This is a genomic window from Pectinatus haikarae (genome assembly GCF_015732185.1).
Lineage (GTDB): Bacteria > Bacillota > Negativicutes > Selenomonadales > Selenomonadaceae > Pectinatus > Pectinatus haikarae.
The window spans coordinates 519,042-576,712 of the sequence record NZ_WIQM01000008.1 but is presented as its reverse complement, the minus strand read 5'-3'; the positions used below and the strand labels follow the sequence as shown (position 1 = coordinate 576,712).

Annotated in this window: 52 protein-coding genes, 5 tRNA genes and 1 other annotated feature (2 of these 58 cut by a window edge); of the genes, 24 read left to right on the top strand and 33 right to left on the bottom strand. The window is 41.2% G+C overall.

The features are described from left to right. Positions 1-527, top strand: partial view of an aldehyde dehydrogenase family protein gene (locus I6758_RS06945; RefSeq protein ID WP_196604449.1) — the end only. Its footprint begins 898 nt before the window's first position; only the last 527 of its 1,425 coding nucleotides appear in the window; its start codon lies beyond the left edge, outside the window; the stop codon is at positions 525-527. Positions 528-573: 46 nt separating this feature from the next. Here I6758_RS06945 and I6758_RS06940 read toward each other — a convergent pair whose 3' ends face one another. The 3 genes from I6758_RS06940 to kduI form a co-directional block, all read right to left on the bottom strand. Then, a complete protein-coding gene (locus I6758_RS06940; RefSeq protein ID WP_196604448.1) occupies positions 574-1,587 on the bottom strand; it encodes a zinc-dependent alcohol dehydrogenase in 1,014 nt (337 codons plus the stop codon). Between the two features lie 23 nt (positions 1,588-1,610). Further along, positions 1,611-2,603: a 2-keto-3-deoxygluconate transporter gene (gene kdgT, locus I6758_RS06935; RefSeq protein WP_196604447.1), complete on the bottom strand. Its 993-nt coding sequence runs from the start codon at positions 2,601-2,603 to the stop codon at positions 1,611-1,613. A gap of 102 nt (positions 2,604-2,705) precedes the next feature. Continuing rightward, complete coding sequence (gene kduI / locus I6758_RS06930; RefSeq protein ID WP_196604446.1) at positions 2,706-3,548, bottom strand: 5-dehydro-4-deoxy-D-glucuronate isomerase; 843 nt, start codon at positions 3,546-3,548, stop codon at positions 2,706-2,708. Between the two features lie 258 nt (positions 3,549-3,806). Here kduI and I6758_RS06925 point away from each other — a divergent pair, with 258 nt between their 5' ends. Both I6758_RS06925 and I6758_RS06920 read left to right on the top strand, forming a co-directional pair. Next, positions 3,807-4,481 carry a FadR/GntR family transcriptional regulator gene (locus I6758_RS06925; protein ID WP_196604445.1) on the top strand — a complete coding sequence of 225 codons (675 nt, stop codon included), beginning with the start codon at positions 3,807-3,809 and terminating at the stop codon, positions 4,479-4,481. Positions 4,482-4,538: 57 nt separating this feature from the next. After that, positions 4,539-5,306: an SDR family oxidoreductase gene (locus tag I6758_RS06920; protein WP_196604444.1), complete on the top strand. Its 768-nt coding sequence runs from the start codon at positions 4,539-4,541 to the stop codon at positions 5,304-5,306. A gap of 92 nt (positions 5,307-5,398) precedes the next feature. Here the strand turns inward: I6758_RS06920 and I6758_RS06915 are convergent, their stop codons facing one another. Together I6758_RS06915 and I6758_RS06910 are read right to left on the bottom strand one after the other, a co-directional pair. Then, on the bottom strand, positions 5,399-6,079 hold the full coding sequence (locus tag I6758_RS06915) for a FadR/GntR family transcriptional regulator (RefSeq protein WP_196604443.1): 681 nt from the start codon (positions 6,077-6,079) through the stop codon (positions 5,399-5,401). 260 nt (positions 6,080-6,339) lie between these two features. Next, entirely contained in the window at positions 6,340-7,614 is a 1,275-nt protein-coding gene (locus I6758_RS06910) for an MFS transporter (protein WP_196604442.1), read from the bottom strand. A gap of 316 nt (positions 7,615-7,930) precedes the next feature. Here I6758_RS06910 and I6758_RS06905 point away from each other — a divergent pair, with 316 nt between their 5' ends. From I6758_RS06905 to I6758_RS06895, 3 genes are read left to right on the top strand one after another with little or no spacing between them, the layout of a single operon-like run. Beyond that, on the top strand, positions 7,931-8,872 hold the full coding sequence (locus tag I6758_RS06905) for a sugar kinase (RefSeq protein ID WP_196604441.1): 942 nt from the start codon (positions 7,931-7,933) through the stop codon (positions 8,870-8,872). A gap of 21 nt (positions 8,873-8,893) precedes the next feature. Continuing rightward, positions 8,894-9,865, top strand: coding sequence for a bifunctional 4-hydroxy-2-oxoglutarate aldolase/2-dehydro-3-deoxy-phosphogluconate aldolase (locus I6758_RS06900; protein WP_196604440.1), 972 nt, complete (start codon positions 8,894-8,896; stop codon positions 9,863-9,865). A 29-nt stretch (positions 9,866-9,894) separates the two neighbouring features. Then, positions 9,895-10,845 (top strand): C-terminal binding protein, encoded by a 951-nt coding sequence (locus I6758_RS06895; RefSeq protein ID WP_196604439.1) that lies wholly within the window; start codon positions 9,895-9,897, stop codon positions 10,843-10,845. 77 nt (positions 10,846-10,922) lie between these two features. On the opposite strand, the gene I6758_RS06890 is transcribed toward I6758_RS06895, so the two are convergent. The 8 genes from I6758_RS06890 to I6758_RS06855 all read right to left on the bottom strand — a co-directional run bounded on the left by I6758_RS06890 (position 10,923) and on the right by I6758_RS06855 (position 17,424). Further along, positions 10,923-11,345 (bottom strand): universal stress protein, encoded by a 423-nt coding sequence (locus I6758_RS06890; RefSeq protein WP_196604438.1) that lies wholly within the window; start codon positions 11,343-11,345, stop codon positions 10,923-10,925. Between the two features lie 152 nt (positions 11,346-11,497). Further along, a complete protein-coding gene (tadA, locus tag I6758_RS06885; protein ID WP_231038540.1) occupies positions 11,498-11,989 on the bottom strand; it encodes a tRNA adenosine(34) deaminase TadA in 492 nt (163 codons plus the stop codon). Continuing rightward, on the bottom strand, positions 11,973-12,173 hold the full coding sequence (locus I6758_RS06880) for a hypothetical protein (protein WP_196604437.1): 201 nt from the start codon (positions 12,171-12,173) through the stop codon (positions 11,973-11,975). The genes tadA and I6758_RS06880 overlap by 17 nt, the downstream gene beginning before the upstream one ends. A gap of 290 nt (positions 12,174-12,463) precedes the next feature. Continuing rightward, positions 12,464-12,943 carry a 23S rRNA (pseudouridine(1915)-N(3))-methyltransferase RlmH gene (gene rlmH, locus I6758_RS06875; protein WP_196604436.1) on the bottom strand — a complete coding sequence of 160 codons (480 nt, stop codon included), beginning with the start codon at positions 12,941-12,943 and terminating at the stop codon, positions 12,464-12,466. After that, positions 12,940-14,043 carry a S1C family serine protease gene (locus tag I6758_RS06870; RefSeq protein ID WP_196604506.1) on the bottom strand — a complete coding sequence of 368 codons (1,104 nt, stop codon included), beginning with the start codon at positions 14,041-14,043 and terminating at the stop codon, positions 12,940-12,942. Before I6758_RS06870 ends, rlmH begins: the two co-directional genes overlap by 4 nt. A 120-nt stretch (positions 14,044-14,163) precedes the next feature. Further along, a complete protein-coding gene (locus tag I6758_RS06865; protein WP_196604505.1) occupies positions 14,164-14,934 on the bottom strand; it encodes an MBL fold metallo-hydrolase in 771 nt (256 codons plus the stop codon). Between the two features lie 322 nt (positions 14,935-15,256). Then, positions 15,257-15,466: a cold-shock protein gene (locus I6758_RS06860; RefSeq protein WP_132548543.1), complete on the bottom strand. Its 210-nt coding sequence runs from the start codon at positions 15,464-15,466 to the stop codon at positions 15,257-15,259. A 500-nt stretch (positions 15,467-15,966) separates the two neighbouring features. Further along, entirely contained in the window at positions 15,967-17,424 is a 1,458-nt protein-coding gene (locus I6758_RS06855; protein WP_196604435.1) for a DASS family sodium-coupled anion symporter, read from the bottom strand. A gap of 490 nt (positions 17,425-17,914) precedes the next feature. Here I6758_RS06855 and panC point away from each other — a divergent pair, with 490 nt between their 5' ends. The 3 genes from panC to I6758_RS06840 are packed head-to-tail and all read left to right on the top strand — an operon-like array spanning position 17,915 to position 20,096. After that, positions 17,915-18,766, top strand: coding sequence for a pantoate--beta-alanine ligase (gene panC / locus I6758_RS06850; RefSeq protein WP_196604434.1), 852 nt, complete (start codon positions 17,915-17,917; stop codon positions 18,764-18,766). Positions 18,767-18,768: 2 nt separating this feature from the next. After that, on the top strand, positions 18,769-19,167 hold the full coding sequence (gene panD, locus I6758_RS06845) for an aspartate 1-decarboxylase (protein WP_196604433.1): 399 nt from the start codon (positions 18,769-18,771) through the stop codon (positions 19,165-19,167). Next, positions 19,164-20,096 (top strand): bile acid:sodium symporter family protein, encoded by a 933-nt coding sequence (locus I6758_RS06840; RefSeq protein WP_196604432.1) that lies wholly within the window; start codon positions 19,164-19,166, stop codon positions 20,094-20,096. The genes panD and I6758_RS06840 overlap by 4 nt, the downstream gene beginning before the upstream one ends. Positions 20,097-20,241: 145 nt before the next feature. Here I6758_RS06840 and I6758_RS06835 read toward each other — a convergent pair whose 3' ends face one another. Both I6758_RS06835 and I6758_RS06830 read right to left on the bottom strand, forming a co-directional pair. Next, the gene (locus I6758_RS06835) at positions 20,242-21,411 is read right to left on the bottom strand and encodes an aminotransferase class I/II-fold pyridoxal phosphate-dependent enzyme (protein ID WP_307224170.1); all 1,170 of its coding nucleotides are present in this window, start codon (positions 21,409-21,411) and stop codon (positions 20,242-20,244) included. Then, positions 21,408-21,887: an Lrp/AsnC family transcriptional regulator gene (locus tag I6758_RS06830; protein WP_196604431.1), complete on the bottom strand. Its 480-nt coding sequence runs from the start codon at positions 21,885-21,887 to the stop codon at positions 21,408-21,410. Before I6758_RS06830 ends, I6758_RS06835 begins: the two co-directional genes overlap by 4 nt. A 54-nt stretch (positions 21,888-21,941) precedes the next feature. Then, positions 21,942-22,139: a binding site (T-box leader), on the bottom strand. A 199-nt stretch (positions 22,140-22,338) separates the two neighbouring features. Here I6758_RS06830 and I6758_RS06825 point away from each other — a divergent pair. Continuing rightward, on the top strand, positions 22,339-26,223 hold the full coding sequence (locus I6758_RS06825; RefSeq protein WP_196604430.1) for a phosphoribosylformylglycinamidine synthase: 3,885 nt from the start codon (positions 22,339-22,341) through the stop codon (positions 26,221-26,223). 125 nt (positions 26,224-26,348) lie between these two features. Here the strand turns inward: I6758_RS06825 and I6758_RS06820 are convergent, their stop codons facing one another. Together I6758_RS06820 and I6758_RS06815 are read right to left on the bottom strand one after the other, a co-directional pair. Next, positions 26,349-26,765 (bottom strand): C-GCAxxG-C-C family protein, encoded by a 417-nt coding sequence (locus tag I6758_RS06820; protein ID WP_196604429.1) that lies wholly within the window; start codon positions 26,763-26,765, stop codon positions 26,349-26,351. A 70-nt stretch (positions 26,766-26,835) separates the two neighbouring features. Beyond that, the gene (locus I6758_RS06815; RefSeq protein WP_330998027.1) at positions 26,836-27,540 is read right to left on the bottom strand and encodes a DUF554 domain-containing protein; all 705 of its coding nucleotides are present in this window, start codon (positions 27,538-27,540) and stop codon (positions 26,836-26,838) included. A gap of 356 nt (positions 27,541-27,896) precedes the next feature. Here I6758_RS06815 and I6758_RS06810 point away from each other — a divergent pair, with 356 nt between their 5' ends. Together I6758_RS06810 and I6758_RS06805 are read left to right on the top strand one after the other, a co-directional pair. Further along, entirely contained in the window at positions 27,897-28,235 is a 339-nt protein-coding gene (locus tag I6758_RS06810) for a PTS sugar transporter subunit IIB (RefSeq protein WP_196604428.1), read from the top strand. Between the two features lie 210 nt (positions 28,236-28,445). Continuing rightward, the gene (locus I6758_RS06805) at positions 28,446-29,192 is read left to right on the top strand and encodes a DeoR/GlpR family DNA-binding transcription regulator (RefSeq protein WP_196604427.1); all 747 of its coding nucleotides are present in this window, start codon (positions 28,446-28,448) and stop codon (positions 29,190-29,192) included. 216 nt (positions 29,193-29,408) lie between these two features. Here the strand turns inward: I6758_RS06805 and dnaB are convergent, their stop codons facing one another. From dnaB to I6758_RS06780, 5 genes are all read right to left on the bottom strand, one after another. Next, a complete protein-coding gene (gene dnaB / locus I6758_RS06800; RefSeq protein ID WP_196604426.1) occupies positions 29,409-30,752 on the bottom strand; it encodes a replicative DNA helicase in 1,344 nt (447 codons plus the stop codon). Between the two features lie 97 nt (positions 30,753-30,849). Next, complete coding sequence (gene lonC, locus I6758_RS06795; protein WP_196604425.1) at positions 30,850-32,814, bottom strand: Lon family ATP-dependent protease; 1,965 nt, start codon at positions 32,812-32,814, stop codon at positions 30,850-30,852. A 153-nt stretch (positions 32,815-32,967) separates the two neighbouring features. Beyond that, a complete protein-coding gene (gene rplI, locus I6758_RS06790) occupies positions 32,968-33,414 on the bottom strand; it encodes a 50S ribosomal protein L9 (protein WP_196604424.1) in 447 nt (148 codons plus the stop codon). Then, positions 33,365-35,398: a DHH family phosphoesterase gene (locus I6758_RS06785; protein WP_196604423.1), complete on the bottom strand. Its 2,034-nt coding sequence runs from the start codon at positions 35,396-35,398 to the stop codon at positions 33,365-33,367. The genes rplI and I6758_RS06785 overlap by 50 nt, the downstream gene beginning before the upstream one ends. 15 nt (positions 35,399-35,413) lie before the next feature. Then, positions 35,414-36,370 carry a YybS family protein gene (locus tag I6758_RS06780; protein ID WP_196604422.1) on the bottom strand — a complete coding sequence of 319 codons (957 nt, stop codon included), beginning with the start codon at positions 36,368-36,370 and terminating at the stop codon, positions 35,414-35,416. Positions 36,371-36,718: 348 nt separating this feature from the next. Here I6758_RS06780 and I6758_RS06775 point away from each other — a divergent pair, with 348 nt between their 5' ends. From I6758_RS06775 to I6758_RS06765, 3 genes are read left to right on the top strand one after another with little or no spacing between them, the layout of a single operon-like run. Continuing rightward, on the top strand, positions 36,719-37,513 hold the full coding sequence (locus I6758_RS06775; RefSeq protein ID WP_196604421.1) for an electron transfer flavoprotein subunit beta/FixA family protein: 795 nt from the start codon (positions 36,719-36,721) through the stop codon (positions 37,511-37,513). 11 nt (positions 37,514-37,524) lie between these two features. After that, the gene (locus tag I6758_RS06770) at positions 37,525-38,721 is read left to right on the top strand and encodes an electron transfer flavoprotein subunit alpha (protein ID WP_196604420.1); all 1,197 of its coding nucleotides are present in this window, start codon (positions 37,525-37,527) and stop codon (positions 38,719-38,721) included. Next, positions 38,718-40,118, top strand: coding sequence for an FAD-binding oxidoreductase (locus I6758_RS06765; protein ID WP_196604419.1), 1,401 nt, complete (start codon positions 38,718-38,720; stop codon positions 40,116-40,118). Before I6758_RS06770 ends, I6758_RS06765 begins: the two co-directional genes overlap by 4 nt. 81 nt (positions 40,119-40,199) lie before the next feature. Here I6758_RS06765 and I6758_RS06760 read toward each other — a convergent pair whose 3' ends face one another. The 10 genes from I6758_RS06760 to I6758_RS06715 all read right to left on the bottom strand — a co-directional run bounded on the left by I6758_RS06760 (position 40,200) and on the right by I6758_RS06715 (position 46,434). Then, complete coding sequence (locus tag I6758_RS06760) at positions 40,200-40,745, bottom strand: beta-class carbonic anhydrase (RefSeq protein ID WP_196604418.1); 546 nt, start codon at positions 40,743-40,745, stop codon at positions 40,200-40,202. Positions 40,746-40,757: 12 nt separating this feature from the next. Continuing rightward, positions 40,758-41,231, bottom strand: coding sequence for a YcxB family protein (locus I6758_RS06755; protein ID WP_196604417.1), 474 nt, complete (start codon positions 41,229-41,231; stop codon positions 40,758-40,760). A 26-nt stretch (positions 41,232-41,257) separates the two neighbouring features. Continuing rightward, on the bottom strand, positions 41,258-41,752 hold the full coding sequence (locus I6758_RS06750; RefSeq protein WP_196604416.1) for a YcxB family protein: 495 nt from the start codon (positions 41,750-41,752) through the stop codon (positions 41,258-41,260). Between the two features lie 58 nt (positions 41,753-41,810). Continuing rightward, the gene (locus I6758_RS06745; protein ID WP_196604415.1) at positions 41,811-43,097 is read right to left on the bottom strand and encodes an adenylosuccinate synthase; all 1,287 of its coding nucleotides are present in this window, start codon (positions 43,095-43,097) and stop codon (positions 41,811-41,813) included. A 205-nt stretch (positions 43,098-43,302) separates the two neighbouring features. Beyond that, positions 43,303-44,595, bottom strand: a complete 1,293-nt coding sequence (gene purB / locus I6758_RS06740; RefSeq protein ID WP_196604414.1) for an adenylosuccinate lyase — start codon at positions 44,593-44,595, stop codon at positions 43,303-43,305. Between the two features lie 116 nt (positions 44,596-44,711). Next, positions 44,712-44,787 (bottom strand) — tRNA-Phe (locus I6758_RS06735). Positions 44,788-44,835: 48 nt separating this feature from the next. Beyond that, a tRNA-Asp gene (locus tag I6758_RS06730) sits at positions 44,836-44,912 on the bottom strand. A gap of 2 nt (positions 44,913-44,914) precedes the next feature. Continuing rightward, a tRNA-Val gene (locus tag I6758_RS06725) sits at positions 44,915-44,990 on the bottom strand. Positions 44,991-44,997: 7 nt separating this feature from the next. Continuing rightward, positions 44,998-45,072, bottom strand: a tRNA-Glu gene (locus I6758_RS06720). Between the two features lie 153 nt (positions 45,073-45,225). Then, positions 45,226-46,434, bottom strand: coding sequence for an LCP family protein (locus I6758_RS06715; RefSeq protein WP_231038539.1), 1,209 nt, complete (start codon positions 46,432-46,434; stop codon positions 45,226-45,228). Between the two features lie 309 nt (positions 46,435-46,743). Between I6758_RS06715 and I6758_RS06710 the strand changes: the two genes are divergently transcribed. Continuing rightward, on the top strand, positions 46,744-48,009 hold the full coding sequence (locus I6758_RS06710; protein WP_196604412.1) for a diaminopimelate decarboxylase family protein: 1,266 nt from the start codon (positions 46,744-46,746) through the stop codon (positions 48,007-48,009). Between the two features lie 4 nt (positions 48,010-48,013). Further along, positions 48,014-48,796, top strand: coding sequence for an HAD-IIB family hydrolase (locus I6758_RS06705; RefSeq protein WP_196604411.1), 783 nt, complete (start codon positions 48,014-48,016; stop codon positions 48,794-48,796). A gap of 72 nt (positions 48,797-48,868) precedes the next feature. Here the strand turns inward: I6758_RS06705 and I6758_RS06700 are convergent. Beyond that, a tRNA-Pro gene (locus I6758_RS06700) sits at positions 48,869-48,945 on the bottom strand. A gap of 158 nt (positions 48,946-49,103) precedes the next feature. On the opposite strand from I6758_RS06700, the gene I6758_RS06695 reads away from it, so the two are divergent. The 7 genes from I6758_RS06695 to I6758_RS06665 form a co-directional block, all read left to right on the top strand. Then, positions 49,104-49,862: a TSUP family transporter gene (locus tag I6758_RS06695; protein WP_196604410.1), complete on the top strand. Its 759-nt coding sequence runs from the start codon at positions 49,104-49,106 to the stop codon at positions 49,860-49,862. Between the two features lie 58 nt (positions 49,863-49,920). Further along, positions 49,921-50,838, top strand: coding sequence for a Ppx/GppA phosphatase family protein (locus I6758_RS06690; protein WP_196604409.1), 918 nt, complete (start codon positions 49,921-49,923; stop codon positions 50,836-50,838). Positions 50,839-50,862: 24 nt separating this feature from the next. Then, positions 50,863-52,209, top strand: coding sequence for an amino acid permease (locus I6758_RS06685; protein WP_231038538.1), 1,347 nt, complete (start codon positions 50,863-50,865; stop codon positions 52,207-52,209). A gap of 180 nt (positions 52,210-52,389) precedes the next feature. After that, positions 52,390-53,169: a polysaccharide deacetylase family protein gene (locus I6758_RS06680; RefSeq protein WP_196604408.1), complete on the top strand. Its 780-nt coding sequence runs from the start codon at positions 52,390-52,392 to the stop codon at positions 53,167-53,169. 189 nt (positions 53,170-53,358) lie between these two features. Then, on the top strand, positions 53,359-55,773 hold the full coding sequence (gene gyrA / locus I6758_RS06675) for a DNA gyrase subunit A (RefSeq protein ID WP_307225387.1): 2,415 nt from the start codon (positions 53,359-53,361) through the stop codon (positions 55,771-55,773). A 205-nt stretch (positions 55,774-55,978) separates the two neighbouring features. Continuing rightward, positions 55,979-56,974: a cobalt transporter CbiM gene (cbiM, locus tag I6758_RS06670; RefSeq protein ID WP_196604407.1), complete on the top strand. Its 996-nt coding sequence runs from the start codon at positions 55,979-55,981 to the stop codon at positions 56,972-56,974. Then, positions 56,952-57,671: the 5' portion of an energy-coupling factor transporter transmembrane component T gene (locus tag I6758_RS06665; RefSeq protein ID WP_196604406.1), read on the top strand. 123 nt of this gene lie beyond the right edge of the window; the window shows 720 of its 843 coding nt (coding positions 1-720); its start codon is at positions 56,952-56,954; its stop codon lies beyond the right edge, outside the window. The genes cbiM and I6758_RS06665 overlap by 23 nt, the downstream gene beginning before the upstream one ends.

Here is a 57,671-nt window from a genome sequence, read left to right as displayed (position 1 = left end):
CTGCAGCCGTAGAATATACAAAAACGTTGAAAGTCGGCAATCCTATAGAAGAAAATACTGATATTGGTCCGATGATTGCCGAAAAGGAAGCCGTCCGTATTGAAAAGTGGGTAAACGATGCCGTTAAGGGCGGCGCAAAGCTATTGATCGGCGGCAAGAGAAATGGTTCTTTCTTCAATCCGACCATTTTGACGAACACAAAAGAAAATATGAATGTTATTTGCAAAGAAACTTTCGCACCCGTATTTTCGATAATACCTTATGATACAATAGACGAGGCAATTGCAGCAGTGAACAATTCCACATACGGATTGCAGGCAGGTGTATTCACAAAATCCCTATCTGTAGCTCGACTTTGTGCTGAAAGAATAGAAACAGGCGGCGTTATCATAAATGACGGTTCTACATTCCGCATGGACAATATGCCCTACGGTGGTGTTAAAGACAGTGGAATCGGCAGAGAAGGTCCTGAATACGCCGTGCGTGAATTAACGGAAGAAAAATTGATTGTATTCAATTTTAGTTAAAAAATAAGGGGTACCTGATGAAAACAGGTACCCCTTATTTTTTTGCCTATTTGCGACAATCAACGACAACCTTTGCACTCCCATTGTCCATATCTGCAATCAAATCGAAAACTTTATTGCTTTCAGATAAAGGAATTATATGTGTGACAATTTTTTCCAAGTCCTTCTCTAAGGCAATCGTTAAATTAACTGCCTGTCTGAATTCATCCTTTGTATAAACACGAGTGCCGACTATAGTTTGTTCTTTAAAATTTATATCACGCAAGTTGACTTCATGTGGATTTTTGTGTACTGATACAATGCATATCTTACCCCGTACTCTCGTAATTTCCGACATTTCCATTGCGGGAGCTGCGGCTCCACTGCATTCAAAAAATATATCGCACCCTTCTCCGTTTGTAGACGTTTTTACTACTTTATTTAAATCTTGATTCCTTAAGTTTACCGCAATCAATCCTAATTGTGTTGCCAAAGCCAATCGTTTTTCTGCAATATCCGAAATGAAGATATTGGCTGCCCCCGCATGCCTTAACATAATTCCGCATAATAGACCTATAGGACCAGCTCCGCTAATAACGACCGTATCCAATACATTCATATTTATCATATGTAACGCATGCACCAATACAGCCAAAGGTTCTATAGTAACAGCCGCTTTATCACTTACTGATTCCGGGACCTTGAACAATATATCTTCAGCTGCATAAATAGTTTCAGCCATTCCTCCGTCGGTATCAATTCCAATTAATTTTAGATTATTACACACATGTTCATTTCCATTCCTGCATGCAAAACAATGATGGCATGATATAAGCGGATACGCAACAACACGGTCACCTTTCTTCAATATATTTCCATTTTCAGCAACTATCCCTAAAAATTCGTGTCCAAAAACAAGTGGTGCTTTAGCCCTCGGATGCGTTCCCATGTATATACCTATATCCGAACCGCATACACCGCAATATTTTATAACAATTTTGAGACTTCCTTTTGATTTTTCGTGTGCCTTATATTCCATCACATCTGCTTTTTTAGGTCCATTATAGACTAAAGCTTTCATAAATAGCTCCTTTTGCTTGCATTTTATACCAAATGTCGCATAGATTTATCAATAATTTGCTTTTCTTCTGCTGGTTTAAAATGATTACACCATGCAGCTGTCAAAACAGGAACAACTATGGAGGTCACAACTACCGATGTTGCTACCAATGCAGTTGCTGCTGGAGCTATAGGTGCAAAGGCAGGAACCATTTGTGCTATAATAGTAGGATTTGTAACAGCTGCACCAGCTGTGCTGGAAGCAGCCAGTCCCGCTCCGCCATGCCCTCCTCCGATAAATTTATCGGCAAGTATAAGCGGTATCCCAGTAACAATAATTACACCTAATCCTAACAAAATTCCCAACAATCCAGTTTGAGCTATAACTGCCAGATTGATTGTATTGCCAAGAGCAAATCCAAAAAACGGAATCATTGTCATTGATGCATTACCAAAAAACGAACGCAGTTCAGTATCAAGATTACCCAATATAAACCCAATAATAAAAGGCATAACCGCTCCTATAAAAAGACGTGGTTCAAAATATGCTGCTCCAGTACTCCCTAATATAATCATAGTCACGAGAGGTCCTGACTCAATTGATGTAAGTACGAAAGCACCAGCTTCTTCCTTTGTTCCGTACTGCTGCATTATTGATGCATATAATCCGCCGTTTGTCATATCCATGGAAGTCACTATTGCAAGTGTTGACAATCCCGCAAAAAATCCGGTCTGAATCATTCCTGCCGGCATAAAGTACGTACAGATCATACCTATACACCAGGCCACTACTATTTTTGTGCCAACAATAGTACCAGATTTTCGCAACACTACACCGGTTGATTTTATATCTATACCTGCTCCCATACAAAAAAACCAAACAGATAAAATTGGTACGGTTCCTGTAATAAGGCCATTGGTAAAGGAACCAAAATATTTGCCTGCATCAGGAGTAAAGGTATGGCATAATGCCCCAAGAAATAACGGTACTAACATAAGTCCACCAGGAATATGCTCAATGGTTTGTTTAATTCGCATAATAATCCTCCTTATTATATAATTCCATATTTTCTTAATATAAAAATTAATAATGTCTCAATTATATGTGACAATTGCATCACACATAATTGAGCTTTCACATCATTTTAAATCAATATTAGCAATATTATCCATATCATCAAATGCTTTATTTTCACCGGCCATAGCCCATATAAACGTATAGTTTGATGTACCGCATCCAGAATGTATACTCCACGACGGGCTAATAACCGCTTGCTCATTATGCATGATTATATGACGCGTTTGTTTTGGTTCTCCCATCATGTGAAAGACGGCATTATCTTTAGGTACTTCAAAGTAGAAGTATACTTCCATTCGCCGTTCATGTGTATGTGCAGGCATTGTATTCCATACATTTCCGGTATTAAGAGCCGTCATTCCCATTGACAACTGACAAGTTTCTAAAACATCCGGATGAATAAATTGATTTATCGTACGGCTGTTTGCTGTTTGTGCATCACCGCACGGAACTTTTTTCGCATCATTAATAGACAAAAAAGTCGTTTTACAGCGTTTATGCGCTGGTGTAGATATCATATAAAATTTAGCAGGAGCAGCACTGTCTACACTTTTAAACGATACCTCTTTTGTTCCCATGCTTATATACAGACAATCTTTATATTTTAATTCAAATTCTGCACCATCCGCTGTTATCCTACCTGAATGCCCTACATTGAAAATACCTATCTCACGGCGTTCAAGTAAATATTTTGTGCCAAAATTTTTCCAAACGTCAATTCCTTTGTCAATTGCGATTTCTTCTGTTGTTGGCATGCAGCCCAAAATTATTACCCGGTCCACATGAGAATAATATGAATTAACATTGTTTTCAGTAAATATTTTTTCAATGAGAAACTCATTTCTTATTTTTTCCGTTGTATAGTTCTTAAAATCATTTTGATTTGTCGAATATCTAATATCCATTACATAATCTCCCTTTTAATAATTTTTAAGCATATGCTCTTTCACAATACCAATACTACCATTGTAGTTCAGAAAAATACATCAGATGTTTGGTTAAACTATACATCAGATGTATTTATATGTCAATATTAATATTTTAGTTATTTTTAGCTATTTATTGCTATTTTTTTTCTTTTCACATTGAAAAATACTCTTGTATGATTAAATTTCCTGTGTTAACATATATAATACATCAGATGTTTATAAAGAGGTAAAAAAATGAGTGTATCATTATCCGAAATAACGCAGCAAAATATTATTCAATTAATTAAGACCAACGCATTGGATGCCGGTGATAAACTTCCTACCGAATACGAACTAGCCGACAGGCTGAACGTTGGCCGCAGTACTATCCGTGAGGCAGTAAAGGCATTGGCATCGCGCAATATATTGAAAATAAAGCAAGGAGCAGGCACTTTTGTTTCTTCAGAAAGGGGAATGATAAAAGACCCCTTGGGGCTTTCGCTTATCAACGATGATGTCAATCTGGCTTTTGACATGATAAATGTGCGGCTTATATTTGAACCGGAAATGGCAGCGCTGGCTGCCACAAATGCCACGGAAGACGACTGTGCAGCAATAGGTGAAGCCTGCACCGTGGTAGAAAAACTGATAGAAAATAGCAATGAGTACAGCACAGAAGACAGCGCCTTTCACGAAGCAATCGCCCGTGCCAGCGGAAATAAGATAATTGATAGAATAGTAAAAGTTATTCATTCATCTGTCCAAAAAAATATTTTTGTAACGGAAGACTCATTAAAGAACGATACGCTTATTTATCACAGACAGATATTTCAAGCTATAAAAGATAATGATATAGTGGGTGCACGTTGCGGCATGATCATGCATTTGAATAATTTACGTAATTTCATATTGAAAAAGCGTAAGCCATAATTTAAGAAAATGTTTCACCGCATATTTTTTATGCCGCAAAGAAAAGGAGAAAAAAGTATGTCTATATTAAATATGTTTGACTTGAGCGGGAAGAAAGCTATTGTTACAGGCGGTGGCCGCGGATTGGGTAAAGGAATGGCCGAAGGGCTTTGTGAAGCCGGTGCTGAAGTGGTACTGATCGGTTCAAGTGACAGTGTACTTAAGACAGCAGATGAATTTGTCGGCAAAAGCTACAAGGCTTTTGGTCTGCAGGGAAATTTATCTGAAGAAGACCGCATCCCGCTCATATTCGAAAGAGCACTGACCCTTCTCAACGGGAAAATAGATATCTTAATCAATAATGCCGGACTGCAAAGCAGGCACAAATGCGAAGAATTTCCTCTGTCTGACTGGCACAGTGTCATGCAGGTAAATTTAAATGCCGTATTCAGTCTGTGTCAGCTGGCAGGGAAAAAAATGATTGAGGAAGGTTATGGAAAAATCATCAACATGGCCTCTATGCTCAGCTTTTTTGGGGGCTTTACCGTACCGGCGTACGCTGCCAGCAAAGGCGGTGTAGCACAGCTCACTAAAGCCTTGGCTAATGAATGGTCAAAAAAAAATGTGCATGTAAATGCAATAGCTCCCGGATATATGGACACAGAAATGAATATCAACCTTGTTAATGATGCTGAACGAAACGGGGAAATTTTAAATCGCATTCCGATCGGACGCTGGGGAACCCCTGAAGATATGAAAGGATTGGCCGTATTTTTGGCCTCGCCGGCCTCTGATTATATAAACGGTGCCATAATCCCTATAGACGGAGGCTACTTAGGAAAATAGAAGAAGGTGTGCTCGCTTTTGAGCACACCTTCTTTTTTGGCGAAAACAAGACATCATACATTTTCTAACGATAATTGACAATTTATATATTTTCAAGTCTGCAAATCATAGTTTTTTAACAAAAATTCCCTTTGAGCATTCAAATGTATAATCATACCATTCTTTGCTCCGGCAGAATCCCCATTTGCTATGGCTCTCGCAATCTGGCGATGTGTCAGCATTGTTTCCTCACAAAGGGAATTGTCCGTTATGAAAATATTCTTCTTTATCGATGTGTGAATAATCTGCGTTATTTTATAAATAATTTTATTTCCGCTTGCATTGCCGATAGCTGAATGAAAAAGATTATCTTCATCATCATAATTTTTTTCCGCCCTAATCAGTTCTTCCACCATTAAACACAATTCATTGATTTGCCTGATATTTTTTAAAGTGGCCTTTTGTGCCGCTATAGCTGCTATTTCCGGTTCAAATATAAGTCTTACCGTAAGCATATCAAAAATAGTAGACACGTCTTCCCCCATCATGCCTATGCCAAGCGGATCATTACTTATACCATTCTTTTGAGAAACAAAAGTGCCAGACCCCTGCCTTATTGCTAATATGTTTTGAGCAGAAAGGGCTTTCAGTGCCTCACGCACAGTACTGTGCCCCACTTTGAATTTTACCGCCAAATTATCTACTGTCGGTAATTTATCGCCAGGCTGCATATTATTGTTTTTTAAAAGATCCAAAATATTATCTATTGTTGAAGTTACAAGCGAAACACCCATATTATCATTCCTATTATGCTATTTAATATTCAATATATTATATAATATTTTTAGTTTTTAATGCAACCTCTAAGTAAAAACAGCAAAAAACCTATAAAATAAATTTCTTTTTCATATAGATTATTTAGGGTTTTTCTCTAATCTTATTTATCTTTTTTAAATCCTGCTCATTCTCGAAAGATAAAGCTTCATGCGCTATCCTTTGGAGGAAGATTAGCCTGGACTAATTCACATTATCCATTAAAAGCAAAGAATCATTTTTAACTTTCTGGTGTAATTGGTTTTATATCTTTTAAAAAGAGTGCATAATTTATTGCACCAAATAAACAAAAAGCTCCAGACAAGGCCAGCGCTGGTATAAAACTGTTAGTTGCTGTAATAATGTATCCTGTGACAATAGGTCCTATAAATCCTCCCATATTGGATGCGCAATTTTGAATTCCTGCCAATACTGACGTCATATTCCGTGGTGCAACATCTCCCGGTAACGACCAAATTGCCGAAGCCGCAAAGGCTAATCCTGCATAAGAAATACAAAGTAATGCCAACGAAATATTGCTGCTTTCTACCATACCAGAAAAAGCTACCAGTGTACCTAACAACATCCCAATCACAATATTTATTTTTCTGGCTTTTGTCAAGTTACCTGTTTTTGTATAATAATAATCCGTGAACCAACCGCCTATGTATTGACCTATTATCCCGCAGAGAGGCGGCAACATAGCCATCCATCCCATTGTCATCAATTGCATGCCACGTTCTTTAACAAGATATGTCGGAAACCAGGTGATAAAAAAATATATCGCGTAATTTAAGCAGAAGAAACCGAAGCACATTGATAATACATTGCGATGTTTTAATAATTGATACCATTTCATCGGCTGAGTCTTATCAATGCCTTCCTTTTTAGCTTGGTTGTCACGAATATAAGCAAGTTCTGCCGCATTGATAAATTTGCATCTTTCTGGTTCGTCATATACTAACATCCATATGACCGCCCACACTATACCAAGTGCACCACAAACCAGAAAGGGAATATGCCAACCGTATATTGCTATCATCCATGCAACCAATGGCATTGCGAATGCTGTTCCAAACTTGCTGCCGCTGTCAAACAGTGCCGTTATTTTACCCCTTTCACGATCCGGAAACCATTTCGCAGCAATCCCTGCATTGCAGGGATAAACTCCGGCTTCCCCGATACCCATAAAAATTCTTGCTCCAATAAATCCAGTAACGGTACGACATGCCGCTGTTGCGGCGGTAGCTAACGACCACCAAACTACTGCTACACACATAGTTATCTTTTGTCCTATCCTATCTCCTAACCATCCAGCCGGAATTTGCATTAAGGCATAGCTGAAGAAAAACATGGACATGATATAGCCCATTTCAGCAGCATCAATATTAAGATCATTCATTATTTCCGGTGCCGCAGCTGACATGACCGTTCGGTCTAAATAGTTTATTACAACAGCTGCGAGCATTAATACTGCAATTACAAAACGAGCTTTTGTCTTCTTTGTACTTTTCATGATATTTACCTACTCCATTTTCATAATTCATCTGATAATTAATAAAAATTCATAAGAACTATTCTGTATGGTAACATAAAAATTAGTTTTATACAATATGTAATTTTTTGACTATTGGTTATTATTATAATAATTTAATTTAAAAATCATCTATATATAAAGCAGACCTCTACAAGAATTACCACCAATCTCTTTTTTAATTGCTATGTCTATTTTTGTTTTTATTTTAGATGCATTGACTTTTATATTAATAAGATATATCATAATATTCATCTGATGATTAATAAAAATAATTTATATTTAGGGGTGAGGTTTAATGTCTGACGGATTGATTTTAGCCGGTGAACCCATGGGGCTTCTTATAGCTCAAAATGAGGGTCCTCTTGACAGTGTATCTGGTTATTCACTGGCTGTAGCCGGAGCAGAGTTCAATGTAGCTGTCGGAACAGCGCGATTGCATCATCATGTGACCTATATGACCAAACTTGGAAACGATCCTTTCGGTAAACGTATAATAAGGGTACTGAACGAAAATAAAATAGGCGATGAATTTGTCAGTTTTTCCGATACTCATAAGACCGGTTTTATGCTAAAAGGCAGAATAAGCAACGGTGATCCCGATATTTTTTATTTTCGTGCAGGATCAGCAGCATCTACACTTTCTCCCGCCGATGTAGAAAAAATTGATATGAGGAGTTATTCTTATATTCATTTAACAGGAATTTTACCAGCTTTATCCGAAGATACACGTAAAGCTGTCAATATGATGTTTGATAAAGCGCGTGATGCAGGACTGACTATAAGCTTTGATCCAAATTTACGTCCTCAGCTTTGGCCGTCAGAAAAAATAATGCGTGAAACGATTAATAACTTAGCTTCACGTGCCGATATTGTCCTGCCTGGTACCGCAGAAGGAAAAATACTTATGGGCAGCGACGATCCTAAAAAAATAAATGATTTTTATCGTCGTAACGGAGCAAAAATTGTTGTCACTAAATGTGGTGCCAGCGGTGCGTTTGTAACGGACGGCAGTGAAGAATACACCGTTGAAGGTTATAAAGTCGACAGGGTCATTGATACAGTCGGTGCAGGGGATGGCTTTGCCGTGGGAATTATTACAGGACTGATGGAAAATTTATCTTTAAGAGATGCTGTTAAAAGAGGCAATGCCATCGGTGCTATTCAAGTCACGAGCAGAGGTGACAATGAGGGTCTGCCTTCACCGGATGAACTGGCAAGTTTTATGGCGCAAAAATAATTATTATAGGAGAGAAAATAAATGACCAGTAAAAACATGCAGGATATTTTTGATATTGGACTAGTTCCGCTTATATCGCTCGATGATGCGAATGATGCCGTGCCGCTTGCACAAGCCCTCGTAAAAGGAGGCATTCCCGTTGCTGAGGTTACTTTTCGCACAGCTGCCGGTCTGGATTCCATCAGAGAAATGGCCGCAAAAGTACCGGATATTATTGTCGGGGCCGGTACTGTACACGATATAGCACATGCCGAACAAGCAATAGATGCAGGAGCAAAATTCATTGTCACTCCCGGTTTCAACCCGTCAGTGGTAAAATGGTGTCTTGACAATAATATTGATGTTGTTCCGGGAACAGCATCCCCTGCGGATATCGAAGCCGCTATGGCAATGGGACTCAACACATGTAAATTTTTTCCCGCAGAAGCTTATGGCGGAACAAAAACTTTAAAAGCTCTTTCGGGTCCTTTTTCGGGTATAAGTTTCATGCCGACAGGCGGTGTGAATGAAGAAAACATGCTTGATTATCTTTCATTGCCCAATGTCGTGGCAGTGGGCGGCAGTTTTATGACACCTTCTTCGGCAATCAAAGCAAAAAACTGGGATAATATCGTAGAAACCTGTCAACAAATATTAAGCCGCTTGCTGGGATTCAGCTTAGCGCACGTTGGCATAAACTGTGAAAATGCAAAACAAGCTGATTCAGTGACAAGCAGATTGGCTGAATTGTTTTTACAGGAAAAAATAGAGCATGACGGTGCCTATTTCGCAGGAAGCATGGCAGAAGTTATCAAATCTCCCTTTTTAGGAAAAAACGGACATTTATGCATCGATACCAATGATATGATCCGAGCAGTGGCTTATTTCAGACGCAAAGGAATAAAATTCAACGATGACACTTGGATAAATGATGAAAAAGGAAATCCCAAAGTTGTTTATTTGGCGGAAGAGGTCGGCGGTTTCTGTATACATCTGCGTCAAAAAGCGAAATAAAAGCATAATTTATATAATTGGAGGCTGATATGATGAAAGCAATTATAACGGACTGCGACCATGAGAATATAGACATTGAAATCAATATTTTTCAAAAAGCGGGAATACCGCTTGAATTGAAACAATGCCGTACAGAAGATGATGTAATACGCGAGTGCCAAAGCGCACAAGCGTTAATCGTGCAGTATGCACATATAACAAAAAAAGTAATGGAAAATCTTCCTGAATTGAAAATGATCGTACGCTATGGTGTAGGTGTTGATACTATCGATATAAAAGAAGCGACAAAGCGTAATATCCAAGTCTGCAATGTTCCTGATTATGGAATGAACGAAGTCGCTGATCACGCGATTGCACTGATGATGGCATTTACACGCAAAATCGTGTTAATGAATGATTTCACAAAAAAATCAAAGTGGGATTACGTACGGAGCATTCCTGTGCACAGAGCTTCAAATCAAACGGTCGGGGTTATTGGTCTTGGACGTATAGGCAGAAATTTTGCAATTAAGGCACATGCCTTGGGATATAACATTATCGGTTTTGATCCTTATTATAAAGAAAACGATGAAACCCGATTCATCAAGGCGGTATCTTTGGATGAGATTATTACTGAGGCGGATATTATTTCACTGCATATTCCCGCAGAAGGCAACAAAAATTTATTTAACAAAGACGTATTCACGAAAATGAAGAAAACAGCTGTTCTGCTGAATGTAGCACGCGGAGGAATCATCAACGAAGATGATCTTTATGAAGCACTAAAAGATGGTGAAATCGGCGGCGCAGGTATCGACTGTGTGGTAACTGAACCTATGAATCCCGGCAGCAGGCTCTTTGAATTGGAAAATTATATAGCTACACCGCATATGGCATGGTATTCTGAGGAAGCCGCTCAGGAACTTAAGCGCAAAGCCGCAGAAGAAGCCGTACGTTTCTTGACAAATAAAAAAGTTCATTATCCCATAAATAATCTTTAAGAATAGAATATATAAAAAAGCTCTTTTTCATCAAACAACTATTTTGTCTGATGAAAAAGAGCTTTTATATTAGGACTTTATTTTGCTATCACGACCGGGCACTTAGCATTTTCTACAACATACTGACTTACACTGCCGAGGAGAACTCCCTTAACAACGCCTAACCCACGGCTGCCCATTACGATCATATCATTTTTATTTTCCTGAACAAACTCAAGAATAGTAACTGCGGGAGACCCTGTTTCAGAGAACGCTTCCGCCTGTATATCGTGAGGAACTTTTTCCAATGCTTTATCCAAAACGGCATCGCCAGCTTTTGTGACCGCATCTAAAATAGCATCAGACAGACACGCGTTGATAGCTAATTGATTAATATTAGCTATATACAGGAAATTTATTTTTGCATTATATACTTGAGCCAAACTAAGAGCAAAATCAATTGCCTTATCGGAACCTTCTGAGCCATCTACAGGAACAAGAATTGTTTTTATATCCTTCATATAAATCCCTCCACATCTTTTTCTTACTACGATTATAATATAATTAATGGTGCTTGTCTATAACAGCTCATTTTCTAAAACCATCATAAAAATTACGATTTATTGAATAAAGGGACAGCTGTCATATACAAAAAGCAGAGAAACCTCTTTCATCATAAAGAAAAGGGTTCTCTGCTTTTATATCCCGTTCGCTTTACAGCAAAGAATTTGCGCAAAACCAGTTTGCATTCATCCTCAAGGACACCACCGCGTATTTCAATATTATTTTTTATGGCGGGATGCGATAAAACAGAAAATATAGACTCGACGGCTCCCATACGGCTGTCAGGCGCCCCGTAAACAAGTCTGCCGATATGACTGAGGAGAATGGCACCTGCACACATTGGACATGGCTCAAGGGTAACATAAAGAGTCATATTAACAAGACGGCGGCAGGATAATTTTGCGCAAGCAATTCTTATCGCTGTCACTTCCGCATGCCCTGTAGCATCTTTTGAGTGCTCCTGCTCGTTATGCGCAGAAGCTATTATTTGTCCCTTGTCATCAACTATAACAGCCCCGACAGGAACTTCATCTGAAAAAAAAGCCTTATCTGCTTCGCTCAATGCCAATTTCATCATTTTCTGGTCAACGGATCTGGGCATTTATTTCTACCTTATAAGCATCATTTTCTGTTTTTTCCATAGCCGTATGCAGTATTTTCTTGAAAGAAGGGGGATTTTTCCTTTTTTTTCTATTTAGGTCATTCCCCTGCATGTCAGTCTGAGTATATGCATAATTCGTCATTACACCAGCAGTTCTTGCAATTTTTTCAATACGTGGTACCATGGGAACCCCTCCTTTTGCAGATCAGTTTATCTGATAAAACATACCAGATATAATTTTGCATAGAGTCCTGAAAAGAAAATGACTCCTATATATATTATATCGTAATTTTTATAAGCATGCTAAAGTTTTTTTATTTTCAAGCAATGTTCAGCTTGCTAAATTTGTTAAATTTCAAGAAAATCATATAAAAAATATTTAATTCACCAATATGCACTGATAAATTTTTTGTCCAATTTCCGAAAAAACAATATTCTCATATATACCGATACCGCTAAAGGACAGACTGTAAATCACCAATGATAAGGTTCACCGCGGTTTATCTTAAAGGAACGATATATCTGCTCAACAAGCAGTAATTTTACCATCTGGTGTGTGAAGGTCATTTTTGAAAAGCTTATAAGTGAATCTGCCGTTTTCCGCAATTCATCGGACAGACCAAACGCGCCGCCTATAATAAAAGTCAGACTGCTTTTTCCTGTCACTGTCAGAAGAGATATTTTTTCTGCCAGCTCTTCTGAGGAAAAGAATTTTCCATATACATCAAGAACAAACAAGAAGCTGTCAGAAGGGACTTGTTTAAGTAATCTTTTTCCCTCAATATCGAGAATTTTTTCTTTTTCCTTAGCAGAAGGTGCGTCAGGCATCTTTTCTTCAGCAATTTCAATAATGTCAAGCTGTGTGAAAGGACGCAGGCGCTTTGTGAACTCACTTATTCCCTCACGCAGATAATTTTCTTTCAATTTACCCGCACTGATTATTGTTATCCTCATTGACTCTGGCTCGGCATTTCATTCAAAACTGCTGATACTGACAGCTCTTTGCCATCCCTGACAATATCCAGGGAAATTTTATCATCTATCTTATGTGCAGAAATAGCATCGCGCAGATCATTTACACTATTTATTTCTTTATCGTCTATTTTGGCTATGACATCACCGCGCTGTATGCCAGCCGAGGCAGCCGGTCCATTTGGAGCCACCTGAGCAACATAAACGCCCTTATCTATATTTAACAGATAACCATTTTTAGCCGCTGAATTTTTATCAAATATTCCCACACCTAAATAAGGTCTGGCCACTCGTCCATTAGCTATCAATTGATCTATTATCGGCTGAACTGTGTTTATAGGTATGGCAAATCCCATCCCCTCAACACCATTAGCTGCCAGTTTAGCGCTGTTTATGCCAATTATAAGACCGTCAGCATTCACCAGTGCTCCGCCTGAATTGCCGGGGTTGATAGCAGCATCCGTCTGCAAGAGTTTCACTCGTCCCTCGCCGATATCAAGGGTGCGATTCAAGGCACTGATAACACCTGCTGTAACACTGCCTTGGAATTCTAAGCCCATAGGATTGCCTATGGCTATTGCAGGCTCTCCTACCATTATATCATCTGAATTGCCAAATTTTGCCACCGGCAGATCAGCGGCATCCACTTTTACCACAGCTATATCAGTTACAGAATCCGCACCTACCAGTTTACCAGGCAAAGTACGTCCGTCTGCCAATGAAACCGTTATTTCCCTGGCACCGTCTATAACATGGTTATTGGTTACGATATAGCCATCACTTTTAAAAATTACACCCGAGCCGACCCCTTGACTGACTTCTACCTGATTATTAAACCAATCTCGTGCAACAGCTTTATTTGTTATCCCAACAACAGCAGGTCCTACTGCCTTAGCAGCGCGGACAATTGGTGTATTTCTGGCATCAGACACGGGACCGGACGGTACTTTTTCAGCCTGTGTCGTATTATTGTCAGTTGATGTAGTATTATTATCCTTTGGACTCGTTGAACAGCCTGCAGTGACAATCATCAAAATTACAGATACAATCATTAAAAAAGCAGTTAAACGAGAAAAACGCATTTTGTATTTTGAAATGCCAATCATGATCCTCACCCTTTCGACAGGACTTTCATTATCTAAAAGCAATTATCAAAGAAAAATATCACAAAAAATTTTATCAAATAGTAAAATCCGATTTTTCTACGGCAGCGTGACAGTCTCATTTTGTTTTGCCAGCTGAATAGTTATATCCGTTCCTAACTTTATGCCCTGGCGCTGGATAATTTCTGTGATGGTTTGCTTGGCAACAGACGGACAGTTATTTTCCTCACTCATATGTGCAAGAAAAACATATGGATTATGTTTTTTCATTCGTACCAGTGCCCACGCAGCATCATCATTTGACAAGTGTCCCTTATTTCCCATAATGCGCTGCTTCAATGCCCACGGATAAGCTCCCTCACGCAGCATTCTCTGATCATGATTAGCTTCGAGCACAAGAACATCAGACTCATCAATGGCTTCCTGAACTGTGCTGGTAACAAAGCCTAAATCAGTTGCCACCGTACATTTTTCATGGCTGCTGCGTATGCTGTAGCCTACCGGATCTGCGGCATCATGCGAGATACTGAATGCATCAACAGACAGGCCGCCTACTTGAAAATTTTCTTTTATAGGATGCAGACAATCAAGAGGAAGCTTCTCAAGACAATACATCGCTTTAAAAGTAGCAGCACGTGAATAAACAGGCAGATGATATTTTTTGCAGAGAGTTGGCAGCCCGTTTATATGATCACGATGCTCATGGGTGATTATCACGCCGCAGATATCACGTATATCGACACCTATATCCGTCAATGATTTATTGATTCTCCGTGCACTTATCCCTGCATCTATTAAAAGAAGTGTATTATCTATTTCAACAAAAATAGTATTGCCCTTACTGCCGCTGGCTAAAACAGAAACATGCAAATTTTTTCGTCCTTTCATGGAAACCTGTCATAATAATAAAATAGAAATCACCAATAAAACTAAATTTCATCGAAGCCGGAAATTATTCCGCTGAAAATTTGATTAATCAGTAAATCTGTCTGAATTATTATAGCACCTGAAAAGGTCGTACGGCAATCAAAGAAGAAGCAATATATCTTTGTCTTCTTTAAATTGTCTAAATAATATCAGCAATTTATGGCAAATTCATGGCAATTACTTGCTATATTTTCAACAATTAGACAAAAAAATATCACCCCTGCCATTATGGCAGGGGTGATACGCGATTGTATCCTATATATAATTAGGCAACGCAAACATTAACAGCACGCATTTTGCTGCTGTCACGGCTATCGGGTTCAGCGTCGAAGGTTACTTTCTGGCCTTCTTCAAGGGTTTTATAGCCATCAGCCTGGATTGCGGAAAAATGTACGAATAAATCTCCACTTCCATCATCATTAGTAATGAAGCCATAGCCTTTACCTGCGTTAAACCATTTAACTGTTCCTGTCATTATATGAGTCCTCCTGAGAATTAAAAAAATATTTTATTCAATAGAATCAAACAAAAAACACATGCTCTTGTAAAACATCGAATGAACCAATCAATGACTTACAAGAGCATGTGAGTCCATTGCCAATCTCTGAATACTTTTTTACTATATCATGCAAAGTGAAAATTGTCAAATAAATATTTGCTTTTAAGCATCATTTTTATTCTATATTTTACAAACCATTAAAATATATTGTATATTTTATTTTTAACACATTTTCTGTAGTCATAAACACTATATCACAGAAATAATAATAAACAGCGAATCTTCGGATATCCAATGATTCGCTGTTTTGAAAACATCAGTTTTTAAGATATTTATCAAAAAAACAACTGTGATTTTCGTTTTTATTGTCCGCTCCACAGAAGAGCCCACTCAGAAAATAATCATAGAGTCAATAAATATAGAGAAAAAGCAAACATAAAAAATGGACTGCCCCCCTATGCACTGGCAGCTGCTTTTCATAAAACTATACCAAGCCATTTCCAATAAGTTGCGGCCATCAGCAATATCAGCAGATATGCAGCTATAGTAATAGGAATACCTGTGCGGATAAAATCACGGGCCGTTACAGTTTCCGTACTGAAAACTATCATATTTTGCGGGGCATTGACAGGAAGAATAAAGCCAAAGCATATCACATATTGCAAAACCATAGTCATGCCGACGATATTAAGCGAATTGTACTGCGACGCCCCTTGAAGAACTGATATTATAATCGGGATCATGGCGGCTGATAGGGCGGTAGCGCTGGCAAAACCGAGATGGATAACTATGAGGAATATACTCAGCACTGCCAATATACCAAATGCCGACATAGTATATAAGTCAAATTTACCGACGATATATGAAGCTACCCAATCGGCTGCTTTTGTGGACAAAATAGTCGATCCGAGGCTGATGCCTGTGCCGAAAAGCATCAGCGTCCCCCAGCTTACACGATTTTGGACATATTTCCAATCCATAATTCCTATTTTAGGCAGAAGCATAATTGTTATGGCTGACAAAGTCGTTGTCGTAGTATCAAGCGGGTGAACAATTTTTTCTGTGGCCCATAAAAATAAGAGAATCACAGAAATGATCATCAATTTTTTTTCTGCCACAGACATAGGACCAAGTTCCTTTAATGCTTTAGCCACAGCCTCTTTGCCGCCGGCTATTTCATCCGTTTCAGGCGGTATCATCTTCAACAGAATAAAGTAAAGGACCACTGACATAATCGCCGCAAACGGAGCGGCTGCAATGAACCATTCTCCCCAGCTTATATAGTAGCCAAGTTGTTTTTCGATGAAAGTAAGCGCGATCATATTCTGAGCTGCCGCTGTTTTTATGCCCACATTCCATATGCTGTCAGCTTGCGCGACAGCGATCATCATTACTGCTGCGAATCTGCTTTTCATTGAAACACCAAAAGAATTAATAATACCTAATATTATCGGCACCATGCAGGAAACTCTTGCTGTCGTACTCGGAACAAAAAAACTGAGAATAAAACCGACTGCTATAACACCGATCAGTACACGATTTGTTTTTGTGCCTATCTTGGATAAGATCATGAGAGCAATACGAGCATCAAGCTTTGTTTTAACCATGGCTACCGCAATAAACATGGCCCCTCCTACCAAGGCCAGCGCACTTGTACTGAAACCAGAAAGCGCATACTTTAAAGCTTCGGCTGTACCAAGCAATTTTTCAGGATGCACCGGATCAGGGGCAAGCCCCAGTAAAAGTGCCATAAGCGATACGATCAACACAGAACTCACCGAATACGCCACAGCTTCTGTCATCCATATTATTACAGAAAACACAAGGATGCCCAGCATACGCTGTCCGGATACGGAAAGGCCCTCCGGCGTCGGCAGCATGATTATAATCAGCAGGACGAGAATGCTCAAAATAAGACCATATTTTTTTCCCATATGAATCCCTCCCTAAACAATTATTAGAACATATAAATGGATAAATATAAAAAATACATAATCTTGCAGTGACAACCGTGCAAAATTGTCTATTGGAACATAAAAAGCTTCAAAACATTATGTTTTGAAGCTTCACTGCTCTCAATTTCATTTAATTATAGTATAATTTTTGCATAGTTTCAACATTACTTACTTCTATTTATAAAAAATATTAAATTTTATGCGTCCAGTGTATCTATATAGTAATTTTATTGTGCTGTCTGCTTATCTATGCTATTATAAATCCGTAACAAACATTTGAATGAACAGTATCATATTGAACTGTATCACGATATAAGCTGTTTTGTTATATTATTTATATCGCTTGGATCACTATGACCGAGACGGGGGCAATAGGCTTTCTATGCGCATTCCTTGTCGGAGTGCGCTTTTTTATTGCAATCCCTTTTCTTTTTTTGTTTGTTGCAAAAAAAATGAGGAGAGTTTTAAAATGATTTTATGTACTGATGTTAAGGGCTTACGCAAACTTGTGAAAGACACCGGCAAAAAGGGAAAAACGATCGGACTTGTTCCAACAATGGGTGCGCTGCATGAAGGACACATTTCATTGATCACTGCGTGCAGCAGGGAAAATGACCTGACAATTGTGAGTATATTTGTCAATCCTGTCCAATTTGGCCCCAATGAAGATTTCGGCCAGTATCCGCGTGATTTATCAGGAGACTGCCAGAAAGCCGAAGCTGCCGGTGCAGATATTATATTTGCACCTGATGCCGGCTCGCTATATCCCGGCAAGGATATGACCTGGGTTGAGACAACAGGTGACATTGTAAAAGTATTATGCGGGCGCACACGTCCCATACATTTTCGTGGTGTTACAACAATTATTGCAAAACTATTCAACATAACCATGCCGGACAAAGCATATTTTGGTCAAAAAGATGCCCAGCAGGTGGAAGTTATAAGAAAAATGGTCAATGATCTATTTTTTGATGTAGAGCTGCACATTATGCCGATAGTACGAGAACAAGACGGTTTGGCAAAAAGTTCCCGCAATATTTATCTGAATAAAGAGGAACGACAGTCAGCATTGGTTCTTTATAAAAGTTTAAAATGTGCCCAGTCTTTGTTCCTGCAAGGTGAAAAAAATCTGCAAACAATATGCAGCGCAGTGCATGACATGATCGCGGCAGAACCCTTGGGCAGTATCGAATATGTAGAATCATATTTACTGCCGGGGCTGATTCCGGCAAATGAAGAATTTAATGGCAGAGCATTAGTTGCTGTGGCGGTGAGATTCGGAACTACGCGCCTGATAGATAATGTGATTTTGGGGGAATAAATATGCTGTACAATATATTTCATGGAAAGATTCACCGCGCCGTTGTAACCGAAGCCAATTTATCATATATGGGGAGCATCACTATTGATACTGCCCTTTTGGAAGCAGCCGGAATTCTTCCCGGCGAACGGGTGCAGGTCGTAAATAATAACAATGGCAGCCGACTTGAAACATATGTAATAGCCGGGAAAAAAAACAGCGGGGTCATATGTTTGAACGGTGCGGCTGCAAGAAAAGCCGTCGTAGGAGATACTGTCATCATTATCGGTTATGCGCTGATGGACAAAAAAGAGGCTCAGACCTTTATGCCCAAAATAGTTACAGTCGATGAAAAAAATCATCTTCTGCAGACAATCGGCAGAGAAAAACCATTTCAAACATTCGAGGCTCAAACAAAATGATCAGACAAATGAACCGCCTGCTTGCCGGAGGTATGCCGTTTGGTGTTATAATTGCCGGTATAATTGGTATTATGCAGCCGTCATTATTTATCTGGTTTACTGACAAAATTGCTTATTTTCTCGGCGTGGTAATGCTCGGAATGGGAATGAATCTGTCTGCAGACGATTTCAAAACGGTCATAGAAAAACACCGCAGCATTCTGACAGGAATATTGCTTCAATTCATATTTATGCCGGCCGCAGCATATTTTATTGCTTTTGTTTTTAATCTTGCACCGGATGCGGCAGCAGGCATGATCCTGCTGGGAGCATGTCCAGGTGCCACCGCTTCGACCGTAATCACATACATGGCAAAAGGAGATATAGCATTGTCTGTTTCTTTGACTATGCTGTCGACATTTTTGGCTCCGATCCTGACACCACTGCTTCTTCTGTTTTTTGCCGGAAAATGGATCAGTATTGATTTTTTTGCCGTTTTGCTGAGTATTATGGAAATGGTATTTTTACCCGTGGCCGCCGGTATCTTATTTAACCGTTTTTGCGGTGCGGCTGCTGAGAAAGTCAGATATATTATGCCTGTTGTATCAGCTATGACAGTTATTATATTAGTCGGCACTGTAGTGTCGCTCAGTGCCGGTACTTTAGCTGACATGGGATTAAAAATATTAGCTGCAGTCGTACTTTATAACACCTGCGGTTTGGCAGCAGGATATTTTTCTGCCCGATTTTTTATTGTTGAAGAAGCCTCTGTGCGGACTTTAGCAATAAGTACGGGCATGAAAAATTCAGGGCTTGCCGCTTCACTCGCGATAATGCATTTTACAGCGGCAGCGGGGATCCCCGCTGCTATATTCAGCGTTTGGCATAACGTTTCCGGTTCTCTGCTGGCGGCATACATTAAAAACCGAAAAAAACAGCAGCTCCGATAAAGAATATCAAAGCCTGCAGCTGATATATTTTTCAAAAAACCTCAGCAGAACAAACGGGACAGCTTTTCACATAAACCTATGTGCTGCTGTCCCGTTTGTCATTTATTAATTAAAATATTAATCTTCTGCTCAAACCATCTCATTTTCAAATATTTTTTAAGAAATTTTCGATGCGATTCAACGCACCGGATATTTTGTCTATAGACGTAGCATAAGAGCAGCGGATAAACCCCTCACCGCATTCACCAAAAGCATTCCCCGGAATAACAGCCACATGTTCACGCTCAAGAAGATTTTCTACAAACTCTTCCGAAGTCATGCCGGTACTTTCGATATTCGGGAATATATAAAAGGCACCTTTAGGTTCAAAGGTCTTCAACCCCATACGACAAAATCCTTCATAAATCAGATGACGGCGCCGGTCATATTCATGAATCATTTTATGCATGTTGGCATCACCGTTCTGCAATGCTTCTATCCCTGCGACCTGAGCTGTTACAGGAGCGCAAAGCATTGTGTACTGATGGATTTTATTCATAGCTTCAATAAACACAGGATTGGCAAGTGCATATCCCAGCCTCCAGCCTGTCATCGCGTAAGCTTTGGAAAAACCGTTAAACAAGATCGTTCTGTCCTTCATCCCCGGCAGAGAGGAAAAACATATATGCTCAAGTCCGCCGTAGGTAAGATCTCCATATATTTCATCAGAAAGAACGATAAGATCGTGCTTCTGGGCAAATGCAGCGATGCCTTTTAATTCTTCAGCAGTCAGAACCGTTCCTGTCGGGTTATTCGGATACCCTATCAAAAGAACTTTCGTCTTTGGTGTAACATATTTTTCCAGTGCATCCGCTGTAACACGAAATTCGTTTTCAATGCCGGTCGCAACAGGAACAGGTATGCCGCCGGCCAATATGACACACGCTTTATAAGAAACATAACAGGGTTCAGGGATCAGCACTTCATCACCTTGATCAAGAACAGCACGCAAAGCCAGATCCACAGCCTCACTTACCCCCACTGTGACAATGATTTCTTCCTCAGGATCATATTCAAGAGCATGGCTTCTTTTATAAAGAGCAGCAATTTCTTTACGCAGAAGGGGCATCCCTTTGTTTGTGGAATAGGATGTGTACCCTTTTTCAAGACCATAGACACAACTTTCACGGATATGCCACGGCGTTACAAAATCAGGCTCACCAATACCGAGTGTTATAACATCGTCCATTTTTGCTGCCACATCAAAAAATTTTCTGATGCCGGAAGGAGGGACCTGCTTGACGGCAGCCGATAAATTTTCTTCCCACTTATTCACGGAGTCATCACCAGCCTGCGGTCGTTTTCTTTATCATCCATTATAGTCCCGTCCTTCTTATATGCCTTCAGCATAAAATGACTGCGTGTAGAGGTGACTCCCTCAATGGTAGAAAGTCTGCGCGCAACAAAATCCGCTACTTTATTGAGCGATTGTCCTTCGATAATAACTAGGAGATCAAAGCTGCCCGACATCAGATAGACCGATTTTACCTCATCAAATCTATAAATACGTTCAGCAATGGCATCAAACCCTACTTCTCTTTGTGGTGCGACATTGACTTCTATAACAGAGGTAACATTATGATCGCCGAATCTTTCCCAATCGATAAGTGTATTGTAACTCATGATCACTTTATTGGCTTCAAGCTTTTTCAGTGCATCTTCAATTTCAAATTCAGATTTATTAAGCATTGCTGCCAGTTCTTTAACAGGACGGCGGGCATCATGCTCCAAAAGCTCAAGTAATTCTCTCATAAAAATTCTCCTTTAATCTTACTTCTTAAAAATAGATAAAAAAAAGCCCCGTCCGAAAAGGACGAGGACATTGTTCCCGTGGTACCACCTTAGTTAGCATATGCTCACTTCATGTCCGATATCGCAGACAAAACGGTCAATTTTCATTGACAGCTCACAAGTAGCTTTCTGCTGAATTGCTTTTGCGGCTCACACCACCCGCCGTTTCTCTGAAAAAGCAACACAACATACTGTCTTGTTCATTGCTCAGCTTCTATTTGAACTTTATAATAACACATACAAATATATTTTTGCAAGGAAAATTTATATTACTGCCGAAATGAACATTTTTCATTGCAGCTAAATATTATATCAGGCAATAGACAACACCATATTTCTAATGTAAAATGTTAATATGTAAGATTATACATGCATTTCCCGTATGTATTTATTTCATTATGGAGGCTGGATAATGTCAGTTAAGAGAATTTATGTGGAAAAACGTCCTGGATTTTTTGATACTCCGGCACAAAAGCTTTGTGCCGATCTAAGAAGCATGTTCACCGTGCCGGATTTAAGAGTTGTCCGTATTTTTCGTCGCTATGATATAGAAAATATAACCGATGACGAATTTGCCCGGGCGAAGAACGTGGTTTTCGCGGAAGCGCCTGTGGATGTCATTTTTGATGAAGAATTGCCTCAGATGAAAAAAGCCCGTATTTTTGCGGTGGAATTTCTGCCCGGACAGTTTGATCAAACAGCCGATTCAGCAGCACAATGTGTCCAGCTCATAACCCAAAAAGAACGCCCGCTTGTACGGACTGCAAAAATAATAGTGCTCATCGGCGACATTGATGATGAGTCTCTTGCTGAAATAAAAAATTATTGCATAAATGAAGTAGAATGCCGTGAAGCTTCTATGGAAAAACCACTGACACTTGCATTGCAGATGCAGGAGCCTGCTGATGTCGCAGTCATTGAAGAATTCCTTACAATGGCAGACAGTGAAATAAATACACTTCATGACAAATTAGGATTGGCTATGAGTTATGAGGATTTTTTATTTTGCCGCAATTATTTCCGCGAAAAGGAAAGACGCAATCCTACCATAACTGAAATACGCGTAATTGACACATATTGGTCTGACCATTGCAGACACACCACATTCACCACTGCCATAGACAGTGTAGAAATAGAAAACAGCAGCTATACGGCTGATATAAAGACATCTTACGCCCTATATAAAAATGACAGAGCTGATATTTATACAAAGGAACGGTCAATGACGCTGATGGACCTTGCCGTCATCGGTATGAAGAAGCTGAAAAAACTCGGCAAATTGGATGATTTGGATATATCGGAAGAAATAAATGCCTGCAGCATCGTTGTACCTGCCATGATCAACGGAAAAAAAGAAAACTGGCTTGTTATGTTCAAGAATGAAACACATAATCATCCCACGGAGATAGAACCGTTTGGCGGGGCTGCGACCTGTCTTGGCGGCGCAATAAGAGATCCTCTTTCAGGGAGATCTTACGTTTATCAGGCTATGCGTGTCACCGGTGCAGCTGATCCCCGCCGCAATCTTGAAAATACAATAAAAGGCAAGCTGCCCCAGCGAAAAATCACACGTGACGCAGCATCCGGATACAGCTCATATGGCAATCAGATTGGACTTGCCACCGGACAGGTGCGTGAAATATACCATGAAGGATTCATGGCAAAACGTCTGGAAGTTGGTGCTGTTATAGGAGCAGCACCGCAGAAAAATGTGGTAAGACAACAGCCGCAGACGGGGAATCTGATAATTTTAGTTGGCGGACGCACCGGACGTGACGGCATCGGCGGCGCCACAGGATCTTCCAAGGAGCATACCGTAGAGTCGCTCGAAACCTGCGGCGCAGAAGTACAAAAAGGCAATGCTCCGACTGAGCGCAAGCTGCAAAGGTTATTTCGCAAGGAAGAGGTCACACGCCTGATAAAACGCTGTAATGATTTTGGCGCCGGTGGAGTGGCAGTAGCCATAGGTGAACTGGCAGACGGACTGTACATTGATCTGGACAAGGTAAAGAAAAAATATGCGGGGCTTGACGGAACAGAATTGGCCATTTCCGAATCTCAAGAAAGAATGGCTGTAGTGGTTGATGAAAATGACGCTCAAAAATTTATTCATTATGCTGATGAAGAAAATCTTGAAGCTGCTATTGTTGCTGTAGTGACCGATGACAACAGACTGCGTATGATCTGGAAAGACAAAACTATCGTCGACATAAGCCGCGCTTTTCTGCAGACAAACGGTATTCAGCAGCATGTGACGGTAAAAGTAGCTGCTCCGGACAAAAATAACACATACTTTTCACGGCTGCCAAAACTTAATTGCGGCAAAGACGCTGTTGAAAAATTATGGCTGGACAATCTGCAGGATCTCAATGTCTGCAATCAAAGAGGCCTTGTAGAACAATTTGATTCTACTGTAGGTTCCGGCAGTATTCTGATGCCTTACGGTGGATACACACAAAGAACTCCTGCTGAGGGGATGGCAGCCAAGTTGCCCGTAATAGGAGGAAATACAGATACCGGTACATTGATGGCCTTTGGTTTTGATCCGCATTTAATGGAATGGAGTCCTTACCACGGAGCTATTTATGCTGTAGTAGCCGCGTTGGCAAAAATCACAGCTATGGGCGGCGATTATACACGTGCCCGGCTTACGTTACAGGAGTATTTTGAAAGCCTTGGCAAAGATCCTGTCAAATGGGGCAAACCATTTGCCGCACTTTTAGGAGCATTGCGGGCACAGCATGAATTCGGTACTGCGGCAATAGGCGGTAAGGATTCTATGTCCGGCACATTCATGGATCTGACTGTACCTCCGTCATTGATTGCTTTTGCGGTTAGCCCTGTACTCACTAAAAACATAGTATCATCTGAATTTAAATTAGCCGGCAATAAAGTATATATGCTCTCAGCAGAACGAGATAAAAATGATCTTCCCATGTTTGAAGGTTTGAAAAAGAATTTTGCAGTGGTCCGCTCTCTATCGGAAAAACGTAAGATATTTTCAGCTATGAGTGTCGGAAAAGGCGGTATAGCCGCAACCGTCAGCAAAATGTGCCTGGGTGAAAATATTGGTTTCAAATTCAGCAGTGATATAGCTTATGATGTTCCTAAAATATTTGGCAGCTCTTATGGTTCTTTGATCATTGAAGTATCTCAGAATATCGATCTTTCCGATCTTCGCGGCGCTAATTTCTGTCTGTTGGGAGAAACCAACAGCATGCCGCGTATAATATATGGCGATGTAGTTATTTCACTTGACAATATAGCTAAGTCTTATGATGCGCCATTGGAAAGCATCTTCCCTACACAAATAAAAACTCTCCTGAAACGTGATGAAAGTAAGCTTGCAAAATTTGATACATCAATCGGTTTTGAAGCAGAAAAAATATTTGCCAGCACAAGTGCCAATGTCTCCTTATCCAGCAATCGGAATTTCTCCAAAACAGTCAGCCTTATCTATAAGGCAAAAAATATAATACACCGTTCTGTACCTGTTGCCAGACCAAAAGTTTTTATCCCTGTTTTTCCGGGGACCAACTGTGAATATGAATCGGAGGCAGCATTTAGGCGTGCTGGTGCTGAGGTTCAGACTTTTGTAGTTCGCAACCTGACTCCCTCGGCTGTTGAAGAATCAGTTTTGGCAATAGAAAAAGCTATACAAACATCGCAGATAGTATTTCTGCCCGGTGGCTTTTCCGGTGGAGACGAACCTGACGGCAGCGGCAAATTTATAGCTGCCGCATTTAGAAATCCGCGCATTGCCGACGCGATAAACAAATTGCTTTATCAGAGGGACGGGCTGATGCTCGGCATCTGCAACGGTTTTCAGGCACTTATAAAGCTTGGCCTTCTGCCATACGGGGAAATCCGCGAACTTGATATTGATACACCAACACTTACCTATAACCAGATAGGCCGCCATGTATCCAGAATGGTACAGACAAAAGTCGTTTCCGATTTATCTCCATGGTTCGTTAAAACAACCTTGGGTGCTATACATACAATGGCGGTTTCTCATGGCGAAGGCAAATTTTTCGCCTCTAAGCAGGTGATAGGACAACTTCGCAAAAAAGGCCAGATAGCTACCCAATATATAGATTATGAAGGAAACACATCGACAGAAATAGTGTATAACCCCAATGGATCTATTGATGCCGTTGAAGGTATTACCAGTCCTGACGGCCGCATTTTGGGGAAAATGGGGCATTCTGAAAGAACCACGGATGACTTGGCTATAAACGTACCCGGAGAAAAAAATCAGCTTATATTTGAATCAGGCGTCGCATATTATAAATAATATAAATCAAAAAGAGTGCAGCTGCGAAAAAGCAGCTGCACTCTTTTTGATTTATATAAAACATTGATATTTCAGCAATAGTGGTCCGCGATTTTTTCAAAAAACAATATCAACAAAAATAAGTATCATCCAACAGACTTATTATCTAACATTTTTTCCAGAATTGTCACGGTATCTTCTATACAGCCATCACATGACCGCAGCATAATTTTTGTATCCATACCTTTTAAATCGCGACAGATAGTTGCTCCATTTTTAACGCGAAAATCTGCTGTCAGTGCCTTTACAGCCTTGTAGGTATCTGCTTTGGAATATGGCCCGTCCAAATTTCCCTTACTGCTCAAAAGGCTGAATACCGCCACTGCCCCGGAAATGGCCCCACAGGTACCATATGTATCACCCATACCAAATCCATAACCTTCCATGAGCATAAACATGGTTTTTTCATCTATCTGTATCCTATCACAAAAACTGCAGGCAACGGCCTGAGCACAATTATAGCCTTTATGATGAAGACTGGCTGCTTTTTCTTGTCTGTTCATTTTTTCTCCTCTATACTATATAAATTCCGGGAAAGATGTGCATTAACAGCGCCGCATCATAACAAAACAATCAAAACAGCGCATAATAAATTATCGGTACCACAACTGCCGGAAGCATATTGCCCACACGTATATGCATATTTTTACCAAATATAAGATTAATTCCCACAACAAATATAAGTACCGAGCCGACAGCTGATAATCCATCCACCATGTTGTCATCCAAATAAGGTGCTATTGCTGCCGCAGCAAGAGAAAGTCCCGCCTGATAAATAAAGAGCGGTGCAGCGGAAAATATGGCACCGATCCCCATTGTCGAAGCAAAAATCATGACTATCACACCATCCAAAATAGACTTGGTAAAAAGAATCGTCGAATCATTATGTATCCCGTCTTCAAATGAACCTATTATCGCCATCGCACCAACACACACGACAATTGTAACAGTTACAAAGGTTTCCGTAAAATTTTTACTTTGCTTCACATTCAAAAGCACTCTTACTTTTTCGCCGGCAGATACCAAAGCATGCTCAATATTTATCAATTCACCGCCAATAGTCCCGATTATAAGAGAAAAAACCAAAAGCATGAGTCCTGCAGTTTGGAGCCGGCCGTCATCAATGATCAATAACTTGCACATGGCTCCGCTGAGGCCAATAAACAAAGTGGCTATGCCAAGTGCCTTCATCAAGGTTTCCTGCATGTTCCCAGTAAGCCCTTTCCTTATAGTCAGTCCTATAAGACCGCCGCCGATTATCGCGGCTGTGTTTACTATTGTTCCAGTAAGAATAATTATTGCCCCCCAAGATTTTTTTGCATTTCAGCACTTTATATAACAGCTTTTTCCTTTGTTAATTGTACCATATTTATTCTCATTGGAAAAAATATACTGTGAAATATTTTAAACTAAGATAAAAACTGTATTTTTTAAACTCCATATTGATAAGAATCAGCCTTATCTCTTCATATCAACTTAGAAAGACATTTAGTAAAAGATATTTAGATATAATATTTTTCAATGTAAAAATTTAAATTCTTATTGACAAATATAATGTTTTATTATATATTTGTATTGTAATCAACTGAAGATATGAATTATTACGTATGAAAGTAACGAGGAGGTATTCGATAATGTATAGCATTGTTGCAGTTATGGCAAATTCTCAAAACGAACTGGAGCTGTATAGAGCCGTTAATTCTCTGGAAAAGGCTGCTGAAACAAAAAACATCGAGATAAAAGTGGAAATACAGGAATATCCGCTGACATACGGCCGTCTTTCGAAGGAAGATGTATCGGCCAGTACAGTAGCAATCCTGACCGGAGATATGCCTATAGCCGATGCCGAACGTTTTGCGGATATCCCTGTTTTCCGAACACTCACCACTGCCATAGCATCTGATCCCCACTCAGTGATTGCTGCTGCTATGGAAAAAGCTTCTTTATATGCCGAACCGACTGCAGTATTTTAATATTTTTTACTTTCCCTTTTATTTGCCCACTCTTTTTTCTAATATAAATATATATTATCCCCCCAAAGTAAAAAGCTCGCTTTTAAATAAGCGGGCTTTTTATTTCATATGAATAATAAAGACTTTGAATAGTAAATTTAAACTTATATACAAATAATGTTTTTGCATACGAAAGCAGCGTGTGTTATACTTGTAAAAGGGGGTAGTTATATGAATGATAGACACGCTCAAATTCTTGATGTCGTAAATGAATATAAAAAAATTGAAGTTAACCGCCTGGCAGAAATGCTTGATGTATCCCAGGTCACTATTCGCAAGGACTTGGATATTCTGGCAGAAAGAGGTCTTTTAGCCAGAGAACACGGTTACGCTTTATGCCGCAATGTTGATGATGTCAACAATAAATTGGCCGTACGGTATGAAAGTAAGATGAAGATAGCTATTGCTGCTGCCGAAATGGTTGCAGATGGCGAAACAATAATGGTTGAGTCGGGATCAAGCTGTACGCTTTTAGCAGAACAAGTAGCAAAAACAAAAAAAGACGTCACTATTATAACAAATTCTGCATTTATAGCATCTTATATAAAAGATAAAGGAAATGTGCGGATCATATTGCTCGGCGGCGAATATCAAAAAGAGACACAGGCGATGGTCGGTCCTTTGCTGAAAAAATTTGCCAGTGAATTTTTTGTGGATAAGCTTTTTATCGGTATAGATGGTTTTATCCCCAAGGTTGGTTTTACCAGCGGGGAAATGATGCGTATGGAAGCTGTACACAATATGTCTGAATCAGCACGGCATGTTATAATTCTGACGGATTCCAGTAAATTCCAAAAACAGGGCGTGGTTTTGCAATTCAGATTTTCTGAAATAAGTAAAATTATAACTGACAATAAGACCAGTGATGATATAAAAAAATTGTTGGAAAAAAATCACATTGATGTCACAATAGCCTGACGAAATAAAAAAACCCTTAGCCATAAAAGCTAAGGGGATAAGTAAGATAATAAGTTCTTGCAAGTATCTATTCTAAATACATAAGGCTACTTTGTCAACAAATATAGTTTTTATTTCAGATGAAAATTTTTTATGTGATATATATAATTATTATGGCGGCGGATAAAACCCAATTTTTTCAGTGAAAGTTCAATGAAAAGGGTTATCCGCCGTATTTTATTGCGGCGGCGACAGTTGTTCACGCGACAGATTGCCAAAACGGGTAAATTCTTTTTGGAAGTAAAGCTGTACAGTATCAACAGGTCCATTACGATGTTTTGCAATAATAATATCTGTTATATTTTTATTCTCTGTGTCGGGATCATAGTAATCTTCGCGATATATAAACATTACTATATCGGCATCCTGCTCAAGAGAACCTGATTCACGTAAATCACTGAGCATAGGTTTTTTTATTTGACGGGCTTCAACACTGCGGCTAAGCTGCGACAATGCCACTACAGGAACATTAAGCTCACGTGCCAAAGCTTTTAGAGAGCGTGATATTTCCGAAATTTCCTGCTGGCGATTATCCCCTTTGCCGCCAATTCTGCCCTGCATTAACTGAAGATAATCGATAATTATAAGAGAAAGCCCCTTCTCAAGTTTTAAGCGGCGGGCTTTTGAACGCAGTTCCATTATAGTTATGCCTGGTGTATCGTCAATAAAGATGGGAGATGAGGAAAGCCTGTCAGCTGCACTGATAAGACGCTGCCAGTCATCATCAACAAGACCGCCTGTGCGCATACGCTGTGAATCAATAGCTCCTTCAGAGCACAGCATACGCTGTACCAGTTGTTCTTTTGACATTTCCAGAGAAAAAAAAGCAACAGCTTCCTTTTTCCTCACAGCAGCATGTGTGGCAATATTAAGCGTAAACGCTGTTTTCCCCATACTTGGTCTGGCAGCAATCAAAATCAAATCAGAAGGTTGAAAACCTGATGTCAGTTTATCAAGATCCTTAAACCCCGTAGAAAGACCGGTTATACCTCCCTTTGCTTCATGCATTTGTTCAATTTTACTGAAGGTATCCAAAAGAATAGTTTTTATCGGCATAAAATCACCGACAGTTCGATTGGCAGCAACATCCAGAATCAGTTTTTCTGATTTATCCAATACGGCATCAACATCTTCATTGTCCTCATACCCCATAGCCGCTATAGTTGTAGCTGTATTTATAAGAGAGCGCAGTTGTGCTTTTTCCTTTACTATTTTGGCATGATAGATTATATTGGCAGCAGTGGGCATACTATTGGCCAATGCCGTTAAAAAAGTAATGCCGCCAACCTTTTCCAGCTGGTTTGTTTTTCGAAGCTGCTCCGTTACTGTTATAAGATCGACAGGATCATTACGGTTAAAAATATCTGTCATTACAGCAAAGGTGATGCGGTGCGCCTCCCTGTAAAAATCCGCAGCAATAAGAATTTGTTCAGCTTCGGCAATTGCATCGCGGGATATTATCATTGCACCGAGTACCGACTGTTCTGCTTCAATATTCTGCGGGGGAACTCTGTCAATCAAAGTTTGCAGCTCCTCTCTAAAAAATAATTACATGCTGTGCGCACGCAATAGATGAAATAGGCAGACTGATATTACATTATTTATAATAAAAATAATTTTATACAGAATCATTCGTAAAAAGGAGCTCCAATGCCTCCTGAGCGTCTTCTACTGTAAAAATTTTTAATCCCAGTAAATCAGGCGGGATATCTTTTTCATTTTCTTTTGGGATAACAAGTCTTGTTATTCCGGCCTGCCGTGCACCATAAGCTTTTTCAAAAACGCCGCCGACAGGTCTCACTTTTCCTTGAATTGATATTTCACCTGTAATGGCAGTATCCTGCCTGATCTTTCGTTGATCAATCACAGAAAGCAGCACCGTTAAAATTGCCGCACCGGCAGACGGACCGTCTATATTACCGCCACCGATGATATTTATATGGATATCATAATCATGAATATCCTTCCCCGTTAATTTACGTACGACGGCCGCTGCATTAAAAACAGAATCCTTAGCCATACTGCCAGCCGTATCGTTGAACCTCACCGTCCCACGGCCTTTGCGGGTGGTCGGAAAAGCGACTGCTTCGATTTCGATTACCGAACCGATAAAGCCTGCTACTCCAAGCCCAAAAATCCTTCCTGTCTGAGGAACATCGGATGCTTTTTTTGTTATAAACGGAGACAAGCGGCTTACCTGCGCGACATGATAAATATCCTGCAAAGTAATAGCAGCATTTTCTATCGAAGAATCTTTATTTTGCAGAGAAAGACTATATGCATCAGCAAGTATATTGATCGCCTTGCGTCCTTCAATAGTATATTCGCTGATAGTTTTCGCCACACCGTCAGCAAGGCTTACTTTGAGCTTATCAGCTGCATTCTGCACGATTTTTTCTATATGCCTGGGCGTAAGCGGTTCAAAATATATTTCGGCACAGCGCGAACGAAGAGCCGGATTAATATAAGCAGCATCGCGTGTTGTAGCTCCGATCAAAACGAAATCAGCAGGAGCTCCCTTTTCAAAAAGACGGCGTACATATTTTGGCACAGCAGGATCACTGGGATCATAATAGGCCGACTCAAAATAAGCTCTTTTATCTTCCAAAACCTTTAATAATTTATTTTGCAGCATTTCATCCATCTCGCCGATTTCATCTATGAACAAAATCCCTCCGTGTGCATCCGTAACCAGTCCCGGCTTCGGTTCAGGAATACCGCCATCAGCAAGATCTTTACGCGCCCCCTGATAAATGGGATCATGGACAGAACCGAGGAGCGGATTCGTCATATCACGCGGATCCCAGCGCAGCGTTGTTCCGTCTGTTTCAACAAAAGGTGCATTTTCGCCAAACGGAGTATACTTTTCCCTGCAGGCAGCATCAAGGACAAGCCTGGCAGCTGTGGTTTTGCCAACACCGGGCGGTCCGTATAAAATAAGATGCTGCGGATATGGAGACGTGAGTTTAGCTTTTAAAGCATGAACAGCCCGTTCCTGCCCAACTATTTCTTCAAGCGTCTGCGGTCGCAAAAGTTCCATAACAGACTGCGTAAGATTTATTTTTTCCAAATCTTCCAGCTCTTGCAGCTTTGATTTTGCCTGCGGTGAATCTTCTTCAGGCTGTTCATCCCGCAATACCTGCATGCGAATATCTTCAACATAATCCTGATGATTTTCTTCCATCTTCTCTGCTATGCGTTTTTCAATTTTTTCTTCCATATTGCGTCTGGCCACTATGTCGGCAATTTTCTCAGTCATTGCAGCCAAAACAGCCGGAATATCCTTATCGGCAGGCATTTCATCAATAGTAGGATCTTCATAGATTATTTTTTGAAGAGCAAGAACTCTTTCCGGATATTCAGCCGAACGGAGCAGATTAATAGCATCGAGCTTTCCCGCTTTTAAAACCAGTTTTTCCGAACCGATAACATCGACCAGAATATTGTAAACCGCATCCACATCCTTAGCGATAGGGTTTTGTGAATCTGTATGATTTAGCGGCAAAGGCAGCTTATTTTCATGAGATGCCTGTATATTATTTTTTTTGGGCAAATATTTTTGCAGAAAGTTTTTGAATGACATAATAGTTCCTTTACAAAAGTATAGTTGCAGAAAAATGTGCACGATTTATTCTCATCGATTGAGAATTTATATGATGAGTAACCCGCTCGGAACTTAGTGCTTTTACAAGCGCGGGCTCCAGAGCGGGTCATTATGTCAGAAAATATGCCAGAATTATTCGCTGAGAATGTGAACCCTTATCTTTGCCGTTATAGCAGGGTGAACCTTTATCACGGCATCATAATCACCAATACCTTTTACTTCGCCTCTTATATCGATCTTTCTCTTATCTATATCGATATTAAAATCTTTTTTCAGCGCATCTGCAACATCCTTGCCTGTCACCGAACCGAATAATTTACCGCCGTCACCGATGCGAACCAAAATACTGACTTCTACTTTTTCAAGCTGTGCAGCCATCAGCCGTGCTTCATCAGTAGCCTGCTGCTGTTTTCTTTCAGCAGAGCCCTTTTTTGCTTTAGCTACGTTTATATTATTGCTCGTTGCTTCAATAGCTATATTTTTAGGGAAAAGGAAATTTCTCGCATATCCTTCTGATACTTCAATAATATCACCTTTTTTCCCTACCTTTTTCTGATCCTGTACGAGGATTACTTTCATTATTATCAACCTCTTTTATAATTTTTTTTGCTAACTCAACGGCCCTGTCTTCTATTTCCTGCAGATTGCCATTTTTTACCTGAGCACCTGCAACATTAAGATGTCCGCCACCGCCGAAAGCTTCCATAAGGATCTGAACATTAAGTTCACCGAGTGAACGAGCGCATATGCCTATCGAGTTTGGCAGCAAATGAAAAAATACCAGGCTCATCCGTGCTTGATCAATACTGAGCAGAAAATCGGCTATTTGTGCCGAGACTATCTGAATATTTGGAGCATCATCAGGGCAAATCGAAACAACCAATCCGCCTTCAAAAAATTTGGAATTTGATATAGCCTTGGCTCTGACGAGATTTGTCGCATAATCCGTACGGAATAACTGGCTGACAAGTTGAGGATCAGCGCCATTACGCCGCAAATAAGCGACTGCATCAAAAGTACGCACACCTGTCTGAACCTGAAAATTTTTCGTGTCAACAATAATTCCAGCATATAATGCCGTTGCATCGATACGTGAGATCAAGGGATCTTCGCTGAAATACATAAGCAGCTCTGTAACAAGCTCACTTGTAGATGATGACGAAGGTTCTATATAGATCAAAAGAGAATTCTGAATTACATTCTCAGAACGGCGATGATGATCAATAACAACTACATCCTTGGTATTTTGCAGCAATGATTGTCCGGCTACAAGATGAGGAATATGTGTGTCGACAACAAAAAGGGCCGGATTTATCGCTGTCAAATTAAGGGCTTCCTCTTCGGTGATAAACATACCTGCATAATCAGGGCTGTCCTTGATGAGTTCGGCAAATTTATCAATGCCCTCATTCATATCACTCAGAATAATATGGACTTCTTTTTCCATGAATTTTGCCATAGCAGCTACACCGATGGCAGCACCCAAACTGTCAAAATCTTCATTGTGGTGCCCCATAACAAAAACGATGTCGGCCTTTTCGATTATTTCCCCTATGGCATGGGCAACAACACGTGATTTCACACGAGTATGCTTTTCCACAGCCTTGGTCTTGCCACCAAAAAATTTGACCTTACTGTCAATATTTATAGCTACCTGGTCACCGCCGCGACCAAGAACCAAATCAAGATTTGATTGTGCAAGTGCTCCCAGTTCCTCCATCGACATCCCTTCGCGAGTCTGTACTAGGCTGATACTCAATGTTATAGGGAATTTATTAGGACCGCGCATGGCTCGGATACGATCAAGCACATCAAATTTATCCGCTATAGCCAGATCAAGAGACTGATGCTCAAGAATTACTATATAAAGATCATCATCAAGACGACGCAATAGTGCCCTAAGTGAATGAGCCCATTTATCGAGTATGCTGTTTGCCTCAAACAAAATAGATGTACGCTGTGCTTCACTGAGACCCTGCATAGCATCGTCATAATTATCTATCTGAATATACCCGAAAAGTATAGCATGAGCCGCCGTATTACGTTTAAACTCTTCTACTTTTGTCACATCAGAAATATAAAGTGCCATAAGACCGTTAAGATCAGTATTAGTGGATACAGGTCTATACTTCAGCAGGTAGAATTTATTATTATTGCTGAATATAGTTTCCCCGGTCTGCCCCCAAAAAGGATCAAGATTAAGACTGGGCCAGAATTTATGAATGACAATTCCCAGCTCAGGTTCCCTGCCCAGCCATCTTATCAGCTCATCATTGTGCCATTCAAGACGACTGTCGCGATCCACAATGAGAATAACCTGAGGCAGCTGATCAAGCGCCAGATTAGATAACTCATTCACATTTTTTATCACATTATGATAATAATCGGCCAATGCATTTTGCCGGTCATGATTACGTTCCCGCAAAAACAGTAAAAGACATATCAACAATAAAAGCCCGGCCACTGCCAAGTATATATTGTAGCACAAAAGCGTTAAAAGAAGTCCGGCAATAATGACAAGTGTAATGCAAATGTCAATCCATGATGATAATCTGCGCGGCATATTCATACTCCTTAACTAATTACTGCCTCTTTTGGAAAGGCGGGCCCTATAATCAAAAATCATATCGAACAGCCCTGCATACATAAGAATTTCCATAAAGGGAGTAAAAACAACAAAAACCATTATCAAAATCTTGGGGAGCGCAGGCAGCTTAAAATGCTGCAAGCCGCAATATAAAAGCGAAAGTCCCTGCAGACGGCAGAACATGGATGCAAAATAGTTGATATTAAAGGACACATTGTACAGCATTTCAACGCCGCGAGTATTACCCCAATACATGCCAATCAGGGAAAAACCAAACAAAAATAAGAACACTATCGGCATCCGCCAGTTTGCAAACGGCGGCAGTCCCTCAAGATTTTTTTCACCAAGCCGCTTTAAAAGCCGATGTGTCAAAAGAAAATTTATTAAAGCACTGCCAACAGCTGAAAGTGCTATTCCGGCAGGCAATGACAGTGCTATAAGCTTCATCACTGCTCTAATCTGTTCGGTACGGGACTGAATATCGGCATCAGCCAGCCCCATCGACTTGTACATTTCAATCGATGACTCTGTTGCAGAATTAAGTATCGTCTGCATATCCTGAAAAAAATCCACTTTCATCAAAAAAAACGCAGCCCCAAGCGCTATCAGCACAGAAAGCACAGATGCAATCATCGCAAAAATAAGATTCTTCGTAGGTGAAAAACGGTTGAAACCCATCCCCAGAGCGGGACTGACAAACAGCGTCACGGTCAGCACAGACAAAAAAGAATAAATACCAAAAACCATGCCTGCTATCAAGCTGGAAGCAACAATAGAAATAACTCCCCAACGCAGACCATGTCTGAAAATATTTATCGCTATGGGAACAGGTAAAATATAAACGAGAAAGAAAAACATAGGCAGAGCTGTTCCCATTATTGCCATAATAACGGTAACAGCTGTAAGCATCGCACCTTCAATAAGCGGACGAGTCGTGTAATTTGCCATTATCTGAGCCTTTCGGATGAAAATTTTCGATCTGGAGTTGTCAGCAGCTGTACTTTTTATAACAAGGCAGAATCACCTGAAAATGCAAGCAACCAGTTTACAAATAAAAATCGCAAAGATAAGCATTCATATTCAAATATTTATTATAATATACTTTTTAAACTTATGCAAAATAATATAATTTTTAAGATTTCATATCTACAAAATTAACACTTTCTATCCATAATAAAAAGCTTCACTAGTTATGTTTTTCACTTTATTTACAATTTTTTATGAACTTGTTACAATTGCGATAGATAAAGAAATAGCATTACAGTAAGGTAAAATTCATTTATGGAGAGAAGAAAAATGAAAATACTAGTATGCATAAAGCAAGTACCGGGAACGAACAAGGTGGAAGTGGATGAAAAGACAGGAGTGCTGAAAAGGAACGGGACGGACAGCAAGATGAATCCGTATGATCTGTACGCGCTGGAGACGGGGCTGAGACTCAAGGAGAAGTACGGCGGTACAGTAAGCGTTATCACAATGGGTCCGCCGCAGGCAAAGGCTGTTTTGTACGAGGCTTTTGCGATGGGTGCGGATAACGGGGCGCTCATAACGGACAGGAAGTTTGGCGGAGCGGATGTGCTGGCAACGAGCCGGACGCTGTCCCAGGGTATAAGGAGGTTCGGCAGTTTTGATGTTATTTTGTGCGGGCTGCAGACGACAGACGGAGATACGGCACAGGTAGGACCGGAAGTGGCAGAGCTGCTGGATATACCGAGTGTCTGCAATGTCCAGAGGATCGAAAAGGCCGAACAAGGCAGTATCATAGTGGATATGGATATGCCGCATGATATAGAAACGATAAAGGCAGCTTTTCCCTGTCTGCTGACAGTAAACAAGGATATCTGCCAGCCGCGGCTTCCTTCTTATCTTCGCAAGCAGCAGACAATGAAAAAGGATATAGATATATATACTTTCAGTGATATGGAAGATAAGGATGAAGAAAAGTACGGTCTGACGGGTTCGCCGACGAGTGTGCAGCGGATCTTTCCTCCGATAAGCGATAAGGTGCAGGAGCATTTGGAGGGAACGAGCAGGGAACTGGCGCAGAAGATATACACCACCTTAAAGCAGAAAAAATTCATAGCGGGATAGAGGGAAAAACCATGGCAAAACTATTGATTCATCAGGAAAAGATAACGGATGCCAAAGCACTGGCAATGATCTGTCCGTTCGGCGCTATGCAGGAAAAAGACGGCCGGCTGAGCATAAATGCAGGCTGCCGCATGTGCAGGCTGTGTGAAAAGAAGGGCCCCAAAGGGGCAATAGAATATGTAGAAGATAAAAAGGCACCGCAGATCGATAAAACAAAATGGCGGGGCATAGCCGTCTACGTGGACCATGTGGACGGATCGATCCATCCCGTAACATATGAATTGCTGGGAAAAGCAAAAGAACTGGCAGGAAAAATAAAACAGCCTGTTTACGCGCTTTTCATAGGAAGCGGTATAAAGCATAAGGCCGAAGAGCTTCTGCACTACGGAGCGGATAAAGTATATATCTGTGATAAATCACAGCTGGAATACTTTAAAATCGAAGCATATACCAGTGTCTTTGAAGAATTCATCACCAAAATAAAACCCGCAGCCATTCTCGTGGGTGCCACACCGGTGGGAAGACAGCTGGCTCCGCGCGTAGCGGCACGTTTCGGCACAGGTCTTACGGCGGACTGCACCATCCTTGACATAAAAGAAAACACCGATCTTGTTCAGATACGTCCGGCCTTCGGCGGCAATATTATGGCCGAGATACTCACCCCGAACACAAGACCGCAGATGGCTACCGTGCGCTATAAGATAATGGACGCTCCCAAATGGAGCGACACGGCAACGGGAACGGTACATGAGCTTGCCATAAGCGACGAAAAACTGAAAAGCCGCATTCAGGTGCTCGGCGTCACCAAAAAACCAAAAGAAAAAACAATAGACGGAGCAGATGTCATTGTCGTTGCCGGACGCGGCATCAAAAAAAAGGACGACCTGAAAATGCTCGAAGAACTGGCCGACCTGCTGGGAGGACAGACAGCCTCCACAAGACCGCTGGTAGAGGCGGGCTGGATGGACCCCAAAAAGCAAATAGGACTCAGCGGACGCACAGTAAGACCAAAACTTATCATTACCTGCGGAGTATCCGGTTCAGTCCAGTTTGTGGCGGGCATGAACCATGCCGACACCATCTTTGCCATAAACAATGACCCTAAAGCTGCCATCTTCAAGACGGCAAACTATGCGGTAAAAGCAGATATTTACGACGTGATCCCCGAGCTGATCCAAAAAATAAAGACAGGGGGAAAAGCACTATGACACCTTATAAACAAATAACCGAAGAAGACCTCCGGAACCTGAGCGAAATAACGGGCAGAGAAAGAATCCTCTGGCAAAAAGAAATCAATGAAGAATACAGCCATGACGAACTGAGTGCGGGACGCCATTATCCGGAACTGGTCATAAAAGCCGCGGCTGCGGAAGAAATATCCAAGATCCTCGCCTACGCAAATAAAAACAACATCCCCGTGACCCCGAGAGGTGCCGGCACAGGACTTGTAGGCGCCGCGGTGGCTGTCGAGCAGGGTATCCTGCTCGACACCACCCTCATGAACCACTTCATAGAACTTGATGAGCAAAACCTCACCCTCACCGTAGAACCGGGAGTACTGCTCATGGAACTTGCCGAATACGTAGAAAAAAGAGGCTATTTCTACCCGCCGGACCCGGGAGAAAAATCAGCAACTATAGGCGGCAACATCAGCACCAATGCCGGAGGAATGCGAGCCGTCAAATTCGGCGTCACCCGCGACTATATCCGCGGCCTTGAAATAGTCCTTGCCGACGGAACAATAATGACACTGGGCGGCAAAACAGTAAAAAACAGCTCCGGCTATGCCTTAAAAGACCTTATAGTAGGCTCGGAAGGAACACTGGCGATCATCACCAAAGCGATCCTGCGGCTTTTGCCCCTGCCCCAAAAAAACGTCAGCCTGCTCGTCCCCTTCCCTACACTTGAACAAGCAATAAGCGCCGTCCCCCCCATCATAAAATCCAAAGCCATCCCCACCGCAATAGAATTCATGGAAAAAGAAGTAATAAAAGACGCCGAAGAATACCTCGGCAGAAAATTCCCGGACAACCAGGCGGACGCCTACCTGCTGCTCAAATTCGACGGAGGCACGATGGAAGAAATAGCCTCCTACTATGACTCTGTGGCACACATCTGCCTTGAACAGGGAGCGACCGACCTGCTCATAGCCGACACCGACGAAAGAGCCGAAGCCATCTGGAAAGCAAGAGGAGCATTCCTTGAAGCAATAAAAAGCTCCACCACGGCCATGGACGAAGTAGACGTAGTAGTACCGCGCAGCAGCGTCAACGACCTCGTCGAATACATCCACCAGCTGCAAAAACAAACAGGCACAAGAATAAAATGCTTCGGGCACGCAGGAGATGGCAACCTGCACGCCTACATCCTCAAAGATGATATGACAGAAGAACAATGGGAAAAAACCCTGGAAATGACAATGGGAAAAATGTACCAGAAAGCCCACAGCCTTAAAGGAAGCGTTTCAGGAGAACACGGCATAGGCTACGCAAAAAAAGAATACCTGAAAAAATCCATGCCGGAAGAAGCCATACAGATCATGAAAGGGATCAAAAAAGCTTTTGATCCGCTCAATATTTTGAATCCCTGCAAGGTTTGTCAGTAAAAAGTATTATAAAAATGCCACCCATGAGTCAGTTTTTGAACCCGACTCATGGGTGGTATTTCGGCACAAAAATATATTTATCTATTCGCTCCCGCCTGCGATGAGATCCAACTTACCAGTCGCCGGATGTATTATAAAACCATGCACCGGTATATCAGCAGGCAAATATTTGCAGTTCCTTATATTATTTACGGAATCTATCACATTCTGCTCAGGACGGCAGAACAAATCTGCCCAATTTTTAAGTGTCGGTTTTATATCTGCGATGATATCTTCGTTTATGCCCCGCTCACGCATATGTTCTGCCATACTTTCAGAAGAAGTTTTTTCCATGCCGCATTCATAGTGACCAATGACAATTATTTCCCGCACCTGCAGTTCATAAACACACACCATCAAACTTTTTATTACGTCATTTAATCCCCTGCCGACGACATTGCCCGCTATTTTTATCATTTTCACATCGCCGCGCTCAATGCCCGCAGCCGACTCCAGTAAATTAACAAGACGTGTATCCATGCAGGTAACTATTGCTGTTTTCCATCTGGGAATTTTATCCAACTTTACAGGATGATTTTTCTGCAGAAAGCTTACATTGGCCCGAATGATTTCGTCAACAATATTCATAAGATAACCTCCCTATTTGCTTTTCACTGACAGCCGCGTCTTGATGAATTCATTGAATTCATCCATTGATCCTTTTGCAAAGCCGGCTTTTTCAATGATAAACGCACCTCTGTTTCTGGTGAAAAATAAATAAAAATACTTATCGCGCTCCACAATTTTATTAAGTGTGTCATAGGTAACTTTCTCACGTTTATTTTCCGTTTCGACAAACATATGATGTTCATAAAAACGGATTTTCAAAAATTTACCGTTTCTTTTCGCCAGGACAAAAGCACTGATATAGCCCGATATGAAATACATTGTTACCATTACGATAATAAACATGCCTACGCGCTCTACCGAACGATTATTGGCATATTCCAGAACACTGATAAGAATAAGCACTGCAATATACAGCCAAAGCTGTCTGTGCAGGTTTATATAATTGACAAAATCACGGCAGAGTGATCTATTAAAATTAGTTTGGGTTATAAATTTTTCATTCATATGTCTAAATCCTATCCGCTAAATTTTTAAATTTTCTCATTTAAAAAAGATAAAAAATCGGGGAAACTTACATCTGTAAAATTAGCTTTCGGCAAAACATACATCACTGCATCAGGCCCTTTTGTAAAAACAAACAGATATTTCTCGTTGTGAGCGTATTTCTTTATCTCACCGTAAGGCAGCTGTATTCGTTTTTCACCGGCTTCAATACCGACCTGCATATCATCAAAAGTCATTTTTATACGCTGTCCGCCGTCTTTTTGGTACATATTCTTACCTATATACCACGGTGCGCATAAAATAACGGCAGTAAGTGCCAACCCGGGAAGAAACCCAGCATTGGCAGTAAATGCGCCGCCGGCAGAATACCCCGCAGCAATAAATATCGGCACTGTCAGTGTCAGAAGTATTCCTATACATAAAAAAAATATAAAAACAGCATTATGCCATACCATATGCTTTGCCGCGGCCATGCAGAGTTCTCTAGTCAAAGTAGATTCAATAATGATTTTGGTTTTCATGTTGAGAAACCTTGTAAAAAACGGCATATGCCAAAAAGCAGCACTGCCGTTTTTATCCTTAAAATATATTTTGGGCACAAACGATAGTCTGATTGCGATTGGGACCGACAGAAACAAAACCGATTTTGACATCTGCTACCTCTGAAATACGTTTCAGATAAACTTTTGCCTGCTCAGGCAGGTCATCGTATTTTTTGATAGAAGATGTATCTGTGTTCCAACCCTTGAACGTTTCATATACCGGTTCGACTTTACCGAAAATACGAAGATTAGCCGGCATTTCATCAATTATTTTACCATTGTATTTATAGGCAACACACATTTTTATTTCATCAAAATGATCTAAAATATCAAGACGGGTAATGGCAAGATAATCCAAGCTGCCTATATACCCGGCATATTTGACCACGCAACCGTCAAGCCAGCCGGTACGCCGGGGTCTGCCGGTAACTGTGCCAAACTCATGCCCGACATTACGGATCTGATTGCCGGTTTCATTCAGCTGTTCTGTAGGAAACGGTCCTTCGCCCACACGAGTACAGTAAGCTTTAACCACACCCACTGCCATATCAATCTTCTTTGGGCCAATGCCGGCGCCGACGCAAACACCGCCGGAAATAGGGTGTGAAGCAGTAACGTAAGGATACGTACCGTAATCGATGTCCAGCATAGTCGCCTGCGCACCTTCAAACAGTATTTTCTCGCCGTTCTTCACCGCATTGTTCAAATAAGAAGGTGTGTCAAGTACAAACGGGCGGAGTTGATCCGCATAACCGCGATATTCCGCAAGAATTTTTTCATAATCAAGCGGCGGATGATTATACAGCACTTCAAGTTCTCTGTTTTTTATCTCCAGTATAATTTTCAGCTTTTCAGCAAAAGTTTCATCATCAATAAGATCGCACATACGAATGCCTATGCGTCTGTCACGATCCATGTAGCACGGACCGATACCTCTTTTTGTTGTCCCGATTTTCAGCTGCCCGCGGCAATCTTCTTCAAGTCCGTCCATGAGACGATGATAAGGCATAACGACCTGCGCACGATTAGAGATAAGATAATCGGCAATTTCCACGCCCTCTTTTTTCAATCCGGCAACTTCATTCAAAAGCACTTCCGGATCAAAAACGACACCGTCACCTACGACACATCTTTTTCCTTTATATAAAATACCGGATGGCATCAGACGCAGTTTAAATTCTTTGCCTTCAACACTTACAGTATGTCCGGCGTTGCTGCCGCCCTGATAGCGGACAACAATATCAGCCTGTTCAGCAAGATAATCAACGATTTTTCCTTTTCCTTCATCGCCCCACTGCGTTCCTGTAACAACAACTGTCGACATATAGTATCCCTCTTTCTGTGACGAAAATCGTCACGGTAAATTACATTTAGATGTCAGACCCCAGTCTGTTTTATCCGATGACTAACCCATCTAATACTCCCGCTTCTGCAAGCGATGAGTAAAGAGCGGCTAAGACCCTGGATAAATTTGGCTACTATTCAGGCGGTGTCAAAACGCCGTCTGAATTAAGTCTCCATTTATCGCATCAAATGCCAAAACGGGCCAATATCATGTCGACATTGCGCAGAAACCACTTATACTCGAAGCAATTATCGACTTCTTCCTTGCTGAGATATTGCATAATATCCGGATCTTTTTCTATATTTGTACGGAAATCTTCGCCTGCCATCCAGCGTTTCATAGCATTGCGCTGTACCCATTTATAGGCATCCTCGCGCAGAACACCTTTGCTTACAATAGCAAGCATAATGCGCTGGCTGTAGATCAGGCCCCCCGTCTTATTCATATTTTCGATCATGGCATCAGGATAGACAAGTAATTTATCAATTATATTTGTAAACTTGCGCAGACAATAATCAACTGTTATCGTGCTGTCCGGCAAGATTACACGTTCAACGGAAGAGTGAGATATATCACGTTCATGCCAAAGCGTGATGTCTTCGAGTGAGGCCAAAGCATTGCCGCGGACAAGACGCGCAAGACCTGATATTCGTTCACAGGTTATTGGATTTCTTTTATGCGGCATAGCGGAAGAACCTTTTTGCCCGGGGCTGAAATATTCCTCAGCTTCACGTATGTCGGTACGCTGCCAGTTGCGCACTTCCGTGGCAAATCTTTCCAGAGAACTCGCTGTTATGGCAAGCATTGTCATATATTCAGCATGGCGGTCACGCTGCACTACCTGCGTAGCCAACGGTACGGGAGTGAGTCCCAATTTTTTACAGACCAATTCTTCAATACGAGGATCTATATTAGAATATGTGCCTACAGCTCCCGACAGCTTGCCGACTGCAACATTTTCGCGTGCGTTTTCTATGCGTTTTAAATCACGGCCAAGCTCCGAATACCAAAGAGCAAACTTCAATCCCAGCGTCATAGGTTCGGCATGTATTCCGTGAGTGCGACCGATACACGGTGTATGACGAAACTCATCGGCCCGGCGCAGCAAAACATCACGCAAGCCCTTGATATCTTTAATGATTATGTCAGCAGATTTTTTCATCATGATGCCGAGAGCAGTATCCTTGACATCACTTGAGGTCAGGCCTTTATGTATATATTTAGAATCATCACCGACGTATTCGGCAACATTCGTAAGGAATGCAATAATATCATGATTGGTGACTTTTTCGATTTCTTTGACGCGCGGCAGATCAAATTTTGCTTTGGAGCGGATGTTATCGGCAGCTTCCTTCGGAATCTGACCAAGTTCGGCCATAGCTTCACACGCAGCTATTTCTACATCAAGAATAACTTCGAATTCGTGCTGGAGTGTCCATATATTACCCATTTCAGGATTTGTATAACGTTCAATCATCTGGCTGTGTCCTCCTAGACAAAAAAAATATACGGGGGTACTTTTTACCCCCGTATATCATAGCATCGACCAGCTGTCATGTCAATTTAAACTACTGTTCATATATTAAAATTAAATGGTGCCTCAGAGCGGAATCGAACCACTGACACGGGGATTTTCAGTCCCCTGCTCTACCGACTGAGCTACCGAGGCATCAACAGATAAAAAAATAACATGGCATCCCATGTTATTATAAGCAAATGGCGACCCGAAGGGGATTTGAACCCCTGACCTCCGCCGTGACAGGGCGGCATTCTAACCAACTAAACTACCGGGCCATTGGTGGGCGATAACAGGATCGAACTGCTGACATCTTGCTTGTAAGGCAAGCGCTCTCCCAGCTGAGCTAATCGCCCATATTATTGGTGACGCCTATGGGATTCGAACCCATGAACCCGCCGTGAAAGGGCGGTGTCTTAACCGCTTGACGAAGGCGCCACATGCACATGTATGCTTTATTTCTCATTCATGAGCAAAGATATTCTATCATATTTTAAAATTAAATGCAAGCATTCTTTTAATTTTATAGAACACTACATACTTTCTTCCCAATAAATCTCTGATATCTCTCGGCAAAATCCTGAAATAATATTAATTTTTCCCTATTGCCTGATTGCCCCGCGAAGGTGCGGTATTTGCAGGAGCAGACTGGGCTGCCTGACCCTGAGAATTATCCTGCGGTGCAGCAGACGGCTCCTTCAACTCACTTTTAGGTACAGTGGAAGCATCAGGTTTTGTCTTATCGATGCTTTTATCCTTGCCCGACTCCTTATCTGAGACCGGTTTCGATGTTGTAATATGCATGCGTCCTATCGCAGGATCATCTGCGGGAACCTCTCTTGCTGTTGAAGGAATGGCATTTTTATATTCAGCGGCAGCCCTTTCCATAGCAGTACGCATAGATGCCGTCATATCAATACCAAGAGTATCAGACATAGACTGCCGTAATTTGATAATATCTGGAATCCAATAGCTTATTCCGTCTATATACATAGGTATCCCCGGAACCATATCTGTTTTCAGCCCATTATTATGAGCTTCCTGCAATGAACCAAAAAAGGCCAGAAGCTGCCTGATCGACATATCAGTTTTCACTGTATCAAATACTTCCGCTATTATAGAAGGAATGCGGGGAATAATTGACGGCGACAACACTTTATCCATAACAGCTTTCATAAACTTCTGCTGTCTGCCTATGCGCCCTATATCTCCCTCTTCATCACGATAACGCACATAAGTTACAGCTGTTTTACCGTCCATATGCTGCATGCCGGGATGAAGATTTATGTCGAGACCGCCCTCATCATCCCACGGATCACTGTAAACCATACGCTTTTCTACATCAATATCAACCCCGCCTATGGCATCAATAATTTTTTGAAAACCTTCCATGTTTATTATAATATAATGATCCATGGGAACACCAAGAAACTGTTCTACGGTCTGACGTGTCAGATCATGTCCGCCGTAAGCATACGCGGCATTGATCTTATCCCAGCCATATCCTTTTATTTTTACGCGTGTATCACGCGGAACCGATAAAAGAGCAGCCTGATTTTTTTTGGGATCGATGGTCGCAACCATCAGGGTATCACTTCTACCAACGTCGTCATGGCGTGAATCGACCCCCATTATCATAACCGTAGCTTTGTCTGCCGCTACCAGCATCCCGCTGTCCTGTTTGGTTTTATCCGGTGTACTGTCCCAAAATCCGGCAAATAAGGCTCCGCAGCCGGCAGCAATCAAAAAAACAAACAACAATATTATGACGGGAAAATATTTTCTTTTCTTTTTATGCATAGTAAAGACTCCAATAACCATATAGTATTAATAACATATAAACGCTATTTTATATTATAAATTCTGTTCTCGTTCAGTGCAATCTTTTTATATACAGATTCATTTATGCTATATTCAGGACATGGAAAAATGATTTACAATATGACATTCATTCAGAATTGACATATTTTTTTATACGATGGTATAATTATCAGCATGTTGGTATCCTTCTCTGCGAAGCGGCTGACTGTTTTTAATCCCGGGCGGATAAATTCCTTCTTGAACAGAAGCTTTATCAATCGGAAATAGATTACTTGGAGGAATAACTTAATGTCAAAGAAAATTTTCCCATTGAATGCCGATAAACTTGAAAAAATCATTGAAAAATATCCTACGCCTTTTCATATCTATGATGAAAAAGCTATCAGAGCAAATATGCGGCGATTGTTTAAAGCCTTTTCATGGGCACCGGGATTTCGTGAGTACTACGCCGTTAAGGCAGCACCTAATCCGCGTCTGCTGCAAATATTAGCTGAGGAAGGAGCAGGCGCCGACTGCAGCTCTCTGCCGGAACTTATTCTTTCTGAGAAATCGGGAATAATCGGTGAAAAAATAATGCTCACATCAAATGATACTCCAGCCGATGAATTTCAAAAAGCTATAGCATTGGGCGCTATAATAAATCTGGATGATATCTCACATATCGCATATTTGGAAAAAAATGCAGGATTGCCGGAAATAGTTTCTTTTCGTTATAATCCGGGACCTGTACTTGAAGGCAATGACATAATCGGTAAACCGGAAGAAGCAAAATACGGTTTGACCCGTGAGCAGATATTTGAAGCTTATACTATTATGAAGGAAAAAGGTATAAAACGTTTTGGACTGCATACCATGGTAATATCCAATGAACTTTGCGAAAATGCTTTTTCAGCTACCGCAGAAATGATGTTTACTCTGGCAGTAGAGCTAAAAGAAAAACTCGGTATTTCAATGGAATTTATAAATCTGGGCGGTGGTATCGGTATTCCTTACAAACCCGAAGATAATGAAGTGAATCTGGAAATAATGGGTGAAAACATAAAGAAAATTTATGAAAAAATCATGCTGCCGGCAGGTTTGAATAAAACAGAAATAGCCTTTGAATCCGGAAGAGCCATAACCGGTCCATACGGCTACCTCGTTTCCACTGTGCTGCATGAAAAGAAAACCTACAAGGATTATATAGGTCTTGATGCGTCTATGGCCAATCTGATGCGTCCCGGCATGTATGGCGCATATCATCATATTGTTGTGGCCGGCAAAGAAAATGAACAACCGGTAAATACTTATGATGTGACGGGTTCGCTTTGCGAAAATTGCGATAAATTTGCTGTTGACCGTAAACTTCCGGAAATTGCTATCGGTGACAAAGTCATTATTTTTGACACGGGAGCGCATGGTCATTCAATGGGTTTCAATTACAACGGTAAATTACGCAGTGCCGAGTTATTACTGAAAGAAGACGGTTCAATAGAACTCATTCGCAGGGCAGAAACCATTGATGATTATTTTGCCACACTCGGCGGATTTGCGGGAAGTATCATGCAGGAGTAGGAAAATGAAGATTGCAGCAAGTGACTTTGATCGTACTTTATTTTTTCCCGAACATTATTCCACCAGCGGCGGTATCGCAGAAACTGATCTTGAATCCATCGACAGATGGCGTGCAGCGGGACACCAATTTGGTATTGTCACAGGCAGAAGCTACAGAATGCTCCAGCATGGTATAAAAGACAGCAGTCTTTCTCTCGATTTTGCAGTCTGCCTCACAGGAGCTACTATTTATAATAAAGACGGCAGCCTGCTTTTTCAGGATGTATTAAATAACGTCAGCAGCAGAGAGCTCATTTCGCTGCCGGTTGTGGGACAAAGCAGGCATATTGCCTGCCTTACGGCATATGGTGAATACATTTATGTGCAATCAGAGCTTTCGTGGTTTAAAATTATAGATGATCTTCCCGAATTTACACAAATTGATCTTTTCACGGCACAATGCCTAAAAGGTATATGTCAGATAAGTTTACAATATGAAAGCGAAGAAAAAGCTGCAGCTGCTGTTAATGAGATAAATAAAATGAACCTGGGTGTGCACGCCTATCGCAATGCTCAGGCAGTGGATATAGTAAACAATTCTGTCAACAAGGCTGTCGGTCTTGACAATCTTCTTGCGGAAAACGGTTGGAGGCAATGGGGTGTATTGACCATTGGCGACGGGGCAAATGACCTGCCCATGATAGACATGTTTGCCGGCTTCACCCTCGTTTCTGCCGATGCAGAAATTCAAAAACACGCAGCCAAAGTATACAGTAGCGTCGCCGAGATGCTGTCCGATAATATTTAAAAAACCCTCTTATCTGCGAACGATAAGAGGGTAAAAGAAAAGCTGTCATAAAGACAGCTTATTTTCATAAATTGGTCGGAGCAGCAGGATTCGAACCTGCGACCCCCTGGTCCCAAGCCAGGTGCTCTACCAAGCTGAGCCATGCCCCGAACGATAAATATTATATACAATATAAAACGTTTTGTCAAATCTTTTAACAAAAAGACTTTTTTATAAACGATTATTTATTTTTTAACTAAAACACTTTTATTTTCAAAAAGTATTTATTACAATATAAAGAAAAACCATATTGGAGGCCTGTATTTCTTTGGATGATATTACTACAATAATTTTTTTGATCTGCGGCGGTTTTATATCCGGATTCGTGGATTCTATAGCCGGCGGCGGAGGGATAATATCCCTGCCCGTTATTCTTTTGACCGGAATGAATCCTGTGGCGGCATTAGCGACCAATAAAATGGCTGCTGTGATGGGTTCCTTTACCAGTGCGGTGACTTTCATAAGGAACGGAAAAGTTGATATCAGCCTCATAAAATATCTATTTCCCCTGTCATTGGCAGGCTCTCTGGCGGGAGTGCTTGTTGTCCGTCTGATACCGGCGGACTTTCTGCGTCCGCTCGTAGTCATTCTTCTGGTTTTGATCACTATTTACACATTATGCAGAAAAAACTGGGGTCAGTCGGCCACATATCATGGAACGACAAAAAAAATTCTTATAAGCAGTATTTTTGTAGCACTTATAATAGGTTTTTACGATGGATTTTTCGGACCGGGAACAGGATCCTTCCTGATGTTTGCCTTCTTGTGCATGGGACTTGATTTCGTGGGTGCCGCCGCAAATGCCAGAGTTTTAAACTTTGCCAGTAACTTTTCTGCCGTGGTGGCCTTCGCTTATTTGGGACAGATTTATTTTCATTATGCTATACCCATGGGCTTAGCCATGGTGATAGGAGCCTATTGTGGAACAAAAGCGGCATTATCACATGGCGCAGCTTATGTAAAACCGCTTTTTGTTCTAATGACAGTTCTGCTCATTGGCAAGCAAGTTTGGGATTTATTTAAATGAACGTGCAGCATATTTAGTGGCAAATACTGCGTTCGGAAAATTGGAGGGATGAGTGCATATGCTTTACGCAATAATTGATATTGGTTCAAGTACAGTGCGAATGGCTGTATATAACATAAACTATGGAAAAATAGAAATGCTTATGAAAAAAAAGCATACACTTGGTTTGGCAGCATATGTAAAGGATGGCAAATTGCAGCAGTCCGGAATAGATAAGCTCTGCAATATTTTAAATGAATTCAGGGACTTTCTGAACGATTTCAGGATAGAAAATGTATCAGCCTTCACTACCGCAGCTGTTCGTAATGCAAAAAACAGCAGTGCTGTCATCGATGAATTGCAAAGCCGTACGCATATTCCTGTACGAATAATAACAGGCGATGAAGAAGCGGAATTTGATTTCATCGGCGTAATGCGCGAGATCAGCGCCAAAACAGGGATCATTATTGATGCAGGCGGTGCCAGCACGGAAGTGATCTACTATAAAAACTCAGCCATTGAAAAAAAGACCAGTATCCCTTTGGGCGCTCTTTTGCTGCACACAAAATATGTAGAAGATTTTCTTCCGAGCAGTGACGAAATAAGCGATATGCAGAAAGAAACGATAGCGGCCTTACTCACGCTGAAAGATTTCACCGGCATCAAGATAACAGATATATGCGGTATAGGCGGTACAGCAAAAAGCATGCGTCTTTTATACAACAATATATTTACTCTTCCCGATGCTAACGCATGCATGGAGGTAAAAAACTTCGATGAGATTATAAATCGTTACACGCGCGATCAGCAAATGACGCAAGAACATATAGTCACTTTGCTCAAGACAGCTCCTGATCGGCTGCAGACAATAATCCCAGGCATAGTTTTGATCAATACTGTCTGCCATCATTTTGGGGCTGATCACTTTATTTACAGCGATACCGGCATGCGTGAAGGGTTTATTTATGACCAAATCATCAATAAAAATAAACTATGACATACCTGAGGGAGATTTTACAGTTTGGAAAAAAATAAAAATTTGCAGCGCAGTCTAAAAGATCGCCATATCCAAATGATAGCGCTTGGCTGTGCCATCGGTACAGGTCTGTTTTATGGATCTGCCAGTACAATTCAGCTGGTAGGTCCCGCTGTCATGCTCTCATATTTGATAGGCGGTGTATTCATCTATTTAGTTGTCAGAGCCTTGGGTGAAATGTCAGTCCACAATCCTGTTTCAGGTTCATTCAGTGCATATGCTTATGATTATTGGGGAGAATTTCCCGGCTTCCTGTCAGGATGGAACTACTGGTTCAATTATGTGGCGGTATCTATGGTTGAAGTATCCGTTGTCGGCATTTATATGCAATATTGGTTTCCTGGTCTGCCGGCTTGGATTGCGGGACTGGCCTTGTTCCTTCTTGTAAATGCCATAAATCTCATGGATGTCCGCTCATTCGGTGAAATAGAATTTTGGGGAGCTTTGATAAAAGTAACTGCTATCTTACTTATGATAATCTTTGGACTGCTTATGATTTTCGTCGGTATAGGCGCTTCTGCTCCTGTGGGTCTGGATAATCTGCTTAATAACGGCGGTTTTTTCCCTAAAGGGATCATCGGAATGATGTTGTCCTTTGTCGTGGTGACTTTTTCTTTTGGCGGAACCGAGCTTATAGGAATAACGGCAGGTGAAGCAGAAAATCCGAAAGAAACTATACCTAAAGCGATAAATCTGATCATCGGGCGAATTCTTTTGTTTTACGTAGGCTCAATGTTCGTACTTGTCACCTTGTATCCCTGGGACAAAGTCGGCATGAATGGCAGCCCGTTTGTCCAAATCTTTTCGGCCATAGGCTTTCCGTCTGCAGCATCTGTATTGAATATCATTGTTTTGACCGGGGTATTTTCCGCCTATAACAGCTGCCTGTACAGTAACGCACGTATGCTTCACGGGCTTGCCTCGCAGCATAATGCACCGTCGTTTCTGGGAAAGCTTTCCAAAAACGGTGTTCCCCGAGCGGCTGTTCTCTTCTCTTCTTTTTTTGTCGGCATTGTTGTCATAATCACTTATGCCGCGCCAAAGGAAGTTTTTAATTACGTGATGTCCATTGCAACTACTGCTGCTTTGATGAATTGGATAATGATTTTATATACACAGATAAAATTTCGGCAGAAAATAGGATCTGACGCCAAAAATTTATCATATAAGATGCCCTGGTGTCCCATATTAAACTATATCGGCATAATTTATTTTCTGTCCATCGGTGTAACCATGGCAATAATGCCTGACTATCGATCAGCCATTTATTTATGTCCTATATGGATATTGATCATTTACACTGGCTACAGATTGAAAAAGACCAGAAGTTGAGCTTCTGGTCTTTTTCATCCGGACCCGCATCACAATATAGTACCTCAGTCCATATTCTCTGAAATAAACACAAAATTCAAGTATGCCTGTTTTACCGAAAAATTTTTATCTGTCATAAAAATTTCATATTATGCATGTATTCTGTAACTATACTTTATAATGAGGAGAATTTAGTATCAGATGCTGAAAAACAAAAAAATATATATAGCACTGCTTTTTCTTTTGATATGCGGAGCTTTCGCCGTCAAAATAATTAATAAAAGAGAAATTCCCGTATTGAATTATCATGAAATAGATGACGACAAGCATACAGCACTGGCTTTAAGCACCTATGAATTCAAGGCCCAGATGAGATATCTCAAGGATAATAATTACAATGCGATCACGCTTGATCAACTGCTTGATTATATGCAGGAAGGGAAACCACTTCCTGAAAAACCTGTAGTAATCACCCTTGATGATGGTTATGAGGACAATTATACGAACGCATATCCCATATTAAAACAATATGGTCTCACCGCTACCATTTTTTTAATTTCTCATTATATCAATTGGCCGAATTATCTTACATGGAAAGAAATTGACACGATGAAAGATAATGATATCGTGTTTGAGGGCCATACATATGACCATCCGAATCTGAGCCAGATAAAAGACGATAATGAATTGAAAAAGCAGCTGCTGGATTCCAAAATCGCTTTGCAGGAACATTTGGGATACCAAATAAAATATCTTGCATATCCATGCGGAGACTACAATCAGCATGTGATTTCGCAGGTTAAAAAATACGGCTATCGTGCTGCCTTTACAGTCAATCTGGGTGATGATGCCGCAAATGACAACTTATATACTTTAAACAGAGTACCTATTTTTCAAATGTATCGGCACACGTTTTTCAAATTTTGGCTTAATCTGCATTTTCCTTATCTGATGCGAATGATACAACAGGCGCGCAGTTAATAAATCACGGAATTGGACTTTTAAACCGAAAAATGTTAATATATAGCTATATATCTATGCTTTCAGGCGGTTTTATGCCGCTTATTATATATTTGAGGTGAGAAAGTGGCAGACGATTTTGATAAAAAGGACGATGCTCAAAATTCCGGGCAGAACGGTTCGTGGAAGCTTGGCAATTTAGGCAAGGTCGTGCCGGTCAAGCTGGAAGAGGAAATGAAGAATTCTTATATTGATTACGCAATGAGCGTCATTGTTATGAGAGCTCTGCCGGATGTCCGCGACGGGCTGAAACCTGTGCATCGCCGTATACTGTATGCAATGCAGGAAGCAGGAATGGCATCGAACAAGCCATATAAAAAATCAGCACGTATCGTCGGGGAAGTTTTAGGTAAGTATCATCCTCACGGGGATACTTCCGTATATGACACTATAGTGCGTATGGCACAAAGCTTCTCTTACCGTCATATGCTTGCCGATGGTCACGGAAATTTTGGTTCTGTCGACGGTGACTCGGCCGCGGCAATGCGTTATACAGAAGTGCGTATGTCCAAGATTGCGGAAATAATGCTTTCCGACATAGATAAAGACACTGTGGAATTTATGCCTAACTATGATGAATCTTTAAAGGAACCGACTGTGTTGCCGGCAAAAATGCCGAATCTTCTGGTCAACGGTTCTGCAGGCATAGCGGTAGGTATGGCAACAAATATTCCGCCGCATAATCTGGGCGAAGTTATTGACGGCATTTTGATGATGATCGATAATCCTGAAGTCACGATAGCCGAATTAATGACAGCCATAAAAGGACCCGATTTCCCGACCGGGGGGCTTATTATGGGCAGGGAAGGTATTCTTTCGGCATATACTACCGGCCGTGGTGCTGTGAAAATGAGAGCCTGTGCACACGTAGAAGAAAAAGCAAACGGCAGATCGCGCATTGTCGTTACTGAACTGCCTTATCAGGTAAATAAAGCCCGTTTAGTGGAAAAAATAGCACAGCTTGTCCGTGACAAGACTATTGAAGGTATTACCGGGCTGAATGATGAATCTGACCGCAAAGGCATGAGTGTCGTGATAGATTTGCGCAGAGATGTCAATCCTGATGTTATTTTAAATCAACTCTACCAGCATACTCAGCTGCAGGACACTTTTGGCGTGATCATGCTTGCCTTAGTTGACGGGCAGCCGCGAATTCTGACACTGCCGCAAATGCTCAGTTATTATATCAAGCATCAGGAAGATGTCGTAACACGCCGCACCAGATATGACCTTGACAAGGCCAAGGCACGCGCACATATTCTGGAAGGACTCACCATTGCTCTTGAAAATCTGGATGCAGTCATTGCCGCAATCAGAGGTTCACGCACAGCAGACATCGCCAAAGAGGCTTTGACTACAGGCTACGGGCTGACTGACAAACAGGCTCAGGCAATTTTAGATCTGCGTCTGCAGCGTTTAACGGGCTTGGAACAGGAAAAAATTGAAAGTGAATACCAACAAGTTTTACAGACAATCAAGGATCTGGCAGATATTCTGACTGATGAAAAAAGGATACTTGAAATAATAAAAGAAGAACTTACGGAAGTAAAAAGAAAATTCAATGATGACAGACGTACACAGATAACGCAGGATACATCTGCGCTCAATATAGCAGATCTGATCGATGAAGAAGACATCGTAGTGACAATGACGCACAACAACTATGTAAAACGCCAGCCGGTCGGTGTTTACAGAAGTCAAAAGCGCGGCGGGCGCGGTATCACCGGAATGGGTACTAAAGAAGAAGACTTTGTGGAAAATATGATAATTACCACCACCCATAAAACAATTCTTTTCTTCACAAATCGCGGACGCGTCTATCAGCTGATCGGCTACGAGATCCCCGAATCGGGCCGTACGGCAAAAGGAACCGCCGTCATTAATCTTCTGCCTGTGGAACCTGGTGAAAAAATTACTGCCGTAATCCCGATCGACAAATTTGACGACAGCAAGTACCTTTTCATGACCACCAAAAAAGGTGTAGTGAAAAAAACCGCTTTGCATGAATACGATACCGCACGCAAAAAGACAGGCCTTATCGCACTGTCACTTGATGACGATGATGATCTGATTGCTGTAAAGCTCACCGATGGTGACAGACAGGTGATCATCGGCACAAAGAAAGGTCTGGCAATCTCTTTTAAGGAAAGTGATGTACGCTCAATGGGCCGCAACACAAGAGGTGTCAGAGGGATTTTACTACGTAACGGAGATGCTGTGGTCGGCATGGATAACCTGCACAGCGGCTTGACTGTACTCACCGCAACACAAAATGGTTTTGGCAAGCGCACTTCTGTCGACGAATACCGCAGTCAGACACGTGGCGGCAAGGGTATAATAAATATCAAAGTCACACCGAAAACCGGTGAAGTAGTCGGTATAAAAGTTGTCAGCGAAGATCAGGAATTTATGCTTATCACTACTGATGGTATTGTAATCCGATCCGACATCAGCGGCATTTCCATTATCAGCCGCAACACCCAAGGTGTAAAGCTTATGAAAACGGAAATAAATGACATTGTCGCCGCTATGGCCGTCTTTGACCGCGACGATACCGAAGAATAAATTTCCAAAAATCAACTGCATAGTATTTATGGTCATTTTAAATATATTTTCTGATGTTAGCATATATCTCTATCCCCTATCCCCCCACCATATGATATGGTGAAAGCTTTCAATAAAAAAGCCTGCCACTGCATCCCCTGGGGCAGGCTTTTTTATTGCGCGGCATGATGTTATAATGGACAAATTATAACAAGGGGGGCATTTTATGCATATTCCAGATAATTATTTGAGTCCGTCAACCTGCGCTGTGTTTGCGGCAGCAATGGTTCCCATTTGGTATTATTCATTAAAAAAAATAAAAGAAGATCTGCCCAAAGACAAAATTCCGCTCATCGGTGTGGGAGCAGCCTTTTCTTTTCTGCTGATGATGTTTAATCTTCCTATTCCCGGAGGTACTACTGCCCATGCTGTCGGCGGAACACTTATAGCCGTTTTGCTGGGACCTTATACCGCCTGTATAGCCATAAGTGTAGCCTTGCTTATACAAGCAGTTATTTTCGGCGACGGCGGTATTTTAGCATTTGGTGCAAATTCTTTTAATATGGCATTTGTCTTACCGTTCACCGGTTATTATATATTCAGGCTCATAAAGAAAATATGGCCATCACCGCTTGGCAAAAAAGCAGCCATATTTATCGGGGCATATGCCGGCATTAATATGGCTGCCTTTATCGCTGCTATTGAATTTGGCCTGCAGCCTTTACTTTTTGCTGACAGTATGGGCCATGCGTTATATTCACCATACCCCCTGTCAGTTGCAATACCGGCTATGGTGCTCCCGCATATTCTGATCGCGGGAATAGCGGAGGCTGTTTTTACCATAGCTATTTACGAATTTATTCTCAAGGTATCGCCGGGCATGGTCTACAGTGATCAAAAAACGAAACTTAACCCTGTTTTTGCTCTTATAGTGACCCTTATCGTACTTTCACCGCTTGGCCTTCTGGCAGACGGCACGGCATGGGGAGAATGGGGCGCCGATGAAATAGCCGCCGATACCTCTTTTGGTACAACATTAGGCTATATTCCGGATAAGATGATCAACGGTTTTAATTATGAAGCATTTTTCCCTGATTATACCGTAACCGGGATGCCGGATCTTGCCGGTTATATATTGTCAGCTGTCATTGGATCAGCCGCACTGATAATAATATTCAAGCTTTTGGGAAATATAAAAGGTGGAGCAAATAAAACAGCATAAATTTTTACTGCCGGAAAAAAATAACAAACTCCCGGTATGGCTCACGCAAAACGATAATTATAACCCCTGCCGGGATCGGGACCATTTTATAGACAAGACGCTGTTAGCATTGACAGGTAAGCTTACTTTGCTGAAAAATCAACCAGCTATGGCAACGGACAGCTTTTTCAGCGCATCATTCAAGCTGATCTGCACCATCGTCTTGATATTGTTAATTTCACTGTCACACCGCTTAATGTTCCCGCTTATAGTCCTGGCCGTCTTTTTAACATATCTTGCCTGCCTGGACAGCAGACGTATCTCGTCAATTTTGAAACCAGTTTCAGCGGCAATGTTTTTTTCATTATGCATTGTATTGCCGGCATTTATCAGCGGACAGCAAAATACGCTCATGCTGCCGCTGAAAGTTTTCCTGACAACTATGTCCGCCGCTTTTTTAGCTCAGAGAACGGCCTTTTCAGCACTGACAAAAGCATTAGGCGGGTTGCATGTTCCGGGCTTATTTATAATGGTGCTTGATCTTACTTTAAAATATATTATTTTATTAGGAAATACAGCTGCTGATCTGCTTATTGCGCTCAGACTGCGTTCAATAGGAAAAAATGACCGAAAATATAAAAGCATGGGCAGTATAATGGGAATGGTCTTTTTAAAAGCCAATGAATATTCTATAGATACGCATAACGCTATGCTGTGC

What these genes read in the sequence shown, in the direction of transcription:
- I6758_RS06940 (WP_196604448.1), bottom strand. Translation starts at nt 1,587, where the DNA reads ATGAAAGCTTTAGTCTATAATGGACCTAAAAAAGCAGATGTGATGGAA.
- kdgT (WP_196604447.1), bottom strand. Translation starts at nt 2,603, where the DNA reads ATGCGAATTAAACAAACCATTGAGCATATTCCTGGTGGACTTATGTTA.
- kduI (WP_196604446.1), bottom strand. Translation starts at nt 3,548, where the DNA reads ATGGATATTAGATATTCGACAAATCAAAATGATTTTAAGAACTATACA.
- I6758_RS06925 (WP_196604445.1), top strand. Translation starts at nt 3,807, where the DNA reads ATGAGTGTATCATTATCCGAAATAACGCAGCAAAATATTATTCAATTA.
- I6758_RS06920 (WP_196604444.1), top strand. Translation starts at nt 4,539, where the DNA reads ATGTCTATATTAAATATGTTTGACTTGAGCGGGAAGAAAGCTATTGTT.
- I6758_RS06915 (WP_196604443.1), bottom strand. Translation starts at nt 6,079, where the DNA reads ATGGGTGTTTCGCTTGTAACTTCAACAATAGATAATATTTTGGATCTT.
- I6758_RS06910 (WP_196604442.1), bottom strand. Translation starts at nt 7,614, where the DNA reads ATGAAAAGTACAAAGAAGACAAAAGCTCGTTTTGTAATTGCAGTATTA.
- I6758_RS06905 (WP_196604441.1), top strand. Translation starts at nt 7,931, where the DNA reads ATGTCTGACGGATTGATTTTAGCCGGTGAACCCATGGGGCTTCTTATA.
- I6758_RS06900 (WP_196604440.1), top strand. Translation starts at nt 8,894, where the DNA reads ATGACCAGTAAAAACATGCAGGATATTTTTGATATTGGACTAGTTCCG.
- I6758_RS06895 (WP_196604439.1), top strand. Translation starts at nt 9,895, where the DNA reads ATGATGAAAGCAATTATAACGGACTGCGACCATGAGAATATAGACATT.
- I6758_RS06890 (WP_196604438.1), bottom strand. Translation starts at nt 11,345, where the DNA reads ATGAAGGATATAAAAACAATTCTTGTTCCTGTAGATGGCTCAGAAGGT.
- tadA (WP_231038540.1), bottom strand. Translation starts at nt 11,989, where the DNA reads ATGCCCAGATCCGTTGACCAGAAAATGATGAAATTGGCATTGAGCGAA.
- I6758_RS06880 (WP_196604437.1), bottom strand. Translation starts at nt 12,173, where the DNA reads ATGGTACCACGTATTGAAAAAATTGCAAGAACTGCTGGTGTAATGACG.
- rlmH (WP_196604436.1), bottom strand. Translation starts at nt 12,943, where the DNA reads ATGAGGATAACAATAATCAGTGCGGGTAAATTGAAAGAAAATTATCTG.
- I6758_RS06870 (WP_196604506.1), bottom strand. Translation starts at nt 14,043, where the DNA reads ATGCGTTTTTCTCGTTTAACTGCTTTTTTAATGATTGTATCTGTAATT.
- I6758_RS06860 (WP_132548543.1), bottom strand. Translation starts at nt 15,466, where the DNA reads ATGACAGGAACAGTTAAATGGTTTAACGCAGGTAAAGGCTATGGCTTC.
- I6758_RS06855 (WP_196604435.1), bottom strand. Translation starts at nt 17,424, where the DNA reads ATGGGAAAAAAATATGGTCTTATTTTGAGCATTCTCGTCCTGCTGATT.
- panC (WP_196604434.1), top strand. Translation starts at nt 17,915, where the DNA reads ATGATTTTATGTACTGATGTTAAGGGCTTACGCAAACTTGTGAAAGAC.
- panD (WP_196604433.1), top strand. Translation starts at nt 18,769, where the DNA reads ATGCTGTACAATATATTTCATGGAAAGATTCACCGCGCCGTTGTAACC.
- I6758_RS06840 (WP_196604432.1), top strand. Translation starts at nt 19,164, where the DNA reads ATGATCAGACAAATGAACCGCCTGCTTGCCGGAGGTATGCCGTTTGGT.
- I6758_RS06830 (WP_196604431.1), bottom strand. Translation starts at nt 21,887, where the DNA reads ATGAGAGAATTACTTGAGCTTTTGGAGCATGATGCCCGCCGTCCTGTT.
- I6758_RS06825 (WP_196604430.1), top strand. Translation starts at nt 22,339, where the DNA reads ATGTCAGTTAAGAGAATTTATGTGGAAAAACGTCCTGGATTTTTTGAT.
- I6758_RS06820 (WP_196604429.1), bottom strand. Translation starts at nt 26,765, where the DNA reads ATGAACAGACAAGAAAAAGCAGCCAGTCTTCATCATAAAGGCTATAAT.
- I6758_RS06810 (WP_196604428.1), top strand. Translation starts at nt 27,897, where the DNA reads ATGTATAGCATTGTTGCAGTTATGGCAAATTCTCAAAACGAACTGGAG.
- I6758_RS06805 (WP_196604427.1), top strand. Translation starts at nt 28,446, where the DNA reads ATGAATGATAGACACGCTCAAATTCTTGATGTCGTAAATGAATATAAA.
- lonC (WP_196604425.1), bottom strand. Translation starts at nt 32,814, where the DNA reads ATGTCATTCAAAAACTTTCTGCAAAAATATTTGCCCAAAAAAAATAAT.
- rplI (WP_196604424.1), bottom strand. Translation starts at nt 33,414, where the DNA reads ATGAAAGTAATCCTCGTACAGGATCAGAAAAAGGTAGGGAAAAAAGGT.
- I6758_RS06785 (WP_196604423.1), bottom strand. Translation starts at nt 35,398, where the DNA reads ATGCCGCGCAGATTATCATCATGGATTGACATTTGCATTACACTTGTC.
- I6758_RS06780 (WP_196604422.1), bottom strand. Translation starts at nt 36,370, where the DNA reads ATGGCAAATTACACGACTCGTCCGCTTATTGAAGGTGCGATGCTTACA.
- I6758_RS06775 (WP_196604421.1), top strand. Translation starts at nt 36,719, where the DNA reads ATGAAAATACTAGTATGCATAAAGCAAGTACCGGGAACGAACAAGGTG.
- I6758_RS06770 (WP_196604420.1), top strand. Translation starts at nt 37,525, where the DNA reads ATGGCAAAACTATTGATTCATCAGGAAAAGATAACGGATGCCAAAGCA.
- I6758_RS06765 (WP_196604419.1), top strand. Translation starts at nt 38,718, where the DNA reads ATGACACCTTATAAACAAATAACCGAAGAAGACCTCCGGAACCTGAGC.
- I6758_RS06760 (WP_196604418.1), bottom strand. Translation starts at nt 40,745, where the DNA reads ATGAATATTGTTGACGAAATCATTCGGGCCAATGTAAGCTTTCTGCAG.
- I6758_RS06755 (WP_196604417.1), bottom strand. Translation starts at nt 41,231, where the DNA reads ATGAATGAAAAATTTATAACCCAAACTAATTTTAATAGATCACTCTGC.
- I6758_RS06750 (WP_196604416.1), bottom strand. Translation starts at nt 41,752, where the DNA reads ATGAAAACCAAAATCATTATTGAATCTACTTTGACTAGAGAACTCTGC.
- I6758_RS06745 (WP_196604415.1), bottom strand. Translation starts at nt 43,097, where the DNA reads ATGTCGACAGTTGTTGTTACAGGAACGCAGTGGGGCGATGAAGGAAAA.
- purB (WP_196604414.1), bottom strand. Translation starts at nt 44,595, where the DNA reads ATGATTGAACGTTATACAAATCCTGAAATGGGTAATATATGGACACTC.
- I6758_RS06715 (WP_231038539.1), bottom strand. Translation starts at nt 46,434, where the DNA reads ATGCATAAAAAGAAAAGAAAATATTTTCCCGTCATAATATTGTTGTTT.
- I6758_RS06710 (WP_196604412.1), top strand. Translation starts at nt 46,744, where the DNA reads ATGTCAAAGAAAATTTTCCCATTGAATGCCGATAAACTTGAAAAAATC.
- I6758_RS06705 (WP_196604411.1), top strand. Translation starts at nt 48,014, where the DNA reads ATGAAGATTGCAGCAAGTGACTTTGATCGTACTTTATTTTTTCCCGAA.
- I6758_RS06690 (WP_196604409.1), top strand. Translation starts at nt 49,921, where the DNA reads ATGCTTTACGCAATAATTGATATTGGTTCAAGTACAGTGCGAATGGCT.
- I6758_RS06680 (WP_196604408.1), top strand. Translation starts at nt 52,390, where the DNA reads ATGCTGAAAAACAAAAAAATATATATAGCACTGCTTTTTCTTTTGATA.
- cbiM (WP_196604407.1), top strand. Translation starts at nt 55,979, where the DNA reads ATGCATATTCCAGATAATTATTTGAGTCCGTCAACCTGCGCTGTGTTT.